The organism is Caldimonas tepidiphila (genome assembly GCF_003569765.1).
Taxonomy (GTDB): domain Bacteria; phylum Pseudomonadota; class Gammaproteobacteria; order Burkholderiales; family Burkholderiaceae_C; genus Caldimonas; species Caldimonas tepidiphila.
This window is the reverse complement of the sequence record NZ_QXMG01000005.1, coordinates 53,993-108,670: the sequence shown is the minus strand read 5'-3', so window position 1 is coordinate 108,670 and position 54,678 is coordinate 53,993. Positions and strand designations below refer to the sequence as shown.

Here is a 54,678-nt window from a genome sequence, read left to right as displayed (position 1 = left end):
AAGCGCCTCACGTCGTGTTGGGTCGGTGCGAACATCACGGGATTCTCGCCCGTCTTCGATGACACCGTCCGCCGCATGCGCATCGCGGCGCGGCCTCCCCGGGCGAGGAGGCCCGGCGCCTCACGTCCGCCAGCCCGGCAGCTCCCACTGCAGCGCGACCGCCAGGCCGCGTGCGCCCGCCACCGCGGCCACCGTGGCGAGCAGCGCGGCCTCGCCCTGCACGCCGAGCTGCAGCAGCCCGACATGCAGCCAGCCGCCGGCGAAGGCCACCAGCGCGTAGGGCCGGTGGTCGCGGAACACGGTCGGTATCTCGTTGCAGACGATGTCGCGCAGCACGCCGCCGAACACGCCGGTGATCACGCCCATCAGCACCGCGATCAGCGGCTCGTGGCCGAGCGCGAGCGCGAGGTCCACGCCCGAGGCGGCGAACAGCCCGAGCCCGAGCGCGTCGGGCACCTGGATTGCGCGCTCGGTGAGCGCGAAGTGCTGCGCGCGCAGCACGGTCAGGGCGATGACGGTGAGCGCGAGCACGGCCCACACGTACTCGGTATGCTGGACCCAGAAGAAGGGCCGCCGGTCGAGCAGCACGTCGCGCAGCGTGCCGCCGCCGAAGGCCGTCAGGAAGGCGGCGACGCAGGCCCCCACCGGGTCGAGCCGGCGCCTTGCCGCCTCCAGCAGCCCCGACAGCGCGAACGCGAGCGTCGCCGCCACCTCGATCACCAGCCGCAAGCCGTCCAGCCGCCATCCGTCCATGCATCCATCCTCTTCTTCCCGGGCCGACGCCGGGGCCGGCATCTTAAGCGCGCCCGTTCGCGCCGGGAGGCAGCGCTGATGGGCGGCTGGACGCAGGCGCTGATCCTCGAGCCGGCCTTCTACGCCGCGGCCGTCCCCGCGGTGCTGCTGATGGGGCTGTCGAAGACCGGCTTCGGCGCGGGCTTCGGCGCGCTCGCGGTGCCGATCATGGCGCTGGCGGTGCCGGTGCCGCAGGCCGCGGCGATCATGCTGCCGCTGCTGGCGGTGATGGATGCGATGGGCATCGCCGCCTACTGGCGCCAGCGCGACCGGGCGCTGCTCGCTCTGCTGCTGCCGGCGGGGCTCGTCGGCACCGTGATCGGCACGCTGCTGTTCGGCGTGCTGCCGGGCCGCATGGTCGCGGGCGTGGTCGGCGCGCTGACGCTGGCCTTCCTCGCGCAGCGGCTGTTCTTCCCGCCGCGCGCGGACGTGCCGCGGCCCTCGCGCTGGCTGGGGCGGCTGCTCGGCGTCGCGGCGGGCTTCACGAGCTTCGTGTCGCACGCGGGCGGGCCGCCCGTGCAGGCCTACGTGCTGCCGCTGAAGCTGCCGCCGGTGCGCGCGGCGGCGACGATGGCGGTGTTCTTCGCCGTCATCAACACCTCGAAGTGGCTGCCCTACGCCGGGCTCGGCCTGATCGATGTGCGCAACATGGCGACCTCGGCGCTGCTGCTGCCGGTCGCCCCGCTCGGCGTCTGGCTCGGGCTGTGGCTGGTGCCGCGGGTGCGCGCCGAGTGGTTCTACCGGCTCGCCTACGCGGGCATGTTCCTCACCGGCGTCAAGCTGCTGTGGGACGCGCTGCACTGAGCGGGCGAGGGCTGTGCCGCGCGCGCGGCCTCGCTAACATCGGGCCGAGGCGGCGCGGGCCGCTCCCTGTTCCGGAGATGCAGCAGATGTCATTGATTGTGGTGGCCAATCCGAAGGGCGGCGTGGGCAAGTCCACGCTGTCGACCAATCTCGCCGGCTGGTTCGCGGCGCAGGGGGAGCCGGTGGTGCTCGGCGACATGGACCGCCAGCAGTCGGCGCGCACCTGGCTGCGGCTGCGGCCCGAGGCGGCCGCGACGATCGGCGCCTGGGACGTCGCCGAGGGCGAGCCGCTGAAGCTGCCGCGAGGCACGCGCGTCGCGGTGCTGGACACGCCGGCCAACCTGCACGGCCCGGGCTTCGACGAGATGATGCGTCGCGCCGACACGATGCTGGTGCCGATCACGCCGAGCCTGTTCGACATCTACGCGACGCGCGAATTCCTTACCCGCGTGCTGACGCACCGGCGCGGCTCGCGGGTGCGCGTCGGCGTGGTCGGCATGAGGGTGCGCGAGGGCACGATCGCCGCCGAGCAGCTGCACGCCTTCATCGAGGGGCTGGAGGTGCCGGTGGTCGGCGAGATCCGCGACGCGCAGGTCTACGTGCACCTCGCTGCGCACGGGTTGACGGTGTGGGACGTGGCGACGAGCCGCGTCGAGCGCGAGCTGCCGCAGTGGCAGCCGATCCTGGAGTGGGTGCAGCAGGAGACGGCCTGACGCGGCCGCGCGCCCCGGGCCATCCCGCAGGGCGGCCGCGGCGCGGGCCTCAGATTTCCAGGTTGTCGATCAGCCGCGTGCCGCCCAGGCGCGCGGCGGCCAGCGCCACCAGCGGCTCGCCGGCGTCGATCTGCGCGGGCGTCGGCGGCAGCAGGTCGGCGCGGCGGCGCGCGGTGAGGTAGTCGGGCCGCCAGCCGCGCGCGCGCAGGGATTCCATCGCGCGCGCCTCCAGCGCCGGCAGGTCGCGGGCGCCGGCGCGGATCGCGTCGGCCAGGGCGCGCAGCGCCGCCGACAGCGCCACCGATTCGGCGCGCTCGCTCTCGCTCAGGTAGCCGTTGCGCGAGGACAGCGCCAGGCCGTCGTCGGCGCGCAGCGTCTCGCCGCCGACGATCTCGATCGGCAGCGCGAACTGGCGCACCATGCCGCGGATCACCATCAGCTGCTGGTAGTCCTTCTTGCCGAACACCGCCACGGCCGGCTGCACGCACTGGAACAGCTTCATCACCACGGTGCACACGCCGGTGAAGAAGCCCGGGCGGAACTTGCCCTCGAGGATGTCGGCGAGCGCCGCGGGCGGCTGCACCCTGTAGCCCTGCGGCTCGGGGTAGAGCTCGGCCTCGTCGGGCGCGAACACGAGGTCGCAGCCGGCGCCCTCGAGCAGCTCGCAGTCGCGCGCGAGCGTGCGCGGGTAGCGGTCGAAGTCCTCGTTCGGTCCGAACTGCAGCCGGTTGACGAAGATGCTCGCGACCACCGGGCCGCCGCCGCGCTGCGCGGCGGTGCGCACCAGCGCCAGGTGGCCCTCGTGCAGGTTGCCCATCGTGGGCACGAAGGCGGTGGTGCGGGCGCCGTGGAGCGCGCCGCGCAGTTCGGCGAGGGTGTGGACGATGCGCATGGCAGGAAACGGAAGGGTCGGAAGGGGCGGGGGCGCCGCGGGCTCGTCAGTAGGCGTGCCGCGCCGGGTCGGGGAAGGCGACGGACTTCACGTCGCGCACGTAGCGGCGCACGGCGTCCTCGACGCTGCCGCCCTCGGCCATGAAGTTGCGCACGAAGCGCGGCAGCTTGCCGCGCGTGAGGTCGAGCATGTCGTGCAGCACCAGCACCTGGCCGGCGCAGGAGGGGCCGGCGCCGATGCCGATCGTCATCAGCTGCGGGTTCTCGGCGCCGACCTGCTCGGCCAGCGCCGACGGCACGAGCTCGAGCACCATCATCGCCGCGCCCGCCTCGGCGAGCTCGCGCGCGTGCCGGCGCAGCGTCGCCGCGCCCGCCTCGTCGCGGCCCTGGATGCGGTAGCCGCCGAGCGCGTGCACGCTCTGCGGCGTGAGGCCGAGGTGCGCGCACACCGGCACGCCGCGCTGGGTCAGGAAGTGCACCGTCTCGGCCGTCCAGCCGCCGCCCTCGAGCTTGACCATCTGCGCGCCGGCGGCCATCAGCCGCGCGCTCGCGCGCATCGCCTGCTCGGGCCCCTCCTGGTAGCTGCCGAAGGGCAGGTCGCCGACGACCCAGGCCGCGGGCCTGGCGCGCGCGACGCTGGCGGTGTGGTAGCACATCTCGTCGAGCGTGACCGGCACCGTGCTCGGCTGGCCCTGCAGCACCATGCCGAGCGAGTCGCCGACGAGCAGGCAGTCGACGCCGGCCTCGTCGAGCAGACGCGCGAAGGTGGCGTCGTAACAGGTCAGCATCGCGATCTTCTCGCCGGCCGCGTGCATCTCGCGCAGGCGGTGCAGCGTCACCGGCTTGCGGCGTGCGGCGGTGTCGGCTGGGCTGGCATGGCTGCTCATCTTGCGCTCCTGGGGGCGGAAAGAGCGCGCATTCTAGCCACCCGATTTCCGTGAAGCGAACGGTCGTTCGATTCTGATGGTGCGGCGCAACAACAGCCGGGGGGCGCCGCGCCTCAGGTCGGCTGGTAGGCGAGGCGCACGTAGATCGGCGCGAAGGCCTCGGCCTGCGTGATCTCGAGCAGCCGCTCGCGCGCGAGCTCGAGCATCGCGATGAAGGTGACCACCAGCACCTGCGGGCCGCGCGCGGGCTCGAACAGCTCCTCGAACACGACGAAGCGCCGTCCCTGCAGCAGGCGCAGCAGCTTGCTCATGTGCTCGCGCACCGAGAGCTGCTCGCGGCTGATCCTGTGGTGCTGCACGAGCCGGGCGCGCTTGAGGATGTCGAGCCAGGCGTCGCGCAGCTCCTCGGCCGCGACGTCGGGAAAGCGCGGCGCCGTCGACTGCTCGATGTGCACCTGCGCGCGCAGGAAGTCGCGGCCGGCGAGCGGCAGGCGGTCGAGCTTGGCGGCGGCGAGCTTGATCTGCTCGTACTCGAGCAGCCGGCGCACGAGCTCGGCGCGCGGGTCCTCCGGCTCCTCGCCCTCGGGCGAGGGCTTGGGTGGCAGCAGCAGGCGCGACTTGATCTCGATGAGCATCGCCGCCATCAGCAGGTACTCGGAGGCGAGCTCGAGGTTGCGGCTGCGGATCTGCTCGACGTAGGCGAGGTACTGGCGCGTGACGTCGGCCAGCGGGATGTCGAGGATGTTGAAGTTCTGCCGGCGGATCAGGTAGAGCAGCAGGTCCAGCGGCCCCTCGAAGGCCTCGAGGATGACCTCCAGCGCGTCGGGCGGGATGTAGAGATCCTGCGGCAGCTGGAACAGCGGCGCGCCGTACAGGCGCGCCAGGGCCACCGGGTCGGCGGCCTCGTCGTCGTTGGCAGCCTGCTGCGGCTGCGCGGGCGCGCCCGGCTCGGGCAGCGCGGTGGCGAGGATTTCCTCGTCGCTCAAGGGCAGCGGCGTGTCGGCAGGCGCGCGGCCGGCCTCACTCGCCCTTGGTCTGGTAGACGTAGGGCTGCTGCGCCACGCGCGCGGCCTTGTAGTCCTGCTGGGCGTCGCGGTCGACTTCCTTGTCCCAGAAGATCGCGCGGCCGAGGCGCTGGCCTTCCTCGATCTCGGGACGCCGGGCCTTCAGCTCGTCCAGGAACTGGGTGATTTCGGACTTGTAGGGTTTCCAGAACAGCGGCATGGTCGTCAAGCTCTCGGATAAGGACGTGCTTGCGCACGGGACAACCCGCCATTTTACCGCCCGAGGCGGGCAAGGGGGCTTTGCCGGCGGTGCGTTGCCGTGAGGTCCTGCCGCGCCTTCAGCGGCGCCCGACCAGCCGGCCGCACTGCACGAAGCGGTTGGGCTGGCCGAGCAGCAGCTTGGCCAGCTCGTCGAGCACCGCGCGGTTCAGCTCGATGGCGGGCAGCTCGAGCACCAGGCCCTCGAAACCGTCGAAGTTGTCCACCTGGATGCGCAGCGTGCCGCGCTCGTGCTGCGGCAGCAGCCGAGCGAAGGCGAGGAAGTCGAGCTTGAACTCGTAGCGCGTGTGCAGGTAGCGGCCGCTGCCCGGCTCGCGCACCGACTCGGGCGAGTGCTTGATGCCGGCAAGGCGCAGCCGCGCCTCGAGCTTCTCGATCTCGGGCGGCATGTCCTTCTTCAGCACCAGGTCGCGGCCGTCGCCGATGCGGCAGCTCAGCGTGATGTGCTCGTGCACCTCGAGCCCGCGCAGCGGCTGGCGGCGCGCGTCGACGCGGAAGTCGTGCATCGGCAGCGCGGAGAACACGTGGCGGCTGTCGAGGACATGCCGGCCGGGCGACGCGGGCGCGAGCACGTTGAGCTGCTGCGCGAGGTCGAGCCAGTACTGGAACACCGTCCTGCAGGCCGACTCGACGAGCTGCGCGTTGCGCTCGAAGGAGGCGGCGTCGTTCTGCTGGCGATTCTGCAGCGCCTCGGCCTGGCGCTTGAGGTCGTCGAGGAAGCTCACGGGGCACGACGGGTAGGGGAAGGTGCCGGCAGGATAGCGCAGACGCCCCGGCCGGCATCGCGAACAATGTCGCCCCATGCATGAATTCGAGATCAAGTTCCAGGTCCCGCGCGCGCGCCGCGCCGCGGTGGAGGCGGCGCTGCGGCGCCATCCGGCGCCGGCACGGCTGCGGCTGCAGGCGCGCTACTTCGACACAGCCGACACGCGGCTGGCGGCCGCGCGCATGGCGCTGCGCGTGCGGCGCGAGGGAGACCTGCCGGTGCAGACGCTCAAGGCCGCCGGCGCCGGCGCGCTCGGCCGCTTCGAGCACAACGTGCCGCTGGCGGAGGTCGACGGGCTGGCAGCCGACCCGCGGCGGCACGCCGGCACCTCCGGCGGCGAGCAGCTGCTCGCGCTGCTGGCAGCGTCGCCCGCGCCGCTCGCCGAGCGCTACCGCACCGACATCCGCCGCCTCGCGCGCCGTGCCTGGCACCGCGGCGCGCTGCTCGAGCTCGCCTTCGACGAGGGTGTGATCGCGGCGGGCGAGCGGCACACGGCAGTATGCGAGCTCGAGATCGAGCTGCTCGAGGGCGTGCCGGCCGACCTGCTCGACCACGCGGCGCGCTGGGTGCGGCGCCATGGACTGTGGCTCGACACGCGCTCCAAGGCCGAGCGCGGGGAGCGGCTGGCGCGGGCCGGCGCCGGGCCGGAACCCGTGGCGCCGCCACGTCCGCTGCCGCGCGCGCCGGGGAGGGGCGCCGGCGCGGCCGCGCGGCGCGACGCCGCGGTGCGCACGCTGGCGGCGGTGCTGGCCGCGCAGAGCGAGCTCGCCGCGGGCAGCGGCGGCACCGCGCACCTGGCGGCGCTGCGCGCCGGGCTGCGCCGGCTCGCGCGGCTGCTGCGCCTGATCGCGGCGCGCGACGGCCGCGCCGATGCCGCGTCCCTGGCACCACGCTGCGCGGCGCTGGGCGAAGGCCTGCCGGCGGCGGCCGGAGCGGCACTGACGGCACGGCTGCGCGGCGCGCCGGTCCAGCGACTGTGGCTCGAGCTGCTCGCGCTCGACTGAAGCGAGCGCGAGGGGCCGCCCGGGCGCCGCGGTCGCGCAAGGCGCCCTCCGTCGCGGCGCCGAACCTCACGATGCGGGTCGATCGCCGCGAGGCGCGGCCTCGTCGGGCGCCAGGGCTGCGGCCCCGGGCTTTACTTCTTCTTCCCGGAGGCGCCGCCCGCCTTCGGCGTCGTCTTGCCCGAGCCCGCCGCCTCCAGCGCCTCCTCCTTCGGGCTCATGCCGAGCTCGGCCCCGGTGGTCGGGTTGCTGCCCGGGTCGGAGCGCAGCCGCATCGCGGCCTGCTCGACGCGCTGCATCTCGTCCGGCCCGAGCCGCACCTGCGCCATGCCGTCGCCGCCGTCGGCCGGCGAGATCGCCTGCTCGCCGGTGACGAACTGGAAGTTCTCGTCGTTGTTCCACGGCCCGCGCATGTCGCCCTCGCCCTGCGACATGTTGTAGTAGGTGCTCGCGAAGCGCGGGTCCGCGGGCAGCTTGCCCGGCGGGAAGTTGGGCTCCATCGAGTACAGCGCCTTCTCGAAGGACTTCTGGTGCGAGACCTCGCGCGTCATCAGGAAGCCGAGGGCCTCCTTCACGCCGGGATCGTCGGTGCAGTTGATCAGCCGCTCGTAGACGATCTTCGCGCGCGCCTCGGCCGCGATGTTCGAGCGCAGGTCGCTGGTCGGGTCGCCGATCGTGTCGATGTAGGCGGCCGTCCATGGCACGCCCGCGGAGTTGACCAGCGGCGTGCCGCCGCCGTAGAGCACCTGCGTGACGTGCGAGTCGTTGCCGGCGCCGTTGATCGAGCGGTAGAGGTCGGCCTCGCGGTCCACGCCTTCGGCGATGCGGCCCTTGGCGCCCTTGTTGAGCATCGCCACCATCGTGCCGATCACCTCGAGGTGGCTGAGCTCCTCGGTGGCGATGTCCATCAGCATGTCCTTGCGGCCGGGGTCGTCCTCCGACAGCGCCTGCGTGAAGTAGCGCAGCGCCGCGGCGAGCTCGCCCTGCGGGCCGCCGAACTGTTCCAGCAGCAGGTTGGCGAGGCCGGGATTCGGCTCGTTGACGCGGACCGTGTATTGCAATCGCTTGTTGTGCGCGAACATCCAACTTCCTTTCAGATCGAACGCAATCTCGGGGCGGCCGACGCGGCCGCCCATGCCTCCGGGGCAAGGGTTGTTCCCAACATGCGACCGGGGAGGGTGGGAGCGCCTTTTGCCCGAAGGGGGCAGGAGGCGCTGCGCGCGGCCTCCCCACCCGATGACCTTCTGCGCCCGTCGAGGCGCGCGATCCAGGAGAAGCGATGAATTCAGCGATGCAGGAAATCAAGGCGCGGGGCCCGCACACCCGCAACAAGAAGAACAAGGGCAAGCGCCCGCAGCAGGGCGGGTCCTGATCCCCGGCGGCCGGCGCGCTCGCGCCGGCCTTCCCCTCACGCGGCCCGCGGCTCGCTGTGCATCGCCGCGAGCGCCTGCGTCAGGTCGGGCGCGAGGCCGTGCTCGCCGAGCCGGGCTGTGAAGCCCGAGCGCCGCAGCAGCCCGAGCGGCTGCGCGTTGACCTCGCACAGCACCAGCTGCACGCCGCGGCGCTCGAGCGTGCGGTACAGCTGCTCCAGCGCGTCCAGACCGGTGGTGTCCATCGAGATCAGCCGCGACATCTCCAGCACCAGCACGCGCGTGTCCGGCGCGAGCTGCTCGCCGATCGCCTCCACCTTCACGACGGCGCCGAAGAACAGCGGGCCGAACAGCCGCATCGCCTGCATGCCGGGCGGCGCCTGCGACAGCGCGAGCGCCTCGACGCGGAACAGCACGCTCATGCGGTAGATGAAGAAGCCGCAGGCCATCGCCAGCCCCACCTGCACCGCCACCGTCAGGTCGAACACCACCGTCAGCACGAAGGTGCCGAGCAGGATGGTGCGGTAGGGCAGGTTGAAGTGGCGCAGCCGCGCGAACTCGCGCCACTCGCCCATGTTCCAGGCGACGAACAGCAGGATGCCGGCCAGCGCGGCGAGCGGCACGTGGGCCGCCAGCGGCGCCGCGACCAGCACCACGAGCAGCAGTCCCAGCGCGTGCACGATGCCGGCCACCGGCGTGGCGGCGCCCGAGCGCACGTTGGTGACGGTGCGCGCGATCGTGCCGGTGGCGGGGATGCCGCCGAAGAAGGGCACCACCATGTTCGCCACCCCCTGCGCCATCAGCTCCTGGTTCGGGTCGTGGCGCGGGAATTCGGTCAGGTTGTCGGCCACGCGCGCGCACAGCAGCGACTCGATCGCGCCGAGCAGCGCGATCGTCAGCGTCGGGATGAAGAGCTGCTTGGCGCCCTCCCAGCTGAAGGCGGGCAGCGCGAACTCGGGCAGCTGCTGCGGGATGCCGCCGAAGCGCGAGCCGATCGTCTCCACCGGCAGGCCGAGGGCGACGGTGGCCAGCGTCGCGAGCGCGAGCGCGACGATCGTGCCGGGCAGCCGCGCCATCACTCGTAGCAGCCGTTCGCGCGTGCCGCTCGGCGCGGTCGGCATCGCGTAGGACTTGGGCCAGACCACCACCAGCGCGAGGCAGCCCAGGCCGATCGCGACCGCCGCGGGATTGACGGTGTGCAGCCGGCGGGCGAGCACGCCGAGCTGCGTGAAGAAGTCGGCCGGCATCTGCGCGACCTCCAGGCCGAGCAGGTCCTTGACCTGCGACAGCCCGATCAGCACAGCGATGCCGTTGGTGAAGCCGATGATGATCGACACCGGGATGTAGCGCACCAGCACCCCGAGCCGCAGCCAGCCCATCAGGAACAGCAGCACGCCGGCCAGCGCGGTGGAGATCAGCAGGTTGCCGAGCCCGTAGCGCTCGACGATGCCGTAGACGATGACGATGAAGGCGCCCGCCGGCCCGGCGATCTGCACGTTCGAGCCGCCGAGTGCGGCGACGATCAGCCCGGCGATGATCGCGGTGAAGATGCCCTGCTCGGGCTTGACGCCCGACGCGATCGCGAAGGCCATCGCCAGCGGCAGCGCGACGATGCCGACCGTGATGCCCGCGGAGAGGTCACGCGCGAAGCGCTGGCGGTCGTAGCCGCGCAGCGCGTCAACGAGGCGCGGGCGGAAGGGGTGGAGCGGAAGGGGCAGCATGCGATCTCCGGAATGAGGAACGGCGGGCTGGAACAGCCGCCGCCGGAGGACCGCAGTGATGACACCGCGCGATGAAGCGCCGGCGCCGCGAGGGCAGCCTGACGATCGAATCGCGCGGGGTGGGGTGCTTCATGGCCGTTTCACATTGTGACAGGCCTTGAAGGCCCGATCAACGCACCCGCATGCCCGGCTGGGCGCCGGGGAAGGGCTCCAGCACGTAGATGCCGGGATTCGCCTTCTCGTCCGCGTGGCTCGCAGCGAGCACCATGCCCTCGCTGATGCCGAACTTCATCTTGCGCGGCGCGAGGTTGGCGACCATCACGGTGAGTTTGCCGACGAGCTGCTCCGGGTCGTAGGCGCTCTTGATACCGGAGAAGACGTTGCGGTGGCGGCCCTCGCCGACGTCGAGCGTCAGGCGCAGGAGCTTCGCGGCGCCCTCCACGTGCTCGGCGTTGACGATGCGCGCGATGCGCAGGTCGATCTTCGTGAAGTCCTCGATGCCGATCGTCGGCGCGATCGCCTCGCCGCCGGGCGTCGGCGCGTCGGCGGCAGGTGCCGCGGCCTCCGCCGCCTCCGCCGCAGGGGCCGCAGCGGCCGCCTTCGGCGCAGGGGCCGGAGCCGCGACTGCCGCCGGCGGCTCGAACAGCGCGTCGAGCATCTTGGCGTCCACGCGCGTCATCAGGTGCTCGTAGACGCCGATCGTCTTCACGCAGGTGGCGCGCTGCTCCCAGCTCAAGGGCGCGTCGAAGCCGAGGAAGCGGAAGGCGCGTGCGGTGAGGTCCGGCAGGATCGGCGCGAGGAACAGCGTCAGGTACTTGAAGCCCTCGAGGCAGCCGGTCAGCACCTCGTGCAGCTCGCTGTTGGCGACGCGCTGCGACGGGTCCTTGGCCAGCTCCCAGGGCTTGGCCGTGTCGAAGTACTGGTTGATCTCGTCGGCCGCGGCCATGATCTCGCGAACTGCGCGGTTGTACTCGCGCTTGTCGATCGCATCCGCGATCGCCTGCTCGCGGCCCTGCACCGCGGCGACCGGGATCAGCTTGCGGAACTTGTCGGCGTCGATCGGGTTCGCAAGCGCCCCCTCGAAGTACTTGTGCACGAAGCTCGCGCAGCGGCTGGCGATGTTGACGTACTTGCCGACGAGGTCGGAGTTGACCCGGGCGACGAAGTCCTCGGGGTTGAAGTCCACGTCCTCGACGTGCGAGTTGAGCTTGGCGGCGATGTAGTAGCGCAGCCACTCGGGGTTCATGCCGAGCGAGAGGTAGCGCAGCGGGTCGATCCCGGTGCCGCGGCTCTTGCTCATCTTCTCGCCGCTGACGGTGATGAAGCCGTGCACGAACACGTTGTCCGGCACCTTGCGGCCGCTGAAGTGCAGCATCGCGGGCCAGAACAGCGTGTGGAAGTAGGTGATGTCCTTGCCGATGAAGTGGTACTGCTCCACCTCGGGCGAGGCCATGAACTCCTCGAAGCTGCGCGCCTCGCCGTACTTCTGGCGCGGCCCGCCCTTGTCGAACCAGTTCTTCAGCGAGGCGAGGTAGCCGATCGGCGCGTCCAGCCAGACGTAGAAGTACTTGCCCGGCGCGTCCGGGATCTCGATGCCGAAGTAGGGCGCGTCGCGCGAGATGTCCCAGTCGCCCAGGCCTCCCTGGCCGTCCTCGTCGGTCGCGAACCACTCGCGCACCTTGTTGGCGACCTCGGGCTGGAGGCGCCCGTCCTGCGTCCAGGACTTCAGGAACTCGACGCAGCGCGGCGAGCTGAGCTGGAAGAAGTGGTGCTCGCTCTTCTTCATCACGGGTGTGGCGCCGGTGAGCGTCGAGTACGGGTTCTTCAGCTCGGTCGGGGCGTAGACCGCGCCGCAGACCTCGCAGGAGTCGCCGTACTGGTCCTTTGCGCTGCATTTCGGGCACTCGCCCTTGATGTAGCGGTCGGGCAGGAACATGTTCTTCACCGGGTCGAAGAACTGCTCGATCTCGCGCGTGAAGATCAGGCCGTTCTTCTTCAGCGCGCGGTAGACGTCCTGCGCGAGCTGGTGGTTCTCCGGGCCGTCGGTCGAGTGCCAGTTGTCGAAGGCGACGTGGAAGCCGTCGAGGTACTGCTTGCGGCCGGCGGCGATGCGCGCGACGAACTCCTGCGGCGTCACGCCCGCCTTCTCGGCGGCGATCATGATCGGCGCGCCATGGGCGTCGTCGGCGCCGACGAAGTGCACCTGGTGGCCGTGCAGGCGCTGGTGGCGCACCCAGATGTCGGCCTGGATGTATTCCATGATGTGGCCGATGTGGAAGGCGCCGTTGGCGTAGGGCAGGGCGGTGGTGACGAAGAGCTTGCGGGTCATCGGGAGGGGCGCGTGAAAACGCGCATCAAGTCTCGGGCGAAGCTGCCGATTCTAGGGTTGGGCCTGCATGCGGCGGCCGGGCACCCGCTCCCGGGAAGGCGGGCTCCGTGGTTATCCACCCTGAGCTAGACTGCCGCACTCCCGCGACAGACCCTATTCCGATACGCGCATGGCCATCACCGAAGCAGCCCTCCTGGACGCGCTCAAGAGCGTCGTCGACCCCAACACCGGCCGCGACTTCGTCTCGACCCGCCAGCTGAAGAACCTGCGCATCGAGGACGGCGACGTGTCCTTCGACGTCGAGCTCGGCTACCCGGCGAAAAGCCAGGTCACGGCGCTGCGCAAGAGCCTGATCGCCGCCGCGCGCGGCGTCGCGGGCGTCGAGAACGTCTCCGCGAACATCACGAGCAAGGTGATCGCGCACGCGGTGCAGCGCGGCGTGCAGCTGCTGCCCAAGGTCAAGAACATCGTCGCGGTCGCCTCCGGCAAGGGCGGCGTCGGCAAGAGCACGACCACCGTCAACCTCGCGCTGGCGCTCGCCGCCGAGGGCGCGAAGGTCGGCATCCTGGACGCCGACATCTACGGCCCGAGCCAGCCGACGATGATGGGCATCGACGGCCGCCCCGAGAGCGTGGACGGGCAGACCATGGAGCCGCTCGAGAACTACGGCGTGCAGGTGATGTCGATCGGCTTCCTGATCGAGGCCGACAACCCGATGATCTGGCGCGGCCCGATGGCCACCCAGGCGCTCGACCAGCTGCTGCGCCAGACCAACTGGGGCGAGCTCGACTACCTGCTCGTCGACATGCCCCCGGGCACCGGCGACATCCAGCTCACGCTCAGCCAGAAGGTGCCGCTGACCGGCGCCGTGATCGTCACGACGCCGCAGGACATCGCGCTGCTCGACGCGCGCAAGGGCCTGAAGATGTTCGAGAAGGTCGGCGTGCCGATCATCGGCGTGGTCGAGAACATGGCGGTCTACTGCTGCCCGAACTGCGGCCACACCGAGCACATCTTCGGCTCCGAGGGCGGCAAGAAGATGGCGGTCGAGTACGGCGTCAACTACCTCGGCGCGCTGCCGCTGAACCTGTCGATCCGCGAGCAGGCCGACGCCGGCCGCCCGACGGTGGTCAGCGAGCCCGAGGGCGAGATCTCCGGGCTGTACAAGTCGGTCGCGCGCCAGGTGGCGGTGAAGATCGCCGAGAAGGCCAAGGACTACTCGTCGAAGTTCCCGACCATCTCGATCTCCAAGGGCACCTGAGGTCGCGATGCCGAGCGAGCGCCCCTGCGTCGAAGTCGCCGTCGTGCTCGAGCGCGAGGCGTCTCCCAACCGCTGGGAGGACTGGCGCTTCCGGCTCGCCGAGGTGGTGCCGCAGCAGCCGGCCTTCGGCAGCGAGCCGCGGCTGCTGCACGACGACGGCCGCATCGCGCGCTGGCTGCACCCGGGCTTCCGGGTGGAACTCTTCCGCGACGAGGGCGAGGGCTACCACCTGAACCTGACGTCGGGGCAGCCGGTGTGGTTCGTGCTGTGGCGCGTCGACGACGAGGACCCCTCGCAGGCGCGGCCGGTCACGGTGAGCCTGTCCTACAACGAGGCCGGGCGCTGGCTCGACGCGCAGGAGCGCGTCGACAACCTGCCGCTGCCGGCCGACATCGCCGCATGGCTGCAGGCCTGGACCGACGAGCACTACAGGCCCGAGCCGAAGAAGCGTGCCCGGCCGGCCTCGTTCCGGGCCCCGGGCGAGCGCGGCGGCGGCCCGCGCGGCTGAGCCGGCCGCCGGCGCATCCGGCACATCAGGGGGGCGGGCGCGAAACTCGCCCCTCCTGGAAAGACGAAGGTCGCGTGCGGCCGGGGACGTCCCGGCGCGCGGCGACGCCACCGCGCCGGGACCCCCGCCGGTCCCCGCACCCGCCGCCGCTGGCGGCACTTCGCCCGAGGTCATGATGAGCGAAGAAGGTTTCTTTTCCCGCTGGGCACGCCGCAAGAGCGAGGTGCGCGAGGGCCGCGCGCCCGAGGAGCCGCCGAAGCCCGCGCCCGCGGCGGACCGGCCGCCCGCCGCGGCCGGCAGCGTGGTCCCGCCCGCCGTCCCGTCCGCGTCGCCCGAGCCCGTGCCGCCGCCCGGCGCGCCCGCTGCCGCCGGGAACGAGCCGCTGCCGCTGCCCTCGATGGAGGATGTCGCCCGCCTCACGCGCGAGTCGGACTACTCGGCCTTCATGCGCCGCGGCGTCGACGAGGACGTCAAGCGCGCCGCGATGAAGAAGTTGTTCACCGATCCCCACTACAACGTGATGGACGGGCTCGACATCTACATCGACGACTATTCCAAGCCGGACCCGATCCCGCTGGCGATGCTGCGCAAGATGAACCAGTCGAAGATGCTCGGCCTGTTCCGCGACGAGGAGGAGGCGCAGGAAAATCGCGCTGCCGTGGCAGACGCCACATCCGGGGCCGCCCCTACGCAGGACAGCCCGCAGGAGGCTGTGTCACAGTCGCGCGCCGAGGAGGCCGACGCAGCCTCCGCGCCCGAGACCGAAACCGGGTCGGGTGCGACGGCGGCCGGGGAGCATGCCGAGATGCCGCCGGTCGACGACGACCCGGCCCCGTCGCCGGAGCCCGATGCGCCGCCGACGCGAGGCGCCTGAACGAGACAAGCCACGATGAAAACCCTGATCTGCAACTGCAACCGCACGATGCCGCTGGACGGCCCGGCCTTGAGCGACGCGCTCGAGGACCAGCTCGCCGGCGCCCGGCTGCCGGTGCACACCACCCTGTGCCGGCGCGATGCCGGCGCCTTCCAGCGCGCGGCCAGGAGCGGCGAGGATCTGCTGGTGGCCTGCACGCAGGAGCAGCGCCTGTTCCAGGAGCTCGCCGAGCAGACCGAGGGCGCCCCGAGCCTGCAGGAGCGGCCGATCCGCTTCGTCAACATCCGCGAGACCGCCGGCTGGTCGGCCGCCGCGCGCGAGAAGCCCGCGTCGGTGACGCCCAAGATCGCCGCGCTGATCGCCGCGGCCCAGCTTCCCGACCCGGAGCCGGTGGCGACCGTGAGCTACAAGTCCGCCGGCCGCGTGCTCGTGATCGGCGCGGCCGACGCCGCGCAGCAGGCCGCCGAGCTGCTGGCCGACAAGCTCGACGTGACGCTGCTGCTGCCGCGTGCTGGCGGCGCGCTGCCGCAGGCCCGCACGCTGCCGGTGCTCGCCGGCCGCGTCGAGCGCATCAGCGGCTGGCTCGGCGCCTTCGAGGTGCAGTGGACGCCCGACAACCCGATCGACCTCGACCTGTGCACGCGCTGCAATGCCTGCATCGAGGCCTGCCCCGAGGGCGCGATCGACTTCAGCTACCAGATCGACCTCGACGCGTGCAAGGGCCATCGCGCCTGCGTGCGCGCCTGCGAGGCGGTCGGCGCGATCGACTTCGAGCGCCAGGCGCAGACGCAGAGCGAGAGCTTCGACCTGATCCTCGACCTCGGCGCGCGTCCGCTCTTCACCCAGCACCAGCCGCCGCAGGGCTACTTCCACGTCGCCGACGCGAGCCAGCTCACGCCCGCCGTGCTCAAGCTGCGCGAGCTGGTCGGCGAGTTCGAGAAGCCGCGCTTCTTCCAGTACAAGGCCAAGCTCTGCGCGCACAGCCGCAACGAGCGCGAGGGCTGCACCGCCTGCATCGACGTCTGCTCGGCGCGCGCGGTCGCGAGCGAGCGCACCACCACCGGCGGCATCAAGGTCAACCCCAACCTGTGCGTCGGCTGCGGCGCCTGCACCACCGTGTGCCCGAGCGGCGCGCTGTCCTACGCCTACCCGCGCGCCGCCGACCAGGGCACGCGCCTGCGCACGCTGCTGTCCACCTACCGCGCCGCGGGCGGCCGCGACGCGGCGCTGCTGCTGCACAGCCAGGGCGCCGGCGCGCAGATGGTGGCCGACCTCGGCCGCGCCGCGCAGGCCGACCGCTCGATCCGCGGCCTGCCCGCGCGCGTGCTGCCGGTGGACCTGTGGCACACCGCGTCGGCCGGCATCGACCTGTGGCTGTCGGCCGTCGCCTACGGCGCCAGCCAGGTCTGGGTGCTGATGACCGGCGAGGAGGCGCCCGAGTACCGCGAGGCGGTCGGCGCGCAGATCGGCGTCGCGCAGGCCATCCTCAACGGCCTCGGCTACGAGGGCCGGCACCTGCGCCTGATCGAGGCGCGCGACGCGCGCGACCTCGCCGCGCTCGACGCGGCGCTGCAGGCACCGCCGGCGCAGGGCGTCGCCAAGCCCGCGAGCTACGCGATCCAGGCCGACAAGCGCAGCACGCTCGACCTCGCGCTCGACCACCTGCTCGCGCAGGCGCCGGTCAAGGCCGAGACGATCGCGCTGCCGGCGGCCTCGCCCTTCGGCAGCCTGGTGGTGGACAGCGAGCGCTGCACGCTGTGCCTGAGCTGCGTCGGCGCCTGCCCGGAAGGGGCGCTGGCCGACAACGCCGAGCGGCCGCAGCTGCGCTTCATCGAGAAGAACTGCGTGCAGTGCGGCCTGTGCGCCGGCACCTGCCCCGAGAAGGCGATCACGCTCGAGCCGCGGCTGTGGCTCGCCGACGGCGGCAAGGCGCGCAAGCAGGCGCGGGTCCTGAACGAGGCCCGACCCTTCGAATGCGTGAGCTGCGGCAAACCCTTCGGCACGCTGCGCGCGATCGAGGCGATGATGGGCAAGCTCGCCGGCCACGCGATGTTCCAGGGCCGGGCGCTCGAGCGGCTGAAGATGTGCGGCGACTGCCGCGTGATCGACATGCACACCAATCCCAACGAAGTCCGGATCACCGACCTGTGAAGCCCCAAGCCCTGACACTGAGCACTCCCGACGACCGCGAGGAACTCGCCCGCGCCGAGGCCTACGGGCTGCTCGCCGCGCTGCTGTATGCGCCGCCGTCGGCCGAGCTGCATGCGCAGCTCGCGGTGGCGCCCACCGAGGCGCCCGCGCCCGGCGCCTTCCTCGAGAACAGCTGGGGCGAGCTGGTCGGCACCGCACGGCGCCTGTCGCACGCCAAGGTGCTCGAGGAGTTCGACGCGCTCTTCGTCGCGCTCGGCAAGCCCGAGATCTTCCTGTTCGGCTCCTACTACCAGGCCGGCGCGCTCAACGAGAAGCCGCTCGTGGCGCTGCGCCACGAGCTCGCCGAGCTCGGCCTCGCGCGCGACCCGGCGATGAGCGAGACCGAGGACCACATCGCCTACCTCTGCGAGGTGATGCGCTACCTGATCGCCGGCGACGACGCCGGCGTGAGCAACCTGGCGCGCCAGCACCGCTTCTTCTCGACCCACCTGCAGGGCTGGGCCGGCGCGCTGTGGGACACGCTGGCCGCGCATCCGCGCGCCGACTTCTACCGCGCGGTCGCCGGCTTCGCGCGCGACTTCTTCGAGGTCGAGGCCCAGGGCTTCGACCTGATGGACGCGTAGGGACGGCACTTGGCCGCAGCGGCGGGACCGGACCAGCTCGACGCGCCTCAGCCGATGCGCGAGGCCGGCAGGGAGCTGCTGTCGCTCGCGCTGATCGAGGCGCGCAACCGCACGCTGGCGCTGTTCGCGGCGCTCGAGCCGCGGCTGGACGTGCCGCCGCAGGCGCAGGAGCCCGACGACCTGCTGCCGCCGCCCGCGTGGCTGCTCGGCCACGTCGGCTGGTTCCAGGAGCGCTGGATCGCGCGCAACCTGCAGCGCCTGCGCGGCGCGACGGCCGACCCCGAGGGCCCGCGGCTCGCGTCGGTCGAGTCGCAGGCCGATCGCTGGTGGGACCCCGCGTGCTGCCCGCTCGCCGAGCGCGGCCGGCTCGACCTGCCGCCGCCGGCGGCGGTGCGTGCCTACCTGGTCGACACGCTCGAGACCACGCTCGAGCTGCTCGCGCACTGCCCGGAGAGCGACGACGCGCTCTATGCCTTCCGCCTCGCGCTGTTCCACGAGGACCGCTGCGGCGAGCAGCTCGCCGAGCTGGCGCAGTGGTGGGGCGTGAAGCCGCCGCTGCCGCTCGAGCCGCAGCCCGCTCCGCCGCTGGCGCCGATCGTGCTGCCGGCGGGCCGTTGGCGGCTCGGCACGCCGGCAGGCGCCGGCTTCGTGTTCGACAACGAGCAGGGCGCGCACGAGCAGGCGCTGCCCGAGCACGAGATCGACGCCCAGCCGGTGAGCTGGGCGCAGTTCGCCGAGTTCGTCGAGGACGGCGGCTACGACGAGCCGCACTGGTGGTCGCCCTCAGGCTGGGAATGGGTCGATGCGCTCGGGCGCCGCGCGCCGCGCGCAGTCGAGCAGATGCGCAGCGGCGTGCTGCTGCGCCGCTTCGGCACGCTGCAGCAGGTGCCGGCAGCGGCGCCGGTGCTGCACGTGAGCTGGCACGAGGCGCAGGCCTGGTGCCGCTGGGCGGGACGGCGCCTGCCGACCGAGGCCGAGTGGGAGCGGGCCGCGGTGACGGCCGGCCCGCGCGGCTTCCGCTGGGGCGAGGTGTGGGAGTGGACCGCGAGCCGCCTGCGCCCCTATCCCGGCTTCTCGCGCTGCGCCGGGCAGCTCTCCGAGCAGGACTTCGGCGACGCGCTGGTGCTGCGCGGCGGCTCCTTCGCGACGCGCGCGCGGCTGCGCCACCCGCGGCTGCGCGGCTTCGCGCCGCCGGGACGCGACGCGGGCTTCTCGGGCTTCCGCAGCTGCTCGCTGTAGGCGGGCCGCTCCCGCAGCTCAGGATGTCCCGATGAAACTGCTCATGCGCGATCCCCGCCATGCCGGGCTGCCGGTGCGGCAGCCGGGCCCCGTCACCCGGCGCGGCTTCGGCAGCTGGTGCCTGGCCTTCCTCGACCGCTCGCTGCTCGGGCAGGAGATCGCCGTGCTGTGGCAGGCCGGCGCGGTCGCCGGGGAGCGGGCAGAGGCCGTGGCAGCCGGCTCGCGCGCCGCCGCCGACGCGCGGGATTCCCGCAGCCCCTGAGCGACGCAGCCGCGACGCCGCCGCGCCGGGGTTTCAGCCCGCCGAGGGAACGGCGCGCGCGCGGACGCTGCGCGCGGCCAGTCGCTCCACCGTCGACAGCACCAGTTGCGGTTCGAGCGGCTTGCCGAGGTGGGCCTGGAAGCCGGCGGCGAGCGCCTTCTGGCGGTCCTCGGCGCGCGAGAAGGCGGTGAGCGCGAGCGCGGGCAGCTCGTCGGCGCCGAGGCCGAGCCGCTCGCGCACCTCGCGGATCAGCCGGTAGCCATCCATGCCGGGCATGCCGACGTCGCTGACGAGCAGGTCGGGGTGCTCGCGCCGCAGGCTGTCGAGCGCCTCGAAGCCCGAGCCGGCCGTCAGCACGCGCGCGCCGCACTCCTTCAGCAGCCGCCGCACCGGCTCGAGCGCGTCCGGCTGGTCGTCCACCAGCAGCACCGTCAGGCCGGCGAGCGAGGCGCCGCCGCCGTCCAGGACCGGGATCGCCATCGCGTCGGCGGACGCCGGGGAGCGCGGCGCCGCGGCGGCGTCGCCCCCCTCGGCCGCGGGCAGCGTCACCGTGAAGGTCGCGCCCCGGCCCGGCCCGTCGCTCGCGGCCGCGACGCTGCCGCCGTGCAGCTCGACGAGGTGCTTGACGATGGACAGCCCCAGGCCGAGCCCGTCGTGGCTGCGCGTGGTCGACGCGTCGGCCTGGCTGAAGCGCTCGAACAGGCGCGGAAGGAAGTGCGGCTCGATGCCCTGACCGCTGTCCTCGACGACGAACTGCACGCCGCCCTCGCAGCGGCGCGTCGCCAGTGTCACGCGGCCGCCCGAAGGCGTGAACTTCACCGCGTTGCTCAGCAGGTTGACCAGCACCTGCTGCAGCCGTCCGGCGTCGCCCTGCAGCCGCGGCAGCGCCTCGCCCTGGCGCAGCTCGAGCTGCACGCCCTTGCGCTCGGCGGCCAGCCTCAGGCTGTCGGCTGCGTTCTGCGCCACCGCCTCCGGCTCCACCGGGCGGGCCTCCATCACGAGCTTGCCCGCGAGGATGCGGTTCATGTCCAGCAGGTCGTCGATCAGCTGCGTCTGCAGCCGCGCGTTGCGCCCGATCACGTCGAGCCCGTCCTGCAGCAGCTTGGACTCGGCGGCCTGCCGGCGCAGCAGGTGGGTCCAGCCGACGATTGCGTTCAGCGGCGTGCGCAGCTCGTGGCTGAGCGTCGCGAGGAACTGGTCCTTGAGCTGTGCGATGCGTTCCAGCTCGGTGCGCGCGGCGCGCTCGGCGGCAAGCAGCTCCTCGCGTTCCTGCTCCATCAGGCGGCGCTCGGTGACGTCGTGGACCACCGCCAGCACCTGTTCCACGCGGGCGCCGTCGGGCTCGGGCACGAGCCGTCCCGAGTAGTGGTGGGTGCCGTCGGGCCGCACCAGCGTGAACTCGAGCGTGCGCGCCTCGCCGCTGGCCATCACCTCGCGCAGTGCGGTCTCCCATTGGCCGCACAGCGCGGACGGCAGGCCGAGCCCGCTGAAGCTGCGCCCGAGCAGGCGCGCGGGCTTCAGGCCGATGACGTCCTCGATCGCGGCATTGGCGAACACGCAGCGCAGTGCGCGGTCGAAGCGCACGAGGATGTCGGGCGTGTTGTCCGCGAGCGTCTGCAGCTCGTGCTCGTGCCGGCGCCGCAGCGTCTCGGCCTCGACGCGCTGCGTCACGTCGGCGCACAGCCCGACGAGCCCCGCGAGCCGGCCCGCTTCGTCGAAGCTGCCGCGGGCCGCCTCCTCCAGCGTCACGATGCGGCCGTCCGGCCGCACCACGCGGTACTGCGCGACGTAGGCCGGCTGCTCCGGGCGGAGCTCCCGCAGCCGCTGCTCCAGCGCGGCGCGGTCCTCGGGATGCACGTTCGCGACATGGTGGCCCACGCTGCTCTGCGGCTGCGCCGCCGCCTCGTCGTCGGGCAGCCCGAGCAGCGCGCCGAAGCCGCAGGAGCGGATCACGCGGCCGCTGCTGCGGTCCCAGTCGAAGGCGAAGCCGCGCGCGACCTGCAGCGCGAGCTCCAGCCGGTCCTCGCTCTCCTTGAGCGCGAGCTCGCTGCGCTTCGAATCGGTGCGGTCCACGGCCGAGCCGATGACGCCGGAGAGCCGGCCGTCGAGCTCGACCATCGGCTCCACCGTGAGGTCCCACCACAGGCGCCGGCCGTCGTGCAGCAGCAGCGTCACCTCCTGCCGCACCGTGCGCCGGCTCGAGATCGCCTTGCGGGCCAGCGCCTCCAGCGCGTCGGCGTCCTCGGCGCGCATCAGCTCGTGGGGGCGGCGTCCCGCGAACGCTTCGCAGTCGAGGCCCGGCAGGGGGTTGGAGATCCAGCGGTAGCGCAGCGCCAGGTCCTGCTCGAAGACCATCACCGGCGAATGCGCCAGCGCGATGCGGAAGCGCTCCTCGCTGCGGCGCAGCGCGGCCTCGGCGGCGCGCTGGTCGGTGACGTCGGTGTGGGTGCCGCACCAGCGCAGCACCGAGCCGTCGGACGCGCGCACCGGCGTCGCGCGCGACAGGAACCAGCGGTAGCTGCCGTCGCGGCCGCGCAGCGGGAAGACGTCCTCCCAGGCCTCGCCGCTGTCCCAGCTGTGCCGGATGCCGGCCATCACGCGCTCGTGGTGCTCGGGATGGTGGAGCTGCTTCCAGCCCCAGCCCAGCGCCTGCTCCTCGGTCAAGCCGGTGTAGTCGTACCAGCGGCGGTTGAACCAGTAGACCCAGCCGTCGCCGTCGGCGGTCCAGGCGAGCTGCGAGATGTTGTCGGCCAGCTCGCGGAAGCGCTCCTCGCTGATGCGCAGCGCGAACTCCGCCTGCTTGCGGTCGTCGATGTCCTCCATCGTGCCGTACCAGTGCACGATGCGCCCCCCGGCGTCGCGGCGCGGCAGTGCGCGCGAGCGCATCCAGCGGTAGCTGCCGTCGGCGAGGCGGATGCGGTGCTCGATGTCGTAGGGCTCGCCGGTGCGCACCGAGCGCGACCAGGCGCGCACCGTCGCCGTCAGGTCGCTCGGATGCGGGAGCTGGATCCAGCCTTCGCCGAGCGCCTGCTCGCGCGTGAGGCCCACCCGCTCGAGCCAGCGCTCGCTGACGCTGGCGACGCGCCCGAGGGCGTCGGCCGACCAGGCCATCTGCGGATTGAACTCGATGCTGTGGCGCCAGTGCGCCTCGCTTTCCTGCAGCGCGCGCTCGCGCGCGACGGCCTCGCGCGCGAGCGCGTGGCGCTCGATCGCGTTGCCGACGGCAAGGCCCAGGGCGCCGGGGGGCAGCTCGCGCGGCACGATGTCCTGCACGCCCGCGCGCAGCAGGGCGCGCGTCCCGGGCGCGGCCGCCGCATCCGCCAGCACCACCACCGCGCAGGCCGGCAGGCCCTCGGTCGTGCGCGGCAGCGCCGCGAGCAGTGAACCGTCGGCCAGGGCGGCGAACTCCTGATCGACCAGCAGGCAGTCGGGTGCCTCCGGGGTGAAGCGGGCGAGCGCCTCGGGGAGGCTGTCGGCCGTTTCCAGCCGGAGCGGCTGCAGCGCCTGCGGGCACGGGCGCATTCCGGCCTGCCCCGCCCGCAGTCGGTCGCCCACGAACAACACGCGCCACGCTTTCATCCCTGAAGCTCCCTTGAAACCGCTCGTCCTATCGCCCGGGGCCGCGTCCAGCTTGTGTTTTTCCGTTGTCGAGGAACGCCGGCTGTGCCAACCAAATGTACCGGCAAGGCGTGTTGCAATGCAACAACGTTACGCGGATGTTTCTGTCATCGCAATCCCGCAACTCCCCGGAGCACGAGCATCAGGGTGTTCACCAGCTCCCCGGCGTCGACCGGCTTGACGAGGTGGCGCGAGAACCCGGCGGCAGCCGTCGCGCGCCGGTCCTCCTTGGAGCCGTGTGCGGACAGCGCGACGGCGGGAATGTGCCGGGCGGCGGGCGTCGCGCGCAGCTCGCGCGCCAAGTCCAGGCCGCTGCCGCCCCCCGGCAGGTTGAGGTCCGACAGCAGCAGGTCGAAGTCCGCGGCGCGCACCTGCGGCAGCGCCTCGTCGTAGCGGCCGCAGGTCCTCACCTCGGCGCCCGACGCCCGCAGCATGGTGCCGATGGCCGCGGCGATGTCGGCCTCGTCCTCGACGAACAGGATGCGCCGGCCCTGCAGGGGCGCGCCCTGCGTCGCGGAGGAGGGCGGCGCGGCCGGCGTGGCGGCCGCCACGACGCGCCGCACCGGCAGCTCGACCTCGAAGACCGCGCCGCGCCCGGACCCGTCGCTGCGCGCGCGGATCTCCCCGCCCAGCTGCTCGACGATGCTGCGCGTGATCGCCAGCCCCAGTCCCAGCCCGCGGTGGCCCGGCGCGCCCTGGCTGCCCTGATGGAAGGGCTCGAAGATCAGCGCCAGCTCCTGCGGCTCGATGCCGCGCCCCCGGTCGATGACGCGCAGCCGCAGCCGCTCCCCCGCCACCTCGGCCTCGACGCACACGCGCCCGCCGTCGGGGCTGGCGTGCACGGCGTTGCTGATCAGGTTCCACACCACCTGCTCGAAGCGCACCGCGTCGGTCTCCATCGTCACGCCGCCCCCGGTGTCGAGGCGCAGCTCGAGCGCGATGCCGCGCTGCGCGGCGGCCGGACGCACGATGTCGGCCGCCTTGGCGATCAGCGCCTGCGGCTCGGCCGGCGCGAGGTCCAGCCGCAGCTTGCCGCTGAGGATGCGCGAGATGTCGAGCAGGTCGTCGATCAGCCGCGCCTGCGTCCTGACGTTGTGCTCGATGCGGTCCAGCGCGAGCCGCTGCGTGGCGGCGTCGAGGCCGCCGCGGCCGAGCACCTGCACCCAGCTCTGCGTCGCCTGCAGCGGCGTGCGCAGCTCGTGCGAGACCTTGGCGAGGAACTGGTCCTTCATCCGGTTGGCGGCCTCGGCCTCGGCGCGCGCCTGCTCGGCCAGCGCGGTGGCGCGGCTGAGCTCCACGGTGCGCTCCTCGACCCGGCGCTCGAGCGCGTCGCGGGCGCGGCGCAGTTCCTCCTCGACCGCGCGGCGTGTCTGCACCTCGGCCTCCAGCGCCTCCTTCGCGGCGCGCAGCTGCGCCACCGTCGGCAGCGCCAGGGCTTTCGGGATCAGGAAGACCAGGGCCACCGCGGTCAGCACCGAGACGGCGGCGGTGAGCGCCTTCACGGTACCGGAGAACCAGTAGTCGGGGTTCCACACCGTCCAGATGCCGAGCAGGTGCGTGAAGCCGCAGCCGACGATGAACAGTGCGAAGAGCACGAACATCCAGTGGAAGGGCAGGTCCTCGCGCTTGCGCACGAAGTGCAGCAGCGTGACGGGAATGGAGACGTAGGCCAGGCCGATCAGGCCGTCGCTGAGCACGTGCAGCCACAGCAGGCCCGGGATCCAGGTGAAGCAGAAGCCGTGCGGCAGGAACTGCGCGTCGACGTTGCGCTCGGCCCAGAAGCTCGCGGCGAGCAGTCCGGCGGTGAGGGTGGCCACGGCGGTGGCGAGCTGATGGGTGCGGAGTCTGCTCATCGGGGTACTGCCTGATGCCGTCGGTGGAGGGCCTCGCGGCCGGGGACGGGGCCTGCCGCCCCGCTATTGTGGTGCCGGCGCCGCCGCGCCCGGCCTCGGGCTGCGGTAGGTCCACCACGGCAGCTCGCGCCGCAGCGACAGCACCTCGCCGCCATGGTCCGGGGCGTAGCCGGGGATGGAGGCGAGCGTGCGGGTCCATTCCGGCGAGGCCAGCACCTCGCGCAGCTGCCGCACTTCCGGATGCTCGATCGTGCCGGCCAGCCCGACGAGGAAGTAGCGCTCGCGCGCCAGCGGCACGAAGTCGAGGCCGCGACGGCGCGCGGCCGCCTCGATGCCGAAGGCCGCGTCGGCGCGGCCCGCGGCGACCGCCTCGGCCACGCCCTCGTGCGAGGGCTCGGTGTGCTGCAGCCCGCCGGGGCCCGCGGCGTCGAGGCCCTGCGCGGCGAGCAGCTCCTCGAGCACGACGCGCGTGCCGCTGCCCTGCGGCCGGGCCGCGAAGCGCAGGCCGGGCTGCAGCAGCTCGGCCAGACCCTGCAGGCGCCGCGGATTGCCGGGCGGCACGATCAGCCCCTGCGTGCGCTGCGCGAAGCCGATCAGCTTGTGGCGCCCGGGCTTGAGCAGCGGCCGGTACACGCGCGCGGTGGGCGAGCGCGCTGGCGCGTCGGTGAGGGCGTGGAAGCCGGCGAGCAGGCAGCGGCCCTGGTTGAGCGAGTGCAGCGCGTCGACGCTGCCGGTGAAGCCGATGTCGAGGTGCAGGTTCGCGGCGCGCAGCGCCAGCGCGCGCAGCTGCGGCAGCGCGTCGTCGTGGCTCGCGAGCATCGGCACGACGCCGGCGCTGTCGTCGAAGGCCACCGCGAAGGCGCGCTGCAGCTCGCTGCGCAGCGCCTCGATCTGCGGCGCGAGCCGCGCGCGCGCGCCGCGCTCGGCCCACAGCAGCTTCTCGCCGAAGGGCGACAGCAGCGCCGCCTGGCCCTTGTTCCACAGCACGAGCGGATGGCCGAGCTGTTCCTCCCAACGCCTGAGCTCGCCCCAGGCGTGGCGGTAGGACAGGCCGAGCGCGCGCGCCGCGCCCGAGATCGAGCCGTGCTCGCGCACCGCGTCGAGCAGGCGCATCAGCGGGTGGTGCAGCTCGGGCGAGGGGCCGTCGGACTCGGGGCCGAGCGAGTAGCTGAGGTGGATCCTATGCATGAGTCTTCATATCGCCGGAATGGCCCGCGCCGCCTAGCATAGCGGCCGGTTGCAGTTCCCCGTCTCCCGATGAATCCCTTCCTCGAAAGCCTGCTTGCGGCCGGCGCGCTGCTCGTGTCGCAGGACGCACGGCTCTGGCAGATCGTCGGCCTGTCGCTCGCGGTGAGCGCCACGGCCTGCGTGCTCGGCAGCGTGCTGGGCCTGCTCGCGGGAGCCTTCCTCGCGGTCGCGCGCTTTCCCGGCCGGCGCGCGGTGCTGGTGCTGCTCAACACCTGCCTCGCGCTGCCGCCGGTGGTGGTCGGCCTCGTGATCTACCTGCTGCTGTCGCGCGCCGGGCCGCTGGGCTCCTTCGGGCTGCTGTTCACGCCCGGCGCGATGGTGATCGCGCAGACGGTGCTGGTGCTGCCGATCGTCGCGGCGCTGTCGCGCCAGACGCTGGAGGACGCGCTGCGCGACCACGGCGAGCAGCTGCGCTCGCTCGGCGCGGGGCGGCTGCTGTCGGCGCTGGTGGTGGCCTGGGACGAGCGCATGGCGCTGCTGACGCTCGCGCTCGCGGCCTTCGGCCGCGCGGTGTCCGAGGTCGGCGCGGTGATGATCGTCGGCGGCAACATCGACGGCGTCACGCGCGTGATGACGACCGCGATCGCGCTGGAGACCAGCAAGGGCGACCTGCCGCTCGCGCTCGCGCTCGGCCTGGTGCTGCTCGGCGTCGTGCTGCTGCTCAACGCGGGCGTCGCGCTGCTGCGCGGCCGCGGCGAGCGCAGCGACAGGGTGATGGCATGAGCGCGTCGCCGGGCCGCCCCAGGACGCGCGAAGTCCCGCTTGGCGGGACCGCGCACAGCGCGAGGGTGCACCAATGAGCGCGCGGCCGATGCATGCGGTGGCCGCGCCCGCGGTGACTGTCGCGCCGGGCGCGCTGCCACTGCTGCGCCTCCACGGCGCTGGCGTGCGCTTCGGCGCGCGCCAGGCGCTAGAGGACGTGAGCTTCACGCTGCACGCCGGCGAGCGCGTGATGCTCGTCGGTGCCAACGGCAGCGGCAAGAGCACGCTGCTGCGCCTCGTGCACGGGCTGATCGCGCCGGGCAGCGGCCGGCGCGAGATCCTGCGCGAGGGGCTGGCGCGCCGCCAGGCGATGGTGTTCCAGCGGCCCTACATGCTGCGCCTGTCGGCACGCGCCAACATCGAGCTCGGCCTGTGGCTCGCCGGCGTGCCGCGGCGCGAGCGGCGCGGGCTCGCGCTCGCCGCGCTCGAGCGCGTGGGCCTCGTCGCGGAGGCCGAGGTGCCGGGCCGCGCGCTGTCGGGCGGGCAGCAGCAGCGCCTCGCGCTCGCGCGGGCCTGGGCGCTCAAGCCCGAGCTGCTGCTGCTCGACGAGCCGACCGCGAGTCTCGACCCGAGCGCCAAGCGCGAGGTCGAGGCGCTGATCGAGGAGTTCGCCGCCGCCGGCATGACGCTGCTGATGAGCTCGCACAACCTCGGCCAGGTCAAGCGGCTCGGCACCCGGGTGCTCTACCTCGAGCACGGCCGCGTGCTCGCCGACGCCGACACCGATCGCTTCTTTCACGGCCCGCTGCCGCGCGAGGCCGAACTGTTCCTCAAGGGAGAGCTTCCATGGCAATGACCCCGATGCCGCGCCGCCGGCTGATCGGCGCGGCCGCCCTCGCGCTGTCCGCGTTCGTCGCGGTGCCCGCCGTGCAGGCGCAGGGTCGCTTCATCACGGTGGCGTCCACCACCTCGACCGAGCAGTCCGGGCTCTTCGGCCACCTGCTGCCCGAGTTCAGGAAGGCCAGCGGCATCGAGGTGCGGGTGGTGGCGCTCGGCACAGGGCAGGCGCTGGACATGGCGCGCCGCGGCGACGCCGACGTGGTGATGGTGCACGACCCGGCGGCCGAGGAGAAGTTCGTCGCCGAGGGCTTCGGGCTGCCGCGGCGCCCGGTCATGTACAACGACTTCGTCGTCGTCGGGCCGAAGTCCGACCCGGCCGGCGCGAAGGGCACGGACGTGGCCGAGGCGCTCAGGAGGATCGCCGCCTCGCCGGCCGCGTTCGTGTCGCGCGGCGACAAGAGCGGCACGCACGCCGCCGAGCTGCGCTACTGGAAGGCCGCCGGCGTCGAGGCGCCCCCCGGCAAGGTGGGCGGCTACAAGGAGTGCGGCTGCGGCATGGGCCCGGCGCTCAACATCGCGTCCTCGGCCGATGCCTACACGCTCGCCGACCGCGGCACCTGGCTGTCGTTCAGGAACCGCGGCAAGCTCGCGGTGCTGGTCGAGGGCGACAAGAGGCTCTTCAACCCCTACGGCGTGATCGTCGTGAGCCCGGCCAGGCATCCCCACGTGAAGCGCGAGGCCGCGCAGGCCTTCGCCGACTGGCTCGTCTCCCCGGCGGGCCAGGCCGCGATCGCGAGCTACCGGATCGGCGGCGAGCAGCTGTTCTTCCCGAACGCGCAGGCCGCGAAGTAAGAAGGCGCGCGGCGCGCCACCGAGGGTTTTTCCTCCCCGCCGCGGACGCCGCACTGGCCCGCGACTTGCACCATTCGGCGCTCTTGTGCGGGAGTGGAGCATGTTGACCCTGTCTGTGCGGCCGCTGGCGAGGGCGGTCGTCATCGCCGGCTGCGGCCTGGTCCTGGCGTCGGGCGCGCGCGCGGCCGATCCCCGGGAAGCCGACCCGCTGCGCTCGCTGCAGTGGCCCGAGTTGAAGCGCGAGTTCTTCGGCGCGGCGCGCGTGGTCTTCGACGATCGCGTCGTCGTGCGTGCGCCGGCCTTCGCCGAGGACCCGATGAACGTGCCGGTGAGCGTCGACGCGGCGGGTCTCGCCGACATCGAGCGCATCGTCGTGCTGGTGGACCGCAACCCGATCCGCAAGGTGCTCGAGTTCGAGCCGCTGCAGGCGCGGCCGATGATCGCCTTCCGCTTCAAGCTCGAGCAGGCCTCGCCGGTGCGTGCCGCGGCGCGCACCCGCGACGGCGTCTGGCATGTCGGCACCGCGCAGGTCGATTCCGCCGGCGGCGGCTGCACCGTGCCGGGCGTCACGCGCAAGGACGGCAGCTGGGACCGCACGCTCGGGCAGGTCAGCGCCCGGCTGTTCGCGTCGCCGTCGTCCTCGCCCGCGTCCGCGGCGCAGCTCTCGCCGGTGGCCGCCGCGGGTGCCAACGCGGCGCTGCGCATGGAGGGCGGCGCGAGGCTGCGCGTGCGCGTGATGCACCCGATGGACACCGGCCTCGTCGGCGGCATCCCGGCCTTCTTCATCAACCGCCTGAGCCTGCGCGAGGCCTCGGGCGCCGAGCTGCTGCGCCTGGCGACCTTCGAGCCGGTCAGCGAGAACCCGGTGTTCTCGTTCGAGCTGAACCGCGCGCCGCGCGAGGCGCTGACGCTCTCGGGCAGCGACAACAACGGCAACCGCATCCGCAGCAGGATCGAACCATGAAGCGCCACCGCCCGCTCCGATCCGGCCTCGCCGCGCTGCTGCTCGGCGCCGCGCTGTGCGCTGGACTGCCGGCGGCCGAGTCCCGCGCCGCGCCCCCCGACGCCGCGACGCTCGACTACCGGCTCGCCGCGCGCGAGCTCGCGCCCGGCGTCTTCGTCGTCGAGGGCGCCAACGACGACTTCAGCCCCGCCAACGGCTGCAACATCATCAACACCGGCTTCATCGTGACGGACGCCGGCGTGCTCGTGGTCAACACCGGCCCGTCGCGCCGCTACGGCGAGCAGCTGCGCGCGCTCGTCGAGCGCACCGCGGGCAAGCCCGTCGCGCAGGTGCTGCACCTGAACCTGCACCCCGACTACTTCCTCGGCAACCAGGCCTTCGCCGACGTGCCGCGCCTGGCCACCGCCGCCACCGCCTCCGGCATGGCCGCCGAGGCCAAGGCCTACGAGGACAACCTCTACCGCATGTGCGGCGACTGGATGCGCGGCACCGAGGCGCTGCTGCCCGACCGCACCGTGCAGCCCGGGCGCCTCGTGCTCGGCGGGCGCGAGTTCGAGCTGCGCGAGTACGAGGGCCACACCGCGTCGGACCTGGTGCTCGTCGACCGCGCGAGCGGCGTCGTGTTCGCCGGCGGCCTGGTCTTCGCCGACCGCATCCCGACCACGCCGCACGCGCGCATCGAGCCCTGGCTGAAGAGCCTCGACGCGCTCGGCGCGCTGCCCTTCCGCGCGATGGTGCCGAGCCACGGCCCGGTGGTGCACGACGCGCGCGGCATCGGGCAGACGCGGGCCTACCTGCGCTGGCTCGACGAGAGCTTCCGGTCCGCCGCCGAGCAGGGCTGGGACATGGCCGAGCTGCTCGCGCAGCCGATCCCGCCGGAGTTCCGCGACTGGGCGGCGCTGCGCACCGAGTACGTCCGCAACGTCGCGCACCTCTACCCGCGCTACGAGCAGCGCGCGCTGGGCAAAGGCCGCTGAGCCGCGGCACTGTTCGAGCCTGTAGCAGTGCCGGTCCCGCGAGGCCGGGCTGCTACAGCACGCAACACCGGAACTGCTCCATCGGCGCCCCGTGCCGGTTACGGAAGATGGCATGGAGCTTGCGCCAAGGGCCCCCGTCGGGTCGCGGCCACCGTTGCGCCGGTCCGTCGTGTTCAACAAGAGGAGACATGCATGCGACTTCAACTTCTGTCCGTCCTGGTCAGCACCGCGTTCGCCACGATGGCGGCCCAGGCCGCCGGCGTCACCGACGCGATGATCAGGAATGACGCCCAGACCACCGGCGACGTGCTGAGCTGGGGCATCGGCACCCAGGGTCAGCGCTACTCGCCGCTCAAGCAGCTCAACACCTCCACCGTCAGCAAGCTCACGCCGGTATGGGCCTTCTCCTTCGGCGGCGAGAAGCAGCGCGGCCAGGAGTCGCAGCCGCTGATCCACAACGGCAAGATGTTCGTCACCGGCTCCTACTCGCGCATCTACGCGCTCGACGCCACCACCGGCAAGAAGCTGTGGAAGTACGAGCACCGCCTGCCCGAGGGCATCATGCCCTGCTGCGACGTGATCAACCGCGGCGCCGCGCTGTACGACAACCTGGTGATCTTCGGCACGCTCGACGCGCAGCTCGTCGCGCTCGACCAGAACACCGGTGACGTGGTCTGGAAGGAGAAGGTCGACGACTACGCCGCCGGCTACTCGATGAGCGCCGCGCCGCTGATCGTCGACGGCCTGCTGCTGACCGGCGTGTCCGGCGGCGAGTTCGGGGTGCTCGGCCGCGTCGAGGCACGCAACGCCAAGACCGGCGCGCTGGTCTGGTCGCGCCCGACCGTCGAGGGCCACATGGGCTACACCTACGACGCCGACGGCAACAAGAAGGAAGCCGGCATCTCCGGCACGACCAACAAGACCTGGCCGGGCGACCTGTGGAAGACCGGCGGCTCGGCCACCTGGCTCGGCGGCACCTACGATCCGAAGACGGGCCTGGCCTACTTCGGCACCGGCAACCCGGCGCCTTGGAACAGCCACCTGCGCAAGGGCGACAACCTCTACTCCAGCTCCACCGTCGCGCTCGACGTCAAGACGGGCCAGATCAAGTGGCACTACCAGAACACGCCCAACGACGGCTGGGACTATGACGGCGTCAACGAGTTCGTCACCTTCGACATGAACGGCCGCCGCGTCGGCGCCAAGGCCGACCGCAACGGCTTCTTCTACGTCAACGACGCGAAGACCGGCGAGCTGCTCAACGCCTTCCCCTTCGTCAAGAAGATCACCTGGGCCAGCGGCGTCGACCTGAAGACCGGCCGTCCGAACTTCGTGCCCGAGAACCGCCCCGGCGACCCGACCGCCGGCGCCGACGGCAAGAAGGGCAGCTCGGTGTTCGCCGCGCCCGGCTTCCTCGGCGGCAAGAACCAGCAGCCGATGGCCTACAGCCCCGACACGGGCCTGTTCTACGTGCCGGCCAACGAGTGGGGCATGGAGATCTGGAACGAGCCGGTCACCTACAAGAAGGGCGCGGCCTACCTGGGCGCCGGCTTCACGATCAAGGCGCTCAACGAGGACTACATCGGCTCGCTGCGCGCGATCGATCCGAAGACCGGCAAGATCGCCTGGGAGATCAAGAACAACGCGCCGCTGTGGGGCGGGGTGCTGACCACCGCCGGCAACCTGGTGTTCTGGGGCACGCCCGAGGGCTACCTGAAGGCCGCCGACGCCAAGACCGGCAAGGTCGTGTGGCAGTTCCAGACCGGCTCGGGCGTCGTGGCGCCCCCGGTGACCTGGGAGCAGGGCGGCGAGCAGTACGTCTCGGTGGTCTCCGGCTGGGGCGGCGCGGTGCCGCTGTGGGGCGGCGACGTGGCCAGCCGCGTGAACTACCTCGAGCAGGGCGGCATGGTCTGGGTGTTCAAGCTGCCGAAGGCCGGCAGCACCACCACCGCGACCGTCAAGCCGGCGAAGACCGCCGCGGCTCAGCCCGCGGTGAAGGTCGCAGCCAACTGATCCGAAGTTGCTGGGGAAGGCGGCCGTGCACTGGCGCGGCTGCCGGGAAATGCCGCTCCGGGGGGAGCGGCATTTTTTTTGCATTGTCGTGGCGACCCCCGAGGAAGAGGGAAACAAGGAGACAGGATGATCCGGAAGTTGCACACCCTGGCCCTGCTGACGGGCCTGTACTGCGCCGGCGCGGCGCTCGCGCCGGCCGTGGCGAGCGAGCGGCCCTTCGTGCTTGGCGGGCACGCGCTGCAGGAGGACGACGACGAGCGCGTCTGGGAGGCGTCGACGCGGCTGGAGGGCCGCGGCGGATTCAAGGCGCTCGACGTCGAGTTGGAATACGCCTTCGAGCCGAACCTGTCGGTCGAGTTCGGCTGGGCGCGCCGCCTCGGCGACGAGGCACGCGAGAGCGAGCTGGAGGTCGGCGTGCGCCGCGTCTGGCGCGACCCGGCCCGCCACGGCCTGGGCGTGGCCTTCTCGCTCGAGGTCGAGGTCGAGGCCGAGCGCGAGACCGAGCCCGGCGAGCGCGGCGGCTGGCGCTACGGCGCGACGACGCTGTCGATGCCGCTGAGCTGGCAGTGGGAGCGCGCGGGCCTGTGGACGCACCTGACGCTCGGCGCGCAGCACGAGCGCGACGAGGGCACGCGGCCGCTGGCCGTGCTCGGGCTGCAGCAGCCGATCACGCGCCAGCTCGAGGCCTTCGGCGAGTGGGGCGCGGTGCGCGAGCGCGAGGGCGTGCTGCACGCCGGCGTGCGCTGGTGGCTCAAGCGCGAGAAGCTCGCGCTCGACCTGTCGGTGCTGCGCCGCCGCGACGGCGCCGAGCGGCCCGAGTCGCTGCTGCTCGGGCTGTCGGTGTTCGACCTGTCCTTCTGAGGCGGCCGGGCGGCCTCAGCCGCCCGTGCGCGCCAGCCCCATGCGCTCGACCGCGAGCCGTTCCTGCCGGTAGGCCTCGCGCATCGCGCGCCCGTACTCCTCCGGGCCGAGGTAGGCGAGCTCCTGGTCGTACTTGCGCAGCTCGGCCAGGTGGACGGGGTCGTGCATCGCGGCCTTGAAGGCCTGGTGCAGCCGCTCGACCACCGCCGGGCTCATGCCGCGAGGCCCGCCCAGGCCGTAGGGCGACATCGCGACGATGCCGTGGCCGAGCTCCCTGAGCGTCGGCACCTCGGGCCAGCGCCGCGCGCGCTGCTCGCCGAAGGTGACGAGCAGCCGCAGCTGGCCGCTGTCCACGAAGGGCGCGAAGCCGTTGGAGTTGATGCCGACCATCAGCTGCCCCGACGCGACCGCGACCATCTGCTCGGCGGTGCCCTTGTAGGGCACGTGCACCCAGTCGAGGCCGCGGCGGCGCATCAGCTCGTCCATCACCACGTGCGGCGTGGTGCCGATGCCGTTGGTGCCGACCATCAGCTGCCCGGGATGGCGGCGTGCCCACTCGAAGAGCTCGTCGAAGTGGCGGAAGGGGCTGGCGGCGGGCACCACCACGCCGAAGGTCACGCCCGAGAGCTGCAGGATCGGCGTCACGTCGCGCACCGGGTCCCACAGCACCTTGTGCGTCCACGGCGCGCGGAACACCGGCTGCGGGATCTGCGCGATCGTGTAGCCGTCGGGCGCCGCCTGCTGCAGCACCGGCATCGCCATCGTGCCGCCGGCGCCGGCGCGGTTCTCGACGACCACGTTCTGGCCGAGCTCGCGCGATGCGGCCTGCGCGAGCAGCCGCATCGTCAGGTCGGTGGCGCCGCCGGCCGGCCAGGGCACCAGCAGCGTGATCGGCCGGTTCGGGAATCCTCCCGCCGGAGCCTGGCCCTGCGCCGGGCCGACGGTGGCGAAGGCGGTGCTGCCGATGCAGCCCACCGCGGCGGCGAGCAGCCGCCGCCGCGTCAGGCCGGGCGGGTTCGGCAGGCAGGAGGTGTCGGCGCGGGCGGGGTCGTCGCCCGGAAGGGGGGTCAGTCGTGTTGCCATGACAGCAGTTCCATCGTGAGGGTGCCTCCGCGAAGGAAGGCGGAGTTGGCGGGTTCCTCGCGCTCGAGCTTCACCAGCCCGGGGCCCGGGCAGTACCACTCGCGCGTGACGAGCGGCAGGTCGCGCCAGCCGCTCACCGGGTCGGCGTAGAGCCGCAGCTGCGCCTGGCCGCGCACGCGCAGGCAGCCCTGCCAGCGCCCGGCCGGCACTTCCACCGCCTCGTCGACGGCCTCGATCGCGTAGTGCATCGGGATCGACGGGTGGCTGTGGCGCAGCTCGGGCGGGAAGCCCTGCGTGCGGCGCAGCAGGTAGGCGGTGGTCGGCGTCTGCCACTGCGTGCCGACCGCGTAGGGGCGGCGCAGCACGGTGCGCGCCGGCGCATCCGGCTTCGGCTCGGCCTCGAGGTCGCTCTTGCTCGCGACGCGGCGGATGCCCTCGCCGTCGCTGCGCAGCCAGTAGTCCACGCCGTCGTCGCTGCGGCGGCGGAAGGCCGGCTGGCCGTCGAGCGGCTCCGCGGGCAGCGAGCGCAGCGTCAGCGTGTGGCGCTCCGCCGCGCCGTCGGCCGTCTCGGTGCGCACCGCGTAGGTCCAGACGTGGCCGGCGTCGAGCGGGAACAGCTCGCGCCCGCCGTCGCGCGTGCCGCAGCCCGCGGCGAGCACAGCGGCCAGCGCGGCGGCCGGCAGCCCCGTGGCGCGAAGCGGCGGCGCGCGGCGCATCACTTCTCCGGCAGCTGCGGCACCGGCAGGTCGCGCAGCTTGACGTTCTGCTCGTCGGCGCCCGGACGCAGCCACGACAGGCCCTTCGGGCCGGGCTTCGGCTCGGCGGTCCCCAGCTGGCTGATGCCCTGGCGCGCCTTCTTCATCGACTCGTTGAGCAGCGCGTGCAGCTCGCGCGTGTAGGGCAGCCGGTGCGCGCGCGGCTCGGCGGCGGGGCGGCCGTTCTCGATCGCGTTGACCCAGAGCGTGAGCGAGCCGGCGCCCTTGGCCGAGGGCTCCTCGACCACCAGCGCGAGCAGCACGAAGCGCTCCGGCAGCGGCGCCTGCGCGGGCCATCCGGCCACCGACGCGAGCGTGTGCTCGGCGACGAAGTAGAGCCCCGTGACCGCGAGCACCAGCGCCCCCTTGGCCCAGGCCGGCCAGCGCGAGAACGCGAGCGCGAGCCCGCACAGGAAGAAGGCCGCGACGAAGAGCCACGGCAGCCAGGAGAGCCCGCTGCCGGCGCTCATTGCATCCGCTCCACCAGCGTCTTCGGCAGCGTGTTGACGTCGGTGACGCCGCCCGCGGCATCGATGCTGAAGCGCACCAGCGTCGCCTCGTCGCCCTTGCGGGGCAGCGTCTTCGTGCCGTAGTAGACGACCTCGGCGCGCGGGTTGACCTTCACCACCGAGACGGTGGCCTCGACCGGCTGGCCGTCCCGGGTCTCGTAGTAGTGCAGGTTCACCGTGTACTCGCCGGGCGCGAAGCCGCGGATCGTCACCACCTCCTGGTTCAGCGGGTTCACCACCTGCTGCCCGTTGATGACGATCGTGTCGTTCGACAGCCCGCGGTCGTCGCGGTCGAGGTGCATCATGCCGGCCTCGCGCGAGCGGAACCACACGGTGTTGCCGGCGGGGTCCTGCACCCAGGTGTCGATGTCGTTCGGGTTCATGTCGGGCCAGCTCGCGGTGATGATGAATTCGGCCTTCGCGTCGATCACGCCGGTCTTGGCCTTCGGGTTCATCGCGACGAAGGCGATCGCGAACAGCATCACGAAGGCGAGCAGCGTGTTGAACAGCAGGTCCGAGAACGGGTCGATCTCGTCGTGGCGGCGGCGGCGCAGCAGGGCCATCGCTCAGCACTCCCGCCGGCAGTCCATCTCAGCGCTGCGCCGCAGCGGACTGCAGGATGCCGGCGACGACGCGGTCGGCCATGCGGTCGAGCAGCATCAGCTGCAGCCCGAGCCACAGGTTGGCGACCAGGCCGGCGAGCGTCGTGTAGAGCGCGATCGCCATGCCGCGCGTCATCTGCTGCAGCAGCGCCTGGATCTGCTCGATCTCGAAGCCGGGCGTGTCGGCGATCTGCATCGCCATCACGATGAAGCCGACCACGGTGCCGAGCAGCCCGAGCTTGATCGCCGCGGACGCGAACCACCATGCGGTCTCGTGGGGCCCGTGCGCGCGCTCGGACAGCAGCTCGGCGCACTGCGGCAGGCCGGCCCGGCGGTCGGCGAGGTAGGCGCAGGCCCAGGCGCCGCCGGGCAGCGACTCCTGCCACAGCCGCCACGCGCGCCGCCCGCACCACAGCGTCAGCACCGCGGCGAGCACCGCGATGCCGATGCTGATGCCGCTCGGGTCGCCCTCGACCAGGCGCCGCCACCAGCCGGCCTGCCGCATCCACCAGGCCGCGAACAGCGCGACGCCGGCGGCGAGCGCCCAGGCCCAGAACAGCGTCTCGGCCGGATCCGGGGCGCGCCGCGCCTGCGGCAGCCACGCGCGCCGCGGCAGGCTCACGAGCCGCCCCCGCCGCGCTTGGCCAGCCCGCCGAAGCCGCGCTGCGGGTCGTAGCCGGCGCAGGCGACGACGAAGAACGCGAGCGCGCAGCCGAGCACGATCCAGGGCGCCCAGCCGGGGTCCTTGCCGTACATCGCGAAGCGGATCCACTCGACCGCGTGCGTGAACGGGTTGAAGCGCGCCGCCTCGTAGACCCAGCGCGCGCCCGACTCCTCGAGCTTCCACAGCGGATAGAGCGCGGTGGACAGGAAGTACATCGGGAAGATGACGAAGTTCATCGTGCCGGCGAAGTTCTCGAGCTGCTTCACGTAGACCGACAGCAGCAGGCCGAGCGCGCCGAGCATCACCGCGGCGCAGACGGTGGCGAGCAGCGTCATCGGCAGCGTCGGCGACCAGATCGGCAGCTCGGTGCCCAGCAGCAGCGCGACGAGCACGAAGGCCGAGGCCTGCAGCAGCGACAGCACCGCGGTCGCGGCGAGCTTGGCGAACAGCAGCCAGGGGCGCGGCAGCGGCGCGGTCAGCAGCAGCCGCATCAGCCCCATCTCGCGGTCGTAGACCATCGCGAGCGAGGACTGCATGCCGTTGAACAGCAGCACCATGCCGACGAGGCCCGGCACGATGTAGACGTCGTAGGGGATGTAGGTGTCGTAGGGCTCGACGATCGAGACGCCGAAGACGTTGCGGAAACCCGCGGCGAACACCGCGAGCCACAGCACCGGCCGCACCAGCGCCGACACGAGCCGGCCGTACTGGCGCGAGAACTTCAGCAGCTCGCGCTGCACCACCGCCCACAGCGCGCGCAGCAGGTGCGCGGGGCCCAGGCCCGGCGCGGGCTCGGCGGCCGGGGCCGTCGCGGCGGGCGCGGCGGGCGCGGCAGCCACCGCTTCCGCCAGGCCGGCGCCGCTGCGCATCTCGCTCGTCTTGCTCATCTCCGCTCCTTGCCGGCGCGCGCGCTCATGCGCCCGTCCTGCACAGCTTCTCCGGCGCGTCGGCGCCGAGCGTGTCGAGCACATTGCTCGGGTGCAGCAGGCCCTCGACCGGGGCGCTGCCGACGACGCCCTGGCCGTCGCTGAGCAGCAGCGGCTGGCGCAGCTGCCGGTCCCAGGCGCGGAAGCTCAGCCGCGTGCCCTTGAAGCCGTCGAGCGTGAAGTCGGGCGCGGTCCAGCCCGCCGGTGCCCACGGGCCCGAGGGCTTGGCGACCGCCGCCTGCACCACCGCCTTGGTCGCCATCCACGCCGCCCAGTCCTCGCCGGTCATCGGCCGCTTGGCATGGCGCGCGAAGCGCCGCGCGAGCTGCGGCGCGCCGAAGCGCTCGAAGTTCGGTGCCCACGCGAGCGCGAACAGGCCCGCGTCGCCGACCACCGGGCGCGGCAGCGCGGTGCGGTAGGGCAGGCCGCGCGCGAACTCGCCGTCGGTGTCCACCACCCAGACCACGTCGTGGTCCGCGCCGCCGGTCAGCAGCAGCGGGTTGGCGAGATCGCGCTCGCGCGGGTCGGCCGACAGCTTGAAGGGCCGCCTGGCGACGGTCTTCAGCCCGTAGCGCTTGAGCGAGAGCTCGACGCTCGCGAGCCGCTGCGCGTCCGCCGGGCGCGGCCCGTGCAGCAGCAGCACGCGGCTCCACTTGCGGGCCACCAGGTGCTGGGCGAGCGCGTCGCTGCGCATGCGCTCGCTCGGCAGCGTGTGCAAGAGGTTCGGGCGGCACTGCTGCTGGCGCAGCGCGTCGGCGCTCTCGCCGAGGTTGAACACCGCGAGCTTCACCGCGCCGGCGGCGGCGAGCAGCGCGTCGGCCGGCAGCTCGGCGAGCAGCGCCGCGGCGCCGGCCTTCTCGAGCTTCTGCGCCGCGGCGCGCGCCTCGTCCGGCGTGCGCACCTCGATCACTTCGAGCTTCGGCTGCAGCTTCGCGGCCTCGAGCTCGAACTGCGCCTCGCGCAGCGCCACCTCGACCCCCTGCTGCGCCGGGCCGGTCGGGTGACCGGGATAGGCGAGCTCGGCGCGCGGGCTGGCGAGGCGCTCGTCGTCGGCGCGCACGAGCAGGCCGATCGTCAGCGGCGCGGCCTGCGCGGTGCCGCACGCAGCCAGCACGAACGCCGCCGCGCACCGCAGGGGCGTGCGGGGACTCATCGGACGTCTGGCTCGTCGAGGATCACGGTGTGCGGCACGCGACCGACCGGGATCGTCTTGAGCGCCTTCGCGTTCGCGGCGTCCACGATCGTCATGTCGTCCGACAGGCCGTTGGTGACGTACAGGCGCGAGCCGTCGCGCGAGACGGCGACGTTCCAGGCCCGCTTGCCCACCAGCACCTGCTGCGTCGGCTTCTTGCTCGCGACATCGACGAAGGCGACATGGTTGGCCCGCCCCAGGCCCACGTAGGCCGTCTTGCCGTCCGGCGACAGCGCCAGCCCCACCGGCGAGATGTCGTCGGCGCGCATGCCCTTGAGCTCGAACCTGATCGTGTGCGTGACCGCGAGATCCTTGGTCGAGATGACACTCACGCTCGACGCCAGCTCGCTCGTGACCCACAGCTCCTGCCCGTCGGGGGTGATGACGAAGCGGCGCGGGCGCTTCGGCACCGGGATGTTCTTGACGACCTGCTTCGTCGCTGCGTCCACCACGTGGACCATGTTGGCGACCTCGGAGGTGACGTAGATGCGCTTTCCGTCGGGCGAGACCTTCACGCCCTCGGGCTCCTCGCCGACCTTGACCGCGCCGATGCGCTTCTTCGTCGCGACGTCGACGATGCCGAGCTCGCCGTCCTCCTCGTTGGAGACGTAGAGCGTCTTGCCGTCCGGGGACAGGTCGAACAGCTCCGGGTCCTCGCCCAGCGGCACGCGGCCGACCGACTTGCGCGTGGCGAGGTCGATCAGGTCGGCCTGGCCGGAGTCGCTGCAGGCCACCATCAGCAGCCGCGGCGAGCCGGGCGTGAACTGCATGTGGCGCGGGCGCTTGCAGGTCGGGATGGTGCCGACCACGGCCATCGTCTTCGGGTCGACGATGGTCAGCGCATGGTCCTTCTCGCTGGACACGTAGGCGAGGCCGGTGGCGGCCTGCGCGGCGGAGGCCAGCAGCGCCAGCGCGAGGCCGGAGGCCGCCAGCAGGGCGGGGAGGGGGCGTCGGTACTTCATGTTCGTCTCCTTCGTTGCTTCTGTTGTTTCGGCAGCCGGGGCGACGCGAGGGCCGCTGCCGTACGGCGCCGCCTCGCGCGGCGCCGGTGCGCGCGCTACCCGGTCGCGCGCACGAAAGCCTCCTCGAGCGTGCCGCCGCCGAGCGCGGCGGCGACCGCCGCGGGCGCGCCGTCGGCGAGCAGCCGGCCGCGGTGCAGCACCAGCACCCGGTCGGCCTGCTCGGCCTCCTCGACCAGGTGCGTGGCCCACAGCACCGTTGCACTGCGCTCGGCGACGTCCTCGCGCAGCGCGGCGAGCAGGTCGCGGCGCGACTTCGGGTCGAGCCCGACGGTGGCCTCGTCCATCAGCAGCAGCGAGGGGCGGTGCAGCGAGGCGCGGATCAGCTCGACCTTGCGGCGGTTGCCGCCCGAGAGCTCGCGCACCGGGCGGTCGAGGTCGGCGTCGAGCCCGATGCGCTTGGCGTCCGTCGCGATGCGCTCGCGCGCGAGGCTGCCGGGCAGGCCCTGCAGCGCCGCCTGGAAGGCGAGGTTGCGGCGCACCGACAGGTCGAGGTCGAGCGACATCTGCTGGAACACCACGCCGAGCTTGGCGAGCGCCGCGCGCGGCTGGCGCCGCAGGTCGAAGCCGGCGATCGCGATGCGGCCGGCGTCCGGCGCGAACAGGCCGGTGAGCAACTGGAACAGCGTCGACTTGCCGGCGCCGTTGGGGCCGAGCAGCGCGACGAAGCGGCCCGCGGGCAGCTCGAGGTCGAGCGCCGCGAGCGCGGTGCGCTCGCCGTAGCGTTTGGTGAGTCCCTGGATGCTCAGCATGGCGGGGATTGTGGACTCGCCTCGTCGCCGTGCAGCCGAGAGTTTTCATCAGTGCGGAACACGAGTCCCGCCTGGCGCGAGGTGCGCGGCACGAAGGTCAGCGGCTGAGCCACCGGAGCGCGGCTGCGCGCCTGCGCGAGGACGCGGTCGACGAGCGCCCGGTCCGGGCTCTTCGGGCACACCGGGTCGGTTGCCGCGGCATCCCCGGTGAGCAGGAAGGCCTGGCAGCGGCAGCCGCCGAAGTCCCGTCCGCGCTCGTCGCAGGAGCGGCAGGTGGGCGACATCCAGTCGTCGCCGCGGTAGCGCCGGAAGGCCGGGCTGTCGTACCAGATGTCCCTGACCGCCATCTCCCGCACCGACGGGAACTCGAGCCCGGGCAGCATGCGCGCGCTGTGGCAGGGAAGCGCCAGCCCGTCGGGCGCGACCACCATGAACACCGAGCCCCAGCCGTTCATGCAGGCCTTGGGCTTGGCGTCGACGTAGTCGGGCGAGACCCAGAAGATGCGCATGCGGCCGGCGAGCCGTTCGCGGTGGTGGTCGACGATCGCCTCCGCGTCGGCGAGGTCCTCGGCCGTCGGCATCAGCGCGTCGCGGTTGAGCCAGCCCCAGCCGTAGTACTGCGTGTTGGCGAGCTCGAGGAACTCCGCGCCCATCGCCTCGGCCATCGCGATGATGCGGCCGACGTGCGGCAGGTTGAAGCGGTGCATCACGCAGTTGAGCACCATCGGGTAGCCGAGGTCCTTGATGATGCGCGCGACCCTGGACTTCAGCTCGAAGGTGCGGGTGGAGGACAGGAAGTCGTTGAGCTCGCGGCTCGAGTCCTGGAAGGAGAGCTGGATGTGGTCGAGCCCGGCGTCCTTCAGCGCCCTCGCGCGCGCCTCGCTCAGACCGATCCCGGAGGTGATCAGGTTGACGTAGTAGCCGAGCTTGTGCGCGTGCGCGACGATCTCCTCCAGGTCATCGCGCAGCAGCGGCTCGCCGCCCGAGAGGCCGAGCTGCACGGCGCCGGCGGCGCGGCCCTGCTCGAGCACGCGCAGCCACTCGGCGGTGGAGAGCTCCTCGCGGTGGCGCTGGTAGTCCACCGGGTTGGAGCAGAAGGCGCAGTGCAGCGGGCAGCGGTAGGTCAGCTCCGCGAGCAGCCACAGCGGCGGGCCGGGGCGCGGCGCGGCGGGCGAGGCCGGCGCCTCAGACGATCCAGCCGCGCCCATGGGCGTCACCCAGGAAGTCGCACACGTCGCCGCGCAGCTCGCTCTCGCCGAAGGCCTGCTCCAGCTCGGCCACGAGCGCGTCGATGCTGCGCGTGCCGTCGCAGCGCCGCAGGATCTCGGCGGCCGGCGCGTTCAGCCGCACCAGACCCTCGGGGTAGAGCAGCACCCAGCAGTCCTGCGCCGGCTCGAACTGCAGCCGGTACAGCGGCGCGATCCGCGGCGTCGAGGCGGCCGACAGCGGCACGGGAAGGGCACCGCTCATGGCCGCAGCTCCTCGGGGAGGTCGTCGGGGTAGGCGCGCTCGATCGCGTCGAGCATCGTCCACAGGATGTCGAGCTTGAAGCCGAGGATCTGCAGCGCGCGCTCCTGGCGCGCGCGGCTGCGGCACCAGCCGCGCGCGATCTCGAGGCCGTGCTCGACGTCGCGGCTGGCCAGCGGGATGCGGCTGCGGAAGTAGCTCAGGCCCTCGGGCTCGATCCACGGGTAGTGCGAGGGCCAGCCCTTGAGCCGGTCGGCATGGATCTTCGGCGCGAACAGCTCGGTCAGCGACGAGATCGCGCCCTCCTGCCACGGCGCCTGGCGCGCGAAGTTCACGTAGGCGTCGACCGCGAAGCGCACGCCGGGCAGTACGTGCTTCTGCGACCACAGGTCCTCCCGCGACAGGCCGCAGGCGATGCCCAGCCGCGTCCACGACTCGATGCCGCCGGCGTTCGCGCCCTGGTGGTCGCCCGTGCCGTCGTGGTCGTGGATGCGCGCGATCCAGCGCCGGCGCACCTCGCGGTCCGGGCAGTTGGCCATGATCGCGGCGTCCTTGATCGGGATGCAGCGCTGGTAGTAGAAGCGGTTGGCGACCCAGCCGCGCACCTGGAAGGGCTGCAGCTCGCCGCGGTTGAGCCGCAGGTTGAAGGGGTGGTGGATGTGGTAGCGCGCTTCCATCGCGCGCAGCCGCGCCTCGAACTCGTCCTCGCTCCAGGGCTCGAGGCGCTTGACCTCGGCGGGGATCTCGGGCCAGGTGATGCTCACAGTTCGATCTCCATGCCGTCGTAGGCGACTTCGATGCCGTGGCGCGCCAGCTCGCGCCGCTGCGCGCTGTGCTCGTCGAGGATCGGGTTGCTGTTGTTGATGTGGATGAGCACCTTGCGGCGCGCATCGGTGCGGTCGAGCGCGGCGATCATGCCCTCGTCGCCGTGGGCCGAGCCGCTCTGCGGCAGGTGCCCCATCTCGGCGGCGCGCTTGGTGCCGAGGCCCGCGGCGAGCATCTCGTCCTCGGTCCAGAAGGTGCCGTCCACCATCAGGCAGTCGGCCTCGCGCATCCACGCGAGCTCGCTGTCGCCGACCTCGCCGAGGCCGGGCGCGTAGAACAGGCGCTGGCCGGTGGCGAGGTCCTCGACGTGCAGCGCGATGTTGTCGCCCACCGTGGGGTCGTGCCGGTGCGGCGAGTAGGGCGGCGCCTTGCCGGGGATCGCCACCGCCGTGAAGCGCAGCGACGCGAAGCCCTCGACGCGGAAGCTCGCCTGGCGCTGCTGGCCGGCCACCGGCAGCAGGTGCCACTGCACGCCGCAGTAGTGCTGCAGCACCGGCAGCAGCGGCAGCCCGGTGGTCAGGTCCTCGAACACGCAGGGCGTCGCGTAGAGCTGCAGCGGCGGGCCCTCGCGCAGGCTCAAGAGGCCGGTGACGTGGTCGATCTGCGCGTCCATCAGCACGATCGCGCGGATCGGCGTGTGGCGGCGGGGGCCGTCGGGCGCGCTGCAGGCTTGCAGCGCGGGATGGCTGCGGATCTGCTGCGCGATGTCGGGCGAGGCGTTGAGCAGCACCCAGTCGCGCCCGTCGGACGAGACGGCGATCGAGCTCTGCGTGCGCGCCCGCCCGTTCACCGTGCCGCGGCGCAGCCCGCCGCACAGCGCGCAGTTGCAGTTCCATTGCGGGAAGCCGCCGCCGGCTCCCGAGCCGAGCACGAGCACCTTCATGCGCGTCCTCGGCGATGATTCTGAGATGGGGAAAGCGGCCCTGCCGCGACGGTCGCCGCGTGGCACCGGGAGATCTGGAATGTGTCGCGCATGCGTGTCCGAAGCGTCAGGGCCGACCCGGTCATCGAGGCGTCAGCGCGCGGCGATGTACATCGTGATCTCGAAGCCGAAGCGCAGGTCCTGGTACTGGGGCTTGGTCCATTTCATGTTTGTCTCCTTGGTTGAAAGAGTCCGGGCGGAAGGCTGGCTTCGTCGCTGGATCCGTCCGCTGCGAACGGGCACATTTCTGCAAGACCCATGCCGTATGTCAAAGCGTCTTCCCCGGCCCTGCCGGCATTCGGGAACACCCGCAGATCCGGGCGCCCCTTCGCATCCCGTCGCCCCGCTCTGCCTGTCAGCGCTGGAGCAGGCGGCGGCGACACCTCGTCACAGTGCTGGGGCAGGGTGTTCCAGCGCATGACAACATCGCTCAAGCCTGGCACAGGGTTTTCTCTAGGGGCGGTGCTGCGGGCCGGGCTGGCCGCGGTGCTGCTGGCCGGCGGCGGGAATGTGGCGGCGGATGTCCGGGCCACTGGGGCCACTGGGGCCCTCGGGGCGACCGGGGCGACCGGGGCGACCGGGGCGGGCGCCGCTTCCCCGTCAACGCCCGCCTGCACGGGGCCGGCGCTGCCCTGGGCGGAGCTCGCGCCCGGGGTCTGGCTGGTGCCGGGCGAGGGCGGCGAGCCGGCGCCCGGCAACGGCGGCCGGGTCGCGAACCTGGTGGTGGTGCGGCAGGGCGCGCGCGTCTGGCTGCTCGGCTCCGGCCCCACGCCGGCGGCCGGCGCGGCGCTCGCCTGCGAGGTGCGCCGCCGCCTCGGGCGGCCGGTGAGCGACGTGGTCAATCCCCGGGCGCAGCCGGAGCTGGTGCTGGGCAACGCCGCCTTTCCCGGCGCGCGGCTGTGGGCGGCCGAGCCGGTGGCGAGGGCGATGCGGCGGCACTGCCCGGCGTGCGTCGAGGCGCTGGCGCAGCGCATCGGTCCTGCCGGGGCCGCGCTCGACGAGCGCGCGGTGCGGCTGCCGCAGCGGCTGCTGCGGGGCAGCGCCGGGCGACTCGGCCCCTTCGACTGGCGGCTGCTGCCGCGCGGCGGGCGCTCGCCGACGCTCGTGCTGCGCCATCGCGCGAGCGGCCTGTGGATCGCGCACGGCCTGCTGTGGGCCGGCGCGGTGCCGGAACTGCGCGACGCCGAGCTCGCCCCGCTGCGCGAGGGCACGCGCGCGCTGCTCGCGCTCGTCGGGCCGGCCGGCGTGGTGGGGGAGCAGGGCGGGCCGGCGGGCGCCGCGGCGCTGCGCGAGCATCTCGCCTACTGGGAGGCGCTCGACGCGAAGGTGCGGGCGGCGGTCGAGCGCGGCGCGCTGGAGTCGGCGGCGTCCGACGCGCTGGCGCTGCCGGAGTTCGCGCATCTCCCGCACTACGCCGAGCGGCATCCGCTCAACGTGCAGCGCGCCTGGCGCCAAGCCGAGCAGGCCTGGCTCGACGACACGCCACGGCGCTGAGCGGCAGGGCGCAGCGCCCGGCCTGCCGGGTTCAGGCCGCCGGCGGCCGGTTCCAGCGCAGCTTGCGGTAGATCGTGTTGCGGCTGATGCCCAGGCGCTTGGAGGCCTCGGAGATGTTGCCGCCGGCGGCCTCGACCGCCTGGCGGATGGTCTCGATCTCGAGTTCCTCGAGCGTCATGCCCTCGCGCGCGGCGGCGGGTGCCGCGGCGGCGTGCGCAGGAGGGGCGACGCCGAAGGGGGAGGACGGCCCCGCGGGACCCGCGAACGCGCCCGTGAACGCGGCGCCCGGCGCCGAAGGCATCATCGCCGCCACTGCCGGCGCGGCGAGGGCGTCGAGCCGCTGCACGTCCTCCAGGAAGTCGTCCGACAGGTGCGCGCGCGTGATCAGCGGCTCGCCGCCGGCCATCACCGCCGCGGTGCGCAGCACGTTGGCGAGCTGGCGCACGTTGCCGGGCCAGGAGTAGCGCTGGAACATCTGCATCACCTCGGCGCTGACCGCGGGCGGCTGCTCCGGGCATTCGGCGCGCAGGATCTTGTGCACGATGGTCTGCAGGTCGCTGCGCTCGCGCAGCGCCGGCAGCTTCACGACCAGGCCGTTGAGCCGGTAGTAGAGGTCCTCGCGGAAGTCGTTGCTGCTGATCATCTCGCGCAGGTTGCGGTGCGTCGCGCCAACGATCGCGACGTCGACCGCGATCGACTTGCTGCTCCCGAGCGGCGTGACTTGGCGCTCCTGCAGCACGCGCAGCAGCCGCGCCTGCAGCGGCGGCGGCATGTCGCCGATCTCGTCGAGGAAGAGCGTGCCGCCGTTGGCCTGCACGATCTTGCCGACCGCGCCCTTCCTGCGCGCGCCGGTGAAGGCACCGTCCTCGTAGCCGAACAGCTCCGCCTCGATCAGCGACTCGGGGATCGACGCGCAGTTGACCGCGACGAAGGGGTGCGCGCTGCGCTGCGAGTCCTGGTGGATGGCGCGCGCGAGCAGCTCCTTGCCGGTGCCGGTCTCGCCGAGGATCAGGATCGGGATGTCGCGGTTGAGCACGCGGCCGATCTTGGCGATCACCTGCTCCATCTGCGCGTCGCCGGTCTGCAGGTAGCGCAGGCCCGAGGGCCGCTGCCGCTGCTCCGCGGGCAGCGCGGCCGCGCGGGCGACGGTGCCGGCCGGCTCGGGCGCCGGTGCGCGTGCCGCGGAGGGACTCACCGCATGCCACACCGGCCAGTTGAAGCGTGCCTGCGCGTGGAACTTGCGGCCGTTGGCGAGCGACAGCGACAGCGGCACCGACAGCGGCGTGCGGAAGTGGTCCACCAGCGCCGCCACCGAGGTGCCGAACAGCGAGGTGATGCTCTGCATGCGCAGCGCGGCGCTGCTGAGCTGCAGCTGGTCGAGCGCGCTGCGGTTGGCGCCGAGGATGCGGCCCTCGCGGTTGACCGCCAGGATGCCCTCCATCAGCGTGCCGATGAACTCGGCGCGGCTGTGGAAGTGCAGGCGCAGCTCGTTGCGGAAGTCGTCGCTGAGCCAGTGGTTCTCGATCATGCGCGCCGACATCTTCACCAGCCCCATCGTGTGCTGGTGGTAGGAGTGCCGGTCGCCGCTCACGTCCAGCACGCCGAGGATGTTGCCCCTCGGGTCGAGGATCGGCGCGGCCGAGCAGGTCAGGAAGTTGTTGGCGTGCATGAAGTGCTCGTCGGCATGCACGAGCGTGGGCGTCTCCTCGATCAGCGCGGTGCCGATCGCGTTGGTGCCCTTGGACTGCTCGGCCCAGTTGACGCCGGGCGACAGCGCGACCTTCGAGGCGCGCTCGAGGAAGTTGTCCTCGCCGATCGAGTGCAGGATGGTGCCGTTGGCGTCGGTCAGCAGCACCATGCTCTGCGTGCTGACGATCTGCTCGGCCAGCAGCTCCATCACCGGCAGCGCGTGCGTGAACAGCCGCTGGTTCGAGTCGCGCACCGTCAGCATCTCGCCGCGCAGCAGCGGCGCGTGGTCCGGGCGCTCGATGCGGCTGAGGCCGAGCGCGGCGCAGCGCTGGTGGGACTGCTCGATCAGCTGGAGATGGTCCTGCAGGCCGCGCAGCGCCTGCTCGCCGCCGGGCGGCGTTGCGGTCTCCCTGGCGGTCCAGGTGGAGCGCATCGCGGGGGTCGTCGTCGACGTGGGCATCACGTCCTCCATTCTCTGCTGTGTCGCGGGCTGCCGGAGCGGCCCACCGGGGTGCCGGACGGCGACGCAGTGCTACCGGATGGTACAGCGGCGGCCCGAACTGCTGAGGATTTGCGCAACCTGGGGCTGCGAGGCACCGCGATGATAGGAAAAACGCTGCATATGTCCATCGGTGCAGCACCTAGGAAGTGGGCCAATGTCGGTCTGGCGACACATTGGCACAGGCCTTGCGGTCTGTGGCACCACCCTGTCCGCTGAACACATGAAGGAGACAACAGCGATGAAGACCCTGGCCCGCCGCCCGATCCACGCCCTGTCCTCGACCCTGAAGCTCGCGCCGCGCGCCGCCGCGCTCGCGTTCGCGCTGGCCGCCGGTGCCGCGCTCGCCCATGGCGACGTCACGCCGCAGGCCGTGGACACGCGCGAGTTGCCGCCGCTCGGCGCGGACTGGAAGTCCGAGAACCCCTTCCGCAACAACGAGAAGGCGGTGCGCGTCGGCAACTCGGCCTACACGCAGAACTGCGCGCGCTGCCACGGCATCGACGCCGTCTCCGGCGGCATCGCCCCCGACCTGCGCAAGCTCGACAACGAGTGCGCGAGCCTGAAGGACGCGCGCAGGAAGGCCGCCTGCGTGAAGGAGGTCGACGACTTCTTCGCCAGCACCGTCCGCAAGGGCCGCACCCGCAACGGCGCGGTCTACATGCCGCCCTTCGAGGGCATGCTCAACCAGGAGGCGGTATGGGCCATCAAGTCCTACCTGGAGACGCGGCGCGAGAAGCCGCTGTGAGCCCGGCGCGGAGTCAGCCATGAGCGATCGACCGCTGAACCGCCGCCGCGTGCTGCAGGGCCTCGGTGCCCTGGCGCTCGGCGCGCTCGCCGCCCCGCATGCCGCCGCCAAAGAGCTCTCCGCGCTGGAGCGCGTGCGCCAGCGCGGCAGCCTCCTCGTCGGCGTCTACAACGACATGCCGCCCTTTCACGTCGCCGGCAAGGGCATCGACGTGGAGTTCGCCCGCGCGCTCGCCGCCTCGATCGGCGTGGGCGCCTCGCTGCTGCCCTTCAACGCCGGCGAGAACATGGACGACGACCTGCGCAACATGGTCTGGCGCGGCCACTACCTTGGCTGGGGACCCGCCGACGTGCTGCTGCACGTGCCGGTGGATCGCCCCTTGATCCAGAACAATCCGAAGGTCTCGATCTTCGCGCCGTACTACCGCGAGCGCCTGGCGATCGCGCGCGACCTGCGGCAGGTGCCGCAACTCGAGTCGATGGCCTCGCTCAAGGGGCAGAAGATCGCGGTTCCGGGCCTGTCGCTGGCCGGCTGGCTGCTGATCGGCGCCGACGGCGGCGCCTGGCGCGAGCAGCTCGTCACGCGCATGGCCGACGGCACCGAGGCGGCGCGCGCGCTGCTGCGCGGCGAGGTCGGCGCGGCCGCCGGGCTGGCGTCGGAGCTCGAGTCGCAGATCGGCCGCGACGAGCGCTACGCGATCGAGCCGTTGCCGCTGCCGCGCGCGCGCGACGGCTGGCCCGTCGGCCTGGCCGTCAAGCGCGAGGCCGACGACCTCGCCAAGGCGCTGCAGGAGGCCGTCAACGGCCTGCAGCAGTCCGGAAAACTGGGCGAGATCTTCGCCGCGGGCAACGTGAGCTGGCGGCGCCCCTGAGGCTGTGCCCCTGCTGTCCCCCGTCTGCTCCAGCCGTGCTCCAGTCTGGAGCGGTGATGGAGCAGCGGGGGGAGTTTCTTCAGGGTTTCGCCTAGGTATCGGCGGCAGGGCGCTTTTTCGAAGATATGAACGCCCCTGCATACCTCGTCGGAGTCCGCGCGCGATGGCCGTGCGACCGGTCTCCAGCCGCGTAGGCGCCGGTCCCCACCGTCCTCCCGAGACGCTGCGAGCGCAGCGCACCGCCCGATCTGATCGAGAAGGAACACAGACAAATGCAAAAGGTTCTGCACATCAACCCGGACAAGTGCACCGGCTGCCTGCAGTGCGAGATGGCCTGCAGCTACGAGAACTACGAGGTCTACGCGCCGAGCAAGTCGCGCATCAAGGTCTTCGACTTCCACCACACCGGCCGCAAGGTGCCCTACACCTGCACGCAGTGCGACGAGGCCTGGTGCCTGCACGCCTGCCCGGTCGAGGCCATCACGGTCAACGCGCTCACTGGCGCCAAGGTCGTCAACGAGACCACCTGCGTGGGCTGCAAGGTCTGCACGATCTCCTGCCCCTTCGGCACGATCAACTACGTGCAGGAGACCGGCAAGGTGCAGAAGTGCGACCTGTGCGGCGGGGATCCTGCCTGCGCCACCGCCTGCCCGACGGGTGCCATCACCTACATCGACGCCAACTGGACCGGCCTGGACCGCATGAAGCAGTGGGCCGACAAGCTGGGCAACCAGCCCGCCGCGGCCTGAAGCGCGCCGCCACCTAGACCGAATCCCTGAGGAGAAGAGCAATGTCCTGGGCTGGAAAGATCCTGCGCGTGAACCTCGCCACCGGCGAGATCAAGAACGAACCCCTCAACATGGAATGGGCGCGCGCCTACCTCGGCTCGCGCGGCCTCGCGACCAAGTACCTCACGAGCGAGATCGACCCGAAGGTCGATCCGCTGTCGCCCGACAACAAGCTGATCTGGGCCACCGGCCCGCTGACCGGCACGATGGCCTCGACCGGCGGGCGCTACACCGTCGTCACCAAGGGCCCGCTCACCGGCGCCATCGCCTGCTCCAACTCCGGCGGCTACTGGGGCTCGGAGCTGAAGTTCGCCGGCTGGGACATGGTGATCTTCGAGGGCCGCAGCGACCGCCCGGTCTACCTCTCGATCGAGGACGACAAGGTCGAGCTGCGCGACGCCTCGCACCTGTGGGGCAAGTCGGTCTGGGAAACCGAGGAAACGATCAAGAAGCAGCACCAGGACCCGCTGGTGCGCGTGTCGTGCATCGGCCTCGCGGGCGAGAACCAGGTGCTGTTCTCCGCGGTCGTCAACGACCTGCACCGTGCCGCGGGCCGCTCGGGCGTCGGTGCCGTGATGGGCAGCAAGAACCTCAAGGCGATCGCCGTGCGCGGCACCAAGGGCGTGGGCAACATCGCCAACCCCAAGGAGTTCATGCGCGTCACCTTCGAGAAGAAGAAGATCCTCGCTGACAACGCCGTCACCGGCCAGGGCCTGCCGACCTACGGCACCCAGGTGCTGATGAACGTCATCAACGAGATGGGCGCCTCGCCGACGCGCAACCACCGCGACGTGCAGTTCGAGGGCGCCAAGGACGTCTCGGCGGAAGCCATGGCCACGCCGCGCAAGAGCGACGGCAAGCCCCAGCTCGTCACCAACCAGGCCTGCTTCGGCTGCACGATCGCCTGCGGGCGCATCAGCAAGATCGACCAGACCCACTTCTCGGTCGAGAACAAGCCGAAGTACTGGGGCGCCACCGGCGGCCTCGAGTACGAGGCGGCCTGGGCGCTCGGCAACGCCAACGGCGTCAACGACCTGGAGGCGCTGCAGTACTGCAACACGCTGTGCAACGAGCAGGGGATGGACCCGATCTCCTTCGGCGCGACCATCGGCGCGGTGATGGAGCTCTACGAGATCGGCGCGCTGACCAAGGAGCAGATCGGCATCGAGGCGCCCTTCGGCTCGGCCGAGGCGCTGGTCAGGCTCACCGAGATGACGGCCGCGGGCGAGGGCTTCGGCAAGGAGATCGGCCAGGGCTCCAAGCGCCTGTGCGAGAAGTACGGCCACCCCGAGCTGTCGATGAGCGTCAAGGGCCAGGAGTTCCCGGCCTACGACAGCCGCGGCATCCAGGGCATGGGCCTGACCTACGCGACCTCCAACCGCGGCGCCTGCCACCTGCGCAGCTACACCGTGGCCTCGGAAGTGCTCGGCATCCCGGTCAAGACCGACCCGCTCACCGCCGAGGGCAAGCCGGAACTCGTGATGGCCTTCCAGGATGCGACCGCGGCCTTCGACTCCGCCGGCATCTGCATCTTCACGAGCTTCGCCTGGGGCCTGTCGGACGTGCAGCCGCAGGTCGCCGCTGCCTGCGGCGAGGAGTTCACGCTCGAGAAGCTCAACGAGATCGGCGAGCGCGTCTGGAACATGGAGCGGGACTTCAACAACCGCGCCGGCTTCACCGCCGCCGACGACACGCTGCCGCCGCGGCTGCTGACCGAGCCGGCCAAGACCGGCCCCGCCAAGGGCCTGGTCAACAAGCTGCCCGAGATGCTGCCGAAGTACTACGAGATCCGCGGCTGGGACGCCGAGGGCCGCCTCAAGCCCGAGACGCGCGAGCGCCTGGGCCTGTGAGGCCGCGGGGCCGGGACGCCGAGAGGGCCCGGCCCCTTCCTCCGATCCCCACGAAGGCGGTTCACGGACCGCCTTTTTCGTTGCAAGGAATGCGAACATGACCAGACACGTCATCCTCGGCGCCGGCCCGGCCGGCGTCATCGCGGCCGAGACCCTGCGCAAGCAGGCGCCTCACGACGAGATCATCATCATCGGCGACGAGCCCGAGCCGCCGTACTCGCGCATGGCCATCCCCTACCTGCTCATCGGCAAGGTCGGCGAGGAGGGCACCTACCTGCGCCACGACCCGCACCATTTCAACCGGCTGCGCATCGAGCTGCGCCGCCAGCGCGCGCTGAAGGTGGACGTCGCCAACCGCGAGCTGATGCTCGACGACGACACCCGGCTCGGCTTCGACACGCTGCTGATCGCCACCGGCTCCAAGCCGGCGAGCCCGCCGGTGCCCGGCATCCACCTGCCCGGCGTGCACACCTGCTGGACGCTCGACGACGCGCGCCACATCGCCCGCCTGGCGCAGCCGGGCGCGCGCGTGCTGCAGATGGGCGCCGGCTTCATCGGCTGCATCATCATGGAAGCGCTCGCGTTGCGCGGCGTGCACCTGACGGTGGTCGAGATGGGCGACCGGATGGTGCCGCGCATGATGGGGCCGACCGCCGGCGGCATGATCAAGGAATGGGTGGAGAAGAAGGGCGTGCAGGTCTACACCGGCACCCGCGTCGAGGCGATCGAGGAGGCCCCGCCGCCGCCGGCGCCGTCCGCAGGCCTCTTCGATGTGATCGCCGGCTTCTTCGGCGGCGGCGCGCCCAAGGCCGTGGCCGCAGACGCGCCTGCGGGCCCGGCGCTGCGCGTGCGCCTGTCCAACGGCGAGACGCTCGAGGCCGACCTCGTCATCAGCGCCACCGGCGTGAAGCCCAACATCGCCTTCCTCGAGGACTCCGGCATCCGCTGCCTGCAGGGCGTGCTGACCGACGAGCACATGCAGACCACGGTGCCCGGCATCTATGCCGCCGGCGACTGCGCCGAGGCCTTCGACAAGGTCAGCGGCCGCACCATCGTCAGCGCGATCCAACCCAACGCCGCCGACCAGGCCTACGTCGCCGCGATGAACATGGCCGGGCGCCGCGCCGAGCTCAAGGGCGTGACGCAGATCAACGTGCTCGACACGCTGGGCCTGATCTCGGCGAGCTTCGGCGACTGGCAGGGCGTGGACGGAGGCGAGCATGTCGAGCTGGCCGACCGCGAGGGCTTCCGGCTGCTGAGCCTGCAGTTCGACGGCGACCGGCTCGCGGGCTGCAACAGCGTCGGCTGGACCGAGCATGTCGGCGTGATGCGCGGCCTGGTCGAGGGGCGCGTGCGGCTGGGCGAATGGAAGGAGCGCCTCGCCGCGGACCCGACGCGCCTGATGGAGGCCTACCTCGCCTGCGCGCAGGCGCAGGAACGCTGGCATCCGGCACGTTGAGCGCAGCTTTGAGATGATCTCTGCATGAAGATCACGTTCAAGCTCTACGCGACGCTCACCGACTACCTGCCGCCGGAGGTGCGCAGGAGCAACCAGATGCCGCTCGAGCTGCCCGAGGGCGCGACGATCGCCGACGTCATCGCGCCCTTCAACCTGCCGATGAAGCTGGTGCACCTGGTGCTGGTCAACGGCAGCTACGTGCCCCCCGAGGAGCGCGGCTCGCGCGCGCTGCTCGACGGCGACGTGCTCGCGATCTGGCCGCCGATCGCGGGCGGCTGAGCGCCGGCCGTCGCGCCCGCCGGCTCGCCCCGTGAGCCGGCGTGCGGGGCGAAGGCCCTGCGTGATGCAGGGTCGGCGCGGGCCGGGCACGATCCGGCCCGCTCCCGTGCTTCACCGCTCCCGAGGTCCCGTCCCGATGCATGCCCTCTCCTATCCCTCCTCCTTCCAGCGCGACATGGCCTGCACCGAGGCCGAGTTCCTCGGCTGGCTGCCGGGCGCGGTGGGCACGCACGCGATGCGGCTCGACGGCGCGCAGGCCTGCGTGCGCATCGGCGGGGGCACGCTGCACCTGCGCTGGCAGGTGTCGCCGCCGCGGCGCATCGCGCTGATCACGCTGCCGCGGCTGGTGGTGGACTTCGAGTTCGACGGCGTGGACGAGCCGCAGCGCACTGCCTTCATGCGCTACTTCGACCTCTTCATGCAGCGCGGCGGCGGCTGAGCGCCTTGCTTGCGGCGCTCAGGCGTTGCTCGTCGCGCGCACCTCGGCGAGCGTCGTGACGCCCTGCAGCACCTTCTCGATGCCGTCCTGGCGCAGCGTGCGCATGCCCTCGCGCATCGCCTGCCGCAGCAGCTCCTCCGGGCGGGCGCCGGTGTGGATCAGCTGGCGCAGCTCGCGCGACACGAGCATCAGCTCGTGCAGGCCGGCGCGGCCATTGAAGCCGAGGTGCTCGCACTTCTCGCATCCCGGGCTGTGGTGGAGCTGCAGCCGGCCGTCGCGGCCGAAGCGCTCCAGCCAGGCCTGGCGCAGCGCGGCGGCGCCGGGGCGGGTCTCCTCGTCCGGCCACGCGTGCAGCCAGTCGGCCAGCAGCTCGTCGACCTCCTCGGGCGTCGCCGCCCGCGACTGGCGGCAGTGCGCGCACAGGCGCCGCACCAGGCGCTGGG

Annotated in this window: 54 protein-coding genes (2 of these 54 only partly in view); 25 read left to right on the top strand and 29 right to left on the bottom strand. The window is 72.5% G+C overall.

Annotation, left to right across the window (positions count from 1 at the left end; all coding sequences use genetic code 11):
• Together D3A59_RS08940 and D3A59_RS08935 are read right to left on the bottom strand one after the other, a co-directional pair.
• Positions 1-35: the 5' end (the start) of a DUF1841 family protein gene (locus D3A59_RS08940; protein WP_119154618.1), read on the bottom strand. The gene continues 397 nt to the left of window position 1, outside the view; only the first 35 of its 432 coding nucleotides appear in the window; the start codon lies at positions 33-35; the stop codon falls past the left edge of the window.
• 85 nt (positions 36-120) lie between these two features.
• Positions 121-753: a trimeric intracellular cation channel family protein gene (locus D3A59_RS08935; protein ID WP_119154564.1), complete on the bottom strand. Its 633-nt coding sequence runs from the start codon at positions 751-753 to the stop codon at positions 121-123.
• A 78-nt stretch (positions 754-831) separates the two neighbouring features.
• On the opposite strand from D3A59_RS08935, the gene D3A59_RS08930 reads away from it, so the two are divergent.
• On the top strand, positions 832-1,596 hold the full coding sequence (locus tag D3A59_RS08930) for a sulfite exporter TauE/SafE family protein (protein WP_119154563.1): 765 nt from the start codon (positions 832-834) through the stop codon (positions 1,594-1,596).
• Between the two features lie 86 nt (positions 1,597-1,682).
• Positions 1,683-2,309: a ParA family protein gene (locus D3A59_RS08925; protein ID WP_119154562.1), complete on the top strand. Its 627-nt coding sequence runs from the start codon at positions 1,683-1,685 to the stop codon at positions 2,307-2,309.
• A gap of 49 nt (positions 2,310-2,358) precedes the next feature.
• On the opposite strand, the gene panC is transcribed toward D3A59_RS08925, so the two are convergent.
• The 5 genes from panC to D3A59_RS08900 all read right to left on the bottom strand — a co-directional run bounded on the left by panC (position 2,359) and on the right by D3A59_RS08900 (position 6,095).
• A complete protein-coding gene (gene panC, locus D3A59_RS08920; RefSeq protein WP_119154561.1) occupies positions 2,359-3,201 on the bottom strand; it encodes a pantoate--beta-alanine ligase in 843 nt (280 codons plus the stop codon).
• 46 nt (positions 3,202-3,247) lie between these two features.
• Complete coding sequence (gene panB, locus D3A59_RS08915) at positions 3,248-4,087, bottom strand: 3-methyl-2-oxobutanoate hydroxymethyltransferase (RefSeq protein WP_119154560.1); 840 nt, start codon at positions 4,085-4,087, stop codon at positions 3,248-3,250.
• Between the two features lie 113 nt (positions 4,088-4,200).
• Positions 4,201-5,043: a segregation and condensation protein A gene (locus tag D3A59_RS08910; protein ID WP_419187243.1), complete on the bottom strand. Its 843-nt coding sequence runs from the start codon at positions 5,041-5,043 to the stop codon at positions 4,201-4,203.
• Between the two features lie 64 nt (positions 5,044-5,107).
• Complete coding sequence (locus D3A59_RS08905) at positions 5,108-5,311, bottom strand: DUF3460 family protein (RefSeq protein WP_119154559.1); 204 nt, start codon at positions 5,309-5,311, stop codon at positions 5,108-5,110.
• A 118-nt stretch (positions 5,312-5,429) separates the two neighbouring features.
• Positions 5,430-6,095 (bottom strand): hypothetical protein, encoded by a 666-nt coding sequence (locus tag D3A59_RS08900; RefSeq protein WP_119154558.1) that lies wholly within the window; start codon positions 6,093-6,095, stop codon positions 5,430-5,432.
• A 76-nt stretch (positions 6,096-6,171) separates the two neighbouring features.
• Between D3A59_RS08900 and D3A59_RS08895 the strand changes: the two genes are divergently transcribed.
• Positions 6,172-7,140, top strand: coding sequence for a CYTH domain-containing protein (locus D3A59_RS08895; protein WP_119154557.1), 969 nt, complete (start codon positions 6,172-6,174; stop codon positions 7,138-7,140).
• A gap of 131 nt (positions 7,141-7,271) precedes the next feature.
• Here D3A59_RS08895 and D3A59_RS08890 read toward each other — a convergent pair whose 3' ends face one another.
• The 3 genes from D3A59_RS08890 to metG all read right to left on the bottom strand — a co-directional run bounded on the left by D3A59_RS08890 (position 7,272) and on the right by metG (position 12,557).
• On the bottom strand, positions 7,272-8,219 hold the full coding sequence (locus D3A59_RS08890; protein WP_119154556.1) for a manganese catalase family protein: 948 nt from the start codon (positions 8,217-8,219) through the stop codon (positions 7,272-7,274).
• A gap of 326 nt (positions 8,220-8,545) precedes the next feature.
• On the bottom strand, positions 8,546-10,228 hold the full coding sequence (locus tag D3A59_RS08885) for a SulP family inorganic anion transporter (RefSeq protein ID WP_119154555.1): 1,683 nt from the start codon (positions 10,226-10,228) through the stop codon (positions 8,546-8,548).
• Between the two features lie 169 nt (positions 10,229-10,397).
• Positions 10,398-12,557, bottom strand: a complete 2,160-nt coding sequence (metG, locus tag D3A59_RS08880) for a methionine--tRNA ligase (RefSeq protein ID WP_119154554.1) — start codon at positions 12,555-12,557, stop codon at positions 10,398-10,400.
• A 169-nt stretch (positions 12,558-12,726) separates the two neighbouring features.
• On the opposite strand from metG, the gene apbC reads away from it, so the two are divergent.
• The 7 genes from apbC (at position 12,727) to D3A59_RS08845 (ending at position 19,475) form a co-directional block, all read left to right on the top strand.
• The gene (gene apbC / locus D3A59_RS08875) at positions 12,727-13,818 is read left to right on the top strand and encodes an iron-sulfur cluster carrier protein ApbC (RefSeq protein ID WP_119154553.1); all 1,092 of its coding nucleotides are present in this window, start codon (positions 12,727-12,729) and stop codon (positions 13,816-13,818) included.
• Between the two features lie 7 nt (positions 13,819-13,825).
• Positions 13,826-14,326, top strand: coding sequence for a DUF3305 domain-containing protein (locus D3A59_RS08870; RefSeq protein ID WP_119154552.1), 501 nt, complete (start codon positions 13,826-13,828; stop codon positions 14,324-14,326).
• 175 nt (positions 14,327-14,501) lie between these two features.
• Positions 14,502-15,200, top strand: coding sequence for a DUF3306 domain-containing protein (locus tag D3A59_RS08865; RefSeq protein ID WP_119154551.1), 699 nt, complete (start codon positions 14,502-14,504; stop codon positions 15,198-15,200).
• 15 nt (positions 15,201-15,215) lie between these two features.
• Positions 15,216-17,351: a 4Fe-4S binding protein gene (locus tag D3A59_RS08860; RefSeq protein ID WP_170162327.1), complete on the top strand. Its 2,136-nt coding sequence runs from the start codon at positions 15,216-15,218 to the stop codon at positions 17,349-17,351.
• Positions 17,348-17,974: a TorD/DmsD family molecular chaperone gene (locus D3A59_RS08855; protein WP_119154550.1), complete on the top strand. Its 627-nt coding sequence runs from the start codon at positions 17,348-17,350 to the stop codon at positions 17,972-17,974. The genes D3A59_RS08860 and D3A59_RS08855 overlap by 4 nt, the downstream gene beginning before the upstream one ends.
• A gap of 9 nt (positions 17,975-17,983) precedes the next feature.
• Complete coding sequence (locus D3A59_RS08850; RefSeq protein ID WP_240635999.1) at positions 17,984-19,213, top strand: SUMF1/EgtB/PvdO family nonheme iron enzyme; 1,230 nt, start codon at positions 17,984-17,986, stop codon at positions 19,211-19,213.
• Between the two features lie 31 nt (positions 19,214-19,244).
• Positions 19,245-19,475: a hypothetical protein gene (locus D3A59_RS08845; RefSeq protein ID WP_119154548.1), complete on the top strand. Its 231-nt coding sequence runs from the start codon at positions 19,245-19,247 to the stop codon at positions 19,473-19,475.
• 33 nt (positions 19,476-19,508) lie between these two features.
• On the opposite strand, the gene D3A59_RS08840 is transcribed toward D3A59_RS08845, so the two are convergent.
• The 3 genes from D3A59_RS08840 to D3A59_RS08830 form a co-directional block, all read right to left on the bottom strand.
• Positions 19,509-22,997 carry a PAS domain S-box protein gene (locus tag D3A59_RS08840; protein WP_170162326.1) on the bottom strand — a complete coding sequence of 1,163 codons (3,489 nt, stop codon included), beginning with the start codon at positions 22,995-22,997 and terminating at the stop codon, positions 19,509-19,511.
• 203 nt (positions 22,998-23,200) lie between these two features.
• Positions 23,201-24,946, bottom strand: coding sequence for a hybrid sensor histidine kinase/response regulator (locus tag D3A59_RS08835; RefSeq protein WP_119154546.1), 1,746 nt, complete (start codon positions 24,944-24,946; stop codon positions 23,201-23,203).
• Positions 24,947-25,009: 63 nt separating this feature from the next.
• Positions 25,010-26,134, bottom strand: a complete 1,125-nt coding sequence (locus tag D3A59_RS08830; RefSeq protein ID WP_119154545.1) for a substrate-binding domain-containing protein — start codon at positions 26,132-26,134, stop codon at positions 25,010-25,012.
• A gap of 69 nt (positions 26,135-26,203) precedes the next feature.
• On the opposite strand from D3A59_RS08830, the gene D3A59_RS08825 reads away from it, so the two are divergent.
• The 7 genes from D3A59_RS08825 to D3A59_RS08795 all read left to right on the top strand — a co-directional run bounded on the left by D3A59_RS08825 (position 26,204) and on the right by D3A59_RS08795 (position 33,403).
• Positions 26,204-26,917 (top strand): ABC transporter permease, encoded by a 714-nt coding sequence (locus D3A59_RS08825; RefSeq protein WP_119154544.1) that lies wholly within the window; start codon positions 26,204-26,206, stop codon positions 26,915-26,917.
• 88 nt (positions 26,918-27,005) lie between these two features.
• A complete protein-coding gene (locus D3A59_RS08820) occupies positions 27,006-27,752 on the top strand; it encodes an ABC transporter ATP-binding protein (RefSeq protein WP_419187242.1) in 747 nt (248 codons plus the stop codon).
• Positions 27,743-28,588, top strand: a complete 846-nt coding sequence (locus D3A59_RS08815) for an ABC transporter substrate-binding protein (RefSeq protein WP_119154542.1) — start codon at positions 27,743-27,745, stop codon at positions 28,586-28,588. The genes D3A59_RS08820 and D3A59_RS08815 overlap by 10 nt, the downstream gene beginning before the upstream one ends.
• 100 nt (positions 28,589-28,688) lie before the next feature.
• Positions 28,689-29,552, top strand: coding sequence for a quinoprotein dehydrogenase-associated SoxYZ-like carrier (locus D3A59_RS08810; protein ID WP_119154541.1), 864 nt, complete (start codon positions 28,689-28,691; stop codon positions 29,550-29,552).
• Complete coding sequence (locus D3A59_RS08805; protein ID WP_119154540.1) at positions 29,549-30,529, top strand: quinoprotein relay system zinc metallohydrolase 1; 981 nt, start codon at positions 29,549-29,551, stop codon at positions 30,527-30,529. The genes D3A59_RS08810 and D3A59_RS08805 overlap by 4 nt, the downstream gene beginning before the upstream one ends.
• Before the next feature lie 192 nt (positions 30,530-30,721).
• Positions 30,722-32,542 carry a PQQ-dependent methanol/ethanol family dehydrogenase gene (locus D3A59_RS08800; protein ID WP_119154539.1) on the top strand — a complete coding sequence of 607 codons (1,821 nt, stop codon included), beginning with the start codon at positions 30,722-30,724 and terminating at the stop codon, positions 32,540-32,542.
• Between the two features lie 126 nt (positions 32,543-32,668).
• Positions 32,669-33,403 (top strand): hypothetical protein, encoded by a 735-nt coding sequence (locus D3A59_RS08795; RefSeq protein ID WP_119154538.1) that lies wholly within the window; start codon positions 32,669-32,671, stop codon positions 33,401-33,403.
• A 15-nt stretch (positions 33,404-33,418) separates the two neighbouring features.
• Here D3A59_RS08795 and D3A59_RS08790 read toward each other — a convergent pair whose 3' ends face one another.
• From D3A59_RS08790 to pqqA, 14 genes are all read right to left on the bottom strand, one after another.
• A complete protein-coding gene (locus D3A59_RS08790) occupies positions 33,419-34,486 on the bottom strand; it encodes a tripartite tricarboxylate transporter substrate binding protein (protein WP_119154537.1) in 1,068 nt (355 codons plus the stop codon).
• Entirely contained in the window at positions 34,471-35,202 is a 732-nt protein-coding gene (locus D3A59_RS08785; protein WP_119154536.1) for a hypothetical protein, read from the bottom strand. The genes D3A59_RS08790 and D3A59_RS08785 overlap by 16 nt, the downstream gene beginning before the upstream one ends.
• Positions 35,202-35,711 carry a hypothetical protein gene (locus tag D3A59_RS08780; RefSeq protein ID WP_119154535.1) on the bottom strand — a complete coding sequence of 170 codons (510 nt, stop codon included), beginning with the start codon at positions 35,709-35,711 and terminating at the stop codon, positions 35,202-35,204. Before D3A59_RS08780 ends, D3A59_RS08785 begins: the two co-directional genes overlap by 1 nt.
• The gene (locus D3A59_RS08775) at positions 35,708-36,313 is read right to left on the bottom strand and encodes a hypothetical protein (RefSeq protein ID WP_119154534.1); all 606 of its coding nucleotides are present in this window, start codon (positions 36,311-36,313) and stop codon (positions 35,708-35,710) included. Before D3A59_RS08775 ends, D3A59_RS08780 begins: the two co-directional genes overlap by 4 nt.
• Positions 36,314-36,341: 28 nt before the next feature.
• Positions 36,342-36,974: a MotA/TolQ/ExbB proton channel family protein gene (locus D3A59_RS08770; protein ID WP_119154533.1), complete on the bottom strand. Its 633-nt coding sequence runs from the start codon at positions 36,972-36,974 to the stop codon at positions 36,342-36,344.
• A complete protein-coding gene (locus tag D3A59_RS08765) occupies positions 36,971-37,903 on the bottom strand; it encodes an ABC transporter permease (RefSeq protein WP_240635998.1) in 933 nt (310 codons plus the stop codon). Before D3A59_RS08765 ends, D3A59_RS08770 begins: the two co-directional genes overlap by 4 nt.
• Positions 37,904-37,928: 25 nt before the next feature.
• Complete coding sequence (locus D3A59_RS08760; RefSeq protein WP_119154532.1) at positions 37,929-39,095, bottom strand: ABC transporter substrate-binding protein; 1,167 nt, start codon at positions 39,093-39,095, stop codon at positions 37,929-37,931.
• Complete coding sequence (locus D3A59_RS08755) at positions 39,092-40,096, bottom strand: PQQ-dependent catabolism-associated beta-propeller protein (protein WP_119154531.1); 1,005 nt, start codon at positions 40,094-40,096, stop codon at positions 39,092-39,094. Before D3A59_RS08755 ends, D3A59_RS08760 begins: the two co-directional genes overlap by 4 nt.
• Before the next feature lie 95 nt (positions 40,097-40,191).
• Complete coding sequence (locus D3A59_RS08750; RefSeq protein ID WP_119154530.1) at positions 40,192-40,905, bottom strand: ATP-binding cassette domain-containing protein; 714 nt, start codon at positions 40,903-40,905, stop codon at positions 40,192-40,194.
• Complete coding sequence (pqqE, locus tag D3A59_RS08745) at positions 40,899-42,113, bottom strand: pyrroloquinoline quinone biosynthesis protein PqqE (RefSeq protein ID WP_119154529.1); 1,215 nt, start codon at positions 42,111-42,113, stop codon at positions 40,899-40,901. The genes D3A59_RS08750 and pqqE overlap by 7 nt, the downstream gene beginning before the upstream one ends.
• Positions 42,091-42,375, bottom strand: a complete 285-nt coding sequence (gene pqqD, locus D3A59_RS08740) for a pyrroloquinoline quinone biosynthesis peptide chaperone PqqD (protein WP_119154528.1) — start codon at positions 42,373-42,375, stop codon at positions 42,091-42,093. The genes pqqE and pqqD overlap by 23 nt, the downstream gene beginning before the upstream one ends.
• Positions 42,372-43,130, bottom strand: a complete 759-nt coding sequence (gene pqqC, locus D3A59_RS08735) for a pyrroloquinoline-quinone synthase PqqC (RefSeq protein ID WP_272868064.1) — start codon at positions 43,128-43,130, stop codon at positions 42,372-42,374. Before pqqC ends, pqqD begins: the two co-directional genes overlap by 4 nt.
• 2 nt (positions 43,131-43,132) lie before the next feature.
• Positions 43,133-44,080 (bottom strand): pyrroloquinoline quinone biosynthesis protein PqqB, encoded by a 948-nt coding sequence (pqqB, locus tag D3A59_RS08730; RefSeq protein ID WP_119154527.1) that lies wholly within the window; start codon positions 44,078-44,080, stop codon positions 43,133-43,135.
• 132 nt (positions 44,081-44,212) lie between these two features.
• Entirely contained in the window at positions 44,213-44,287 is a 75-nt protein-coding gene (pqqA, locus tag D3A59_RS26850) for a pyrroloquinoline quinone precursor peptide PqqA (RefSeq protein WP_119154613.1), read from the bottom strand.
• Positions 44,288-44,536: 249 nt separating this feature from the next.
• On the opposite strand from pqqA, the gene D3A59_RS26665 reads away from it, so the two are divergent.
• Positions 44,537-45,613, top strand: coding sequence for an MBL fold metallo-hydrolase (locus tag D3A59_RS26665; protein ID WP_157991458.1), 1,077 nt, complete (start codon positions 44,537-44,539; stop codon positions 45,611-45,613).
• Positions 45,614-45,644: 31 nt separating this feature from the next.
• Here D3A59_RS26665 and D3A59_RS08715 read toward each other — a convergent pair whose 3' ends face one another.
• Positions 45,645-47,762, bottom strand: a complete 2,118-nt coding sequence (locus D3A59_RS08715; protein ID WP_240635997.1) for a sigma-54-dependent Fis family transcriptional regulator — start codon at positions 47,760-47,762, stop codon at positions 45,645-45,647.
• 280 nt (positions 47,763-48,042) lie between these two features.
• On the opposite strand from D3A59_RS08715, the gene pedF reads away from it, so the two are divergent.
• The 7 genes from pedF (at position 48,043) to D3A59_RS08680 (ending at position 54,235) form a co-directional block, all read left to right on the top strand.
• A complete protein-coding gene (pedF, locus tag D3A59_RS08710) occupies positions 48,043-48,549 on the top strand; it encodes a cytochrome c-550 PedF (protein ID WP_119154525.1) in 507 nt (168 codons plus the stop codon).
• A gap of 19 nt (positions 48,550-48,568) precedes the next feature.
• Positions 48,569-49,420, top strand: a complete 852-nt coding sequence (locus D3A59_RS08705; protein ID WP_119154524.1) for a substrate-binding periplasmic protein — start codon at positions 48,569-48,571, stop codon at positions 49,418-49,420.
• A 272-nt stretch (positions 49,421-49,692) separates the two neighbouring features.
• Entirely contained in the window at positions 49,693-50,169 is a 477-nt protein-coding gene (locus D3A59_RS08700) for a 4Fe-4S dicluster domain-containing protein (protein WP_119154523.1), read from the top strand.
• A 41-nt stretch (positions 50,170-50,210) separates the two neighbouring features.
• Positions 50,211-52,058 (top strand): aldehyde ferredoxin oxidoreductase family protein, encoded by a 1,848-nt coding sequence (locus tag D3A59_RS08695; protein ID WP_119154522.1) that lies wholly within the window; start codon positions 50,211-50,213, stop codon positions 52,056-52,058.
• Positions 52,059-52,155: 97 nt separating this feature from the next.
• Positions 52,156-53,517 (top strand): NAD(P)/FAD-dependent oxidoreductase, encoded by a 1,362-nt coding sequence (locus tag D3A59_RS08690; protein WP_119154521.1) that lies wholly within the window; start codon positions 52,156-52,158, stop codon positions 53,515-53,517.
• A 24-nt stretch (positions 53,518-53,541) separates the two neighbouring features.
• Entirely contained in the window at positions 53,542-53,796 is a 255-nt protein-coding gene (thiS, locus tag D3A59_RS08685) for a sulfur carrier protein ThiS (protein ID WP_119154520.1), read from the top strand.
• Positions 53,797-53,932: 136 nt separating this feature from the next.
• A complete protein-coding gene (locus D3A59_RS08680) occupies positions 53,933-54,235 on the top strand; it encodes a hypothetical protein (protein WP_119154519.1) in 303 nt (100 codons plus the stop codon).
• 18 nt (positions 54,236-54,253) lie between these two features.
• Here D3A59_RS08680 and D3A59_RS08675 read toward each other — a convergent pair whose 3' ends face one another.
• Positions 54,254-54,678, bottom strand: the 3' portion of a protein-coding gene (locus D3A59_RS08675) for a GspE/PulE family protein (protein WP_205665144.1). Its footprint extends 1,930 nt past the window's final position; only the last 425 of its 2,355 coding nucleotides appear in the window; its start codon lies off the right edge, out of view; its stop codon occupies positions 54,254-54,256.

Bases quoted from the DNA above. Each gene is read 5' to 3' on its own strand.
- pqqD (WP_119154528.1), bottom strand. From the start codon at position 42,375: ATGAGCGGTGCCCTTCCCGTGCCGCTGTCGGCCGCCTCGACGCCGCGG.
- metG (WP_119154554.1), bottom strand. From the start codon at position 12,557: ATGACCCGCAAGCTCTTCGTCACCACCGCCCTGCCCTACGCCAACGGC.
- D3A59_RS08705 (WP_119154524.1), top strand. From the start codon at position 48,569: ATGAGCGATCGACCGCTGAACCGCCGCCGCGTGCTGCAGGGCCTCGGT.
- D3A59_RS08820 (WP_419187242.1), top strand. From the start codon at position 27,006: ATGCATGCGGTGGCCGCGCCCGCGGTGACTGTCGCGCCGGGCGCGCTG.
- D3A59_RS08825 (WP_119154544.1), top strand. From the start codon at position 26,204: ATGAATCCCTTCCTCGAAAGCCTGCTTGCGGCCGGCGCGCTGCTCGTG.
- D3A59_RS08795 (WP_119154538.1), top strand. From the start codon at position 32,669: ATGATCCGGAAGTTGCACACCCTGGCCCTGCTGACGGGCCTGTACTGC.
- D3A59_RS08925 (WP_119154562.1), top strand. From the start codon at position 1,683: ATGTCATTGATTGTGGTGGCCAATCCGAAGGGCGGCGTGGGCAAGTCC.
- D3A59_RS08870 (WP_119154552.1), top strand. From the start codon at position 13,826: ATGCCGAGCGAGCGCCCCTGCGTCGAAGTCGCCGTCGTGCTCGAGCGC.
- panC (WP_119154561.1), bottom strand. From the start codon at position 3,201: ATGCGCATCGTCCACACCCTCGCCGAACTGCGCGGCGCGCTCCACGGC.
- D3A59_RS26665 (WP_157991458.1), top strand. From the start codon at position 44,537: ATGACAACATCGCTCAAGCCTGGCACAGGGTTTTCTCTAGGGGCGGTG.
- pedF (WP_119154525.1), top strand. From the start codon at position 48,043: ATGAAGACCCTGGCCCGCCGCCCGATCCACGCCCTGTCCTCGACCCTG.
- D3A59_RS08775 (WP_119154534.1), bottom strand. From the start codon at position 36,313: ATGGCCCTGCTGCGCCGCCGCCGCCACGACGAGATCGACCCGTTCTCG.
- D3A59_RS08780 (WP_119154535.1), bottom strand. From the start codon at position 35,711: ATGAGCGCCGGCAGCGGGCTCTCCTGGCTGCCGTGGCTCTTCGTCGCG.
- D3A59_RS08690 (WP_119154521.1), top strand. From the start codon at position 52,156: ATGACCAGACACGTCATCCTCGGCGCCGGCCCGGCCGGCGTCATCGCG.
- D3A59_RS08905 (WP_119154559.1), bottom strand. From the start codon at position 5,311: ATGCCGCTGTTCTGGAAACCCTACAAGTCCGAAATCACCCAGTTCCTG.
- pqqB (WP_119154527.1), bottom strand. From the start codon at position 44,080: ATGAAGGTGCTCGTGCTCGGCTCGGGAGCCGGCGGCGGCTTCCCGCAA.
- D3A59_RS08760 (WP_119154532.1), bottom strand. From the start codon at position 39,095: ATGAGTCCCCGCACGCCCCTGCGGTGCGCGGCGGCGTTCGTGCTGGCT.
- D3A59_RS08935 (WP_119154564.1), bottom strand. From the start codon at position 753: ATGGACGGATGGCGGCTGGACGGCTTGCGGCTGGTGATCGAGGTGGCG.
- D3A59_RS08785 (WP_119154536.1), bottom strand. From the start codon at position 35,202: ATGCGCCGCGCGCCGCCGCTTCGCGCCACGGGGCTGCCGGCCGCCGCG.
- pqqE (WP_119154529.1), bottom strand. From the start codon at position 42,113: ATGGGCGCGGCTGGATCGTCTGAGGCGCCGGCCTCGCCCGCCGCGCCG.
- apbC (WP_119154553.1), top strand. From the start codon at position 12,727: ATGGCCATCACCGAAGCAGCCCTCCTGGACGCGCTCAAGAGCGTCGTC.
- D3A59_RS08715 (WP_240635997.1), bottom strand. From the start codon at position 47,762: ATGCCCACGTCGACGACGACCCCCGCGATGCGCTCCACCTGGACCGCC.
- D3A59_RS08680 (WP_119154519.1), top strand. From the start codon at position 53,933: ATGCATGCCCTCTCCTATCCCTCCTCCTTCCAGCGCGACATGGCCTGC.
- D3A59_RS08835 (WP_119154546.1), bottom strand. From the start codon at position 24,946: ATGAGCAGACTCCGCACCCATCAGCTCGCCACCGCCGTGGCCACCCTC.
- panB (WP_119154560.1), bottom strand. From the start codon at position 4,087: ATGAGCAGCCATGCCAGCCCAGCCGACACCGCCGCACGCCGCAAGCCG.
- D3A59_RS08830 (WP_119154545.1), bottom strand. From the start codon at position 26,134: ATGCATAGGATCCACCTCAGCTACTCGCTCGGCCCCGAGTCCGACGGC.
- D3A59_RS08755 (WP_119154531.1), bottom strand. From the start codon at position 40,096: ATGAAGTACCGACGCCCCCTCCCCGCCCTGCTGGCGGCCTCCGGCCTC.
- D3A59_RS08815 (WP_119154542.1), top strand. From the start codon at position 27,743: ATGGCAATGACCCCGATGCCGCGCCGCCGGCTGATCGGCGCGGCCGCC.
- D3A59_RS08930 (WP_119154563.1), top strand. From the start codon at position 832: ATGGGCGGCTGGACGCAGGCGCTGATCCTCGAGCCGGCCTTCTACGCC.
- D3A59_RS08750 (WP_119154530.1), bottom strand. From the start codon at position 40,905: ATGCTGAGCATCCAGGGACTCACCAAACGCTACGGCGAGCGCACCGCG.
- thiS (WP_119154520.1), top strand. From the start codon at position 53,542: ATGAAGATCACGTTCAAGCTCTACGCGACGCTCACCGACTACCTGCCG.
- D3A59_RS08805 (WP_119154540.1), top strand. From the start codon at position 29,549: ATGAAGCGCCACCGCCCGCTCCGATCCGGCCTCGCCGCGCTGCTGCTC.
- D3A59_RS08790 (WP_119154537.1), bottom strand. From the start codon at position 34,486: ATGGCAACACGACTGACCCCCCTTCCGGGCGACGACCCCGCCCGCGCC.
- D3A59_RS08895 (WP_119154557.1), top strand. From the start codon at position 6,172: ATGCATGAATTCGAGATCAAGTTCCAGGTCCCGCGCGCGCGCCGCGCC.
- D3A59_RS08860 (WP_170162327.1), top strand. From the start codon at position 15,216: ATGAAAACCCTGATCTGCAACTGCAACCGCACGATGCCGCTGGACGGC.
- D3A59_RS08695 (WP_119154522.1), top strand. From the start codon at position 50,211: ATGTCCTGGGCTGGAAAGATCCTGCGCGTGAACCTCGCCACCGGCGAG.
- D3A59_RS08800 (WP_119154539.1), top strand. From the start codon at position 30,722: ATGCGACTTCAACTTCTGTCCGTCCTGGTCAGCACCGCGTTCGCCACG.
- D3A59_RS08810 (WP_119154541.1), top strand. From the start codon at position 28,689: ATGTTGACCCTGTCTGTGCGGCCGCTGGCGAGGGCGGTCGTCATCGCC.
- D3A59_RS08890 (WP_119154556.1), bottom strand. From the start codon at position 8,219: ATGTTCGCGCACAACAAGCGATTGCAATACACGGTCCGCGTCAACGAG.
- D3A59_RS08865 (WP_119154551.1), top strand. From the start codon at position 14,502: ATGAGCGAAGAAGGTTTCTTTTCCCGCTGGGCACGCCGCAAGAGCGAG.
- D3A59_RS08885 (WP_119154555.1), bottom strand. From the start codon at position 10,228: ATGCTGCCCCTTCCGCTCCACCCCTTCCGCCCGCGCCTCGTTGACGCG.
- D3A59_RS08840 (WP_170162326.1), bottom strand. From the start codon at position 22,997: ATGCGCCCGTGCCCGCAGGCGCTGCAGCCGCTCCGGCTGGAAACGGCC.
- D3A59_RS08700 (WP_119154523.1), top strand. From the start codon at position 49,693: ATGCAAAAGGTTCTGCACATCAACCCGGACAAGTGCACCGGCTGCCTG.
- D3A59_RS08765 (WP_240635998.1), bottom strand. From the start codon at position 37,903: ATGAGCAAGACGAGCGAGATGCGCAGCGGCGCCGGCCTGGCGGAAGCG.
- D3A59_RS08845 (WP_119154548.1), top strand. From the start codon at position 19,245: ATGAAACTGCTCATGCGCGATCCCCGCCATGCCGGGCTGCCGGTGCGG.